Genomic DNA, 57,433 nt, shown 5'->3' on the forward strand with positions numbered 1-57,433 from the left:
GTGGAGTCCGGTGTTATCCGGTATTAGCCCCGGTTTCCCGGGGTTATCCCAGTCTTACAGGCAGGTTGCCCACGTGTTACTCACCCGTCCGCCGCTCGTTCCACAAGCGTCACCCCCGAAGGGGATCGGCTTGCTTCCCGCGCTCGACTTGCATGTATTAGGCACGCCGCCAGCGTTCGTCCTGAGCCAGGATCAAACTCTCCATAAAAGTTAGTTTGAATAGCTCATGTTTGCACTGCTAAAGTGCGTTGTTCATTTCCTCATAAAATGAAGAAATTATATTGACGTACTGGTTGGTTCGTTCAGTTTTCAAAGATCAAAATTGTGCTCCTGTCTTTATCGACAGTAATAGAATTTTAGCATAATATCAAAGAAAATGTCAATAGTGAAAATGATATTTTCTTAGAATGCTTGTTTCGTTAATCGCCTGCTCAAGAAGCGACAAAATCTATAATACACACTTTTAAATTGATTGTCAACAAAATATTTAAGATTTATTGTTTTGCTATGTAAATAAAAGAGCTATCCCGCCATCATGCGAAATAACTCTTTTGTATTATTAAGCAGCAGTTACATAATAAATGTTTTTCTTCCTTTTTTTTCGGAAAAGATTTGCTGCAATTCTAGCTCCTCGAATATCATCACTTACCACCAGCACTTCTTTTTGACAATCGAATTGTTCCTTGAGTGCCCGTGGCAGATAACTAAGCGGAATATTTTCAGCTCCAGGAAAAGGAGATCGATGAGCAGAAATATAATCACGGATATCTATTACGCAAAAACGTTCATCGAGAACAATTTGCTGATCGATTTCTTTCAGTTTCCATCTTGGAATTGCAAATCGTGTAACAGCGAGTATCCCTAAACTGGCTGTTATCGCAAACAATAACTCCACTTTTCATAACCCCTTCTATTTATTTAGGTTGAGTTTCGCCGTCCCAGTTCATCATTCCGCCTTCTAAGTTACGTACTTTGAATCCTTGCTGATCCAAGTATTGGGCAGCATTCATGCTACGGCCGCCAGAACGGCAAACCATGATATACTCTTGATCTTTATCCAAATCTTTTGCTGCTTCTGGAATCTCTCCTAATGGAATGTGTTTCGCTTGAGGAATCATTCCTTGAGCAACCTCATCATCTTCACGTACATCAATGATTTTTACATCTTTATTTTCTTTCAACATATTTTGAACTTCTTCAGGTTTATATTCATGAATAGCCATTTGACATTCCTCCTTAAAAACTGTAACCTTCACTAATTTTAAGCAAATTTATCATATTGTCAAGGGATAGGTGCCGGGGTATGAAAAGTTTGTACAGTTATACTATATCTCATTTGTATCAAACTTAAACAAAGAAAGCCGAGGCAGCCTTTTCAGACTGCTCCGCTTTCTATCAGTTCGCAACTATATTGACAAGTTTTCCAGGGATAGCAATTACTTTTCGTACCGTCTTTCCTTCCAGCCATTCCTGAATTTTTTCATGCTCGATTGCTTCTTTTTCAAGGTCTTCTTTTGAAGCATCTTTGGAAACTGTCATCTTAGCACGGACTTTACCCATTACTTGAATGACAATTTCCACTTCATCTTCCACTAATTTCGATTCATCGAAGGCAGGCCATGACTGATAAGCAATCGAATCTTGGTTCCCTAGTTTTTCCCATAATTCTTCTGCAAGGTGTGGAGCTACTGGAGAGAGGAGTTTTACAAACCCTTCCATATATTCTTTAGGTAAAACTTCTGCTTTATACCCTTCGTTCACGAACACCATCATTTGAGAAATTCCTGTATTGAATCGTAGTTCTTCAAAGTTTTCTGTTACTTTCTTGACCGTTTCGTGATAAACCTTCTCTAATGTTTGATCATCATTACTTTGTTGAACTTTATCCGACAGTTCTTCTCCTTCTGTTACAATCAATCGGTATACGCGGTCCAGGAAGCGCCGTGCCCCATCCAGGCCATTCGTCGACCATGCAACCGAAGCATCCAGCGGTCCCATGAACATTTCATACAGACGGAGTGTATCAGCACCATGAGAATCGACGATATCATCAGGGTTGACGACATTTCCTTTCGACTTACTCATTTTTTCATTATTCTCCCCAAGAATCATCCCCTGGTTGAATAATTTCTGGAATGGTTCCTTAGTTGGAACAACACCAGCATCATATAAAACTTTATGCCAGAAACGAGCATACAAAAGATGCAATACCGCATGCTCTGCGCCACCAATATAAATATCAACCGGAAGCCACTTTTTCAACTTGTCATAGTCGGCAAGCTTCTCGTCATTATCAGGATCAATATAGCGAAGATAATACCAGCAGCTGCCGGCCCACTGCGGCATCGTGTTAGTTTCCCGACGTCCTTTCATTCCCGTTTCCGGATCGGTGACGTGTACCCAGTCATCAATGTTGGCCAATGGAGACTCACCCGTTCCGGATGGCTTGATTTCGGTCGTTTTTGGCAGGACAAGTGGCAGCTCTTCTTCTGCTACTGGCGACATAGAACCGTCCTCCCAATGAATCATCGGAATTGGTTCACCCCAGTATCGCTGACGGCTGAACAGCCAGTCACGAAGACGATACGTTGTTTTCTTCTCGCCTTTTCCGTTCTCTACAAGCCAATCGATAGATTTCTGGATTGCTTCTTCTTTATCCAGGCCATTTAATATACCAGAGTTGATGTGTTTCCCATCCCCCGTGTAAGCTTCCTGCTCGATATCTCCGCCTTCCACTACAGCAATAATCGGCAAGTCATATTTTTTGGCGAATTCGTAATCACGTTCATCATGGGCCGGAACAGCCATGATTGCACCACTGCCATAGGTCATAAGCACATAATCTGCTACCCAGATCGGTAATTTATTGCCATTAATCGGGTTGATGGCATAAGTTCCCGTAAATACTCCTGTTTTATCTTTAGCGAGATCGGTCCGCTCCAGGTCACTTTTCGCTTTTGCTGTTTGAAGGTATTGTTCAACTTCAGACTTTTGCTCCTCTGTTACAATTTTTTCAACCAATGGATGCTCTGGAGCCAACACCGCGTAAGTAGCACCATAAAGGGTATCTGGACGGGTAGTGAAAACATCGAAGCTTTCGTCAAAGCCGTCAATATCGAAAACTACTTCCGCTCCTTCTGATTTACCGATCCAATTACGCTGCATATCTTTAATGCTTTCCGGCCAATCCAGTTCTTCCAAGTCTTCCAGCAGACGATCAGCATACTCGGTAATTTTCAACATCCATTGCTTCATCGGGCGTCTTTCTACCGGATGGTCGCCACGTTCGCTCTTCCCATCGATTACTTCTTCATTTGCTAATACCGTACCAAGGGCCGGACACCAGTTGACAGGCACTTCATCAACATAAGCGAGCCCTTTTTCGTAAAGCTTAAGGAAAATCCATTGCGTCCATTTGTAATAGTTCGGATCTGTCGTATTGACTTCGCGATCCCAGTCATAAGAAAAACCCAAGGATTTTATTTGACGACGGAAGTTATCGATATTCTGTTTTGTAAATTCCGCCGGGTCATTTCCCGTATCAAGCGCATATTGTTCCGCAGGAAGACCGAATGCATCCCAGCCGATCGGGTGAAGTACTTCATAGCCTTGCATTCTTTTCATCCGCGAAACAATATCAGTCGCTGTATAACCTTCCGGATGACCTACGTGGAGACCGGCCCCTGAGGGATATGGAAACATGTCCAGTGCATAGAATTTCTCCTTATCAGAAGAAGCATCTGTCTGGAACGTTTTATTGCTATACCAATAATCTTGCCATTTCTGCTCAATCTTTTTGTGCTTAAAAGCCATCGCTTTTCCTCCATTCTTATTTGGTTCTCAGAGATGGTGATTTTCTTATATCAACATCAACGTTGAAATATTAGAAAAAACCGGCTTGTCGCCAAACACTTATGGCGAAAGCATCCGTAATTTCTTATAGTTTAAACCTTTAACAAAGTTATACTTTTTTAAAGTATAAAAAAGCCCCTCATCCCAACACTGGGACGAGAAGCTTACATTCCCGCGGTACCACCCAAATTGACGTCTTATACGTCCTCTTCAGCATCGGTAACGGCGATGGGCCGATAGAAGCTACTCTGATTCACTTCTATAACATCCGAGGCGAGTTCATCAGTTACAAGGCCAGCTTCCACCCGCCGCTGACTCTCTGAATTTCTTGCAGTCTGATTACTATTCCTCTTCTACGTCTTTATGAATATATCTATCCGTATCTTAATGAAACGTGAGGGCTTTGTCAAGCAATGGTAAGTGCTTTCACGTCGCAATGTCTCTTTTAGTAAACGATAGATGACTGATGGTAAGAAAAATCACCAGATAAATGATCAATACAACAATAGAGAATTGCGGTGTAATCCCCTCAACCAATGTTCTTGGCTGCAAATATTGCGTCAAGTCTGCATGGGTGAAAAGATAATATTTCATAATGGTATATTCCTGGAGTAAGAACACCATTTGCTGACCGGTAAACATAAGAAAAATGGACAAGCCGATAGCCAGGGCATTGGAGCGGGATAACGTTCCAACCATGAAAGCAAATGAGGTCATGATGAACAAATTAACAAATGACAAGCCATAAAGTTTCAAAGACTCCACCCAGATGGATTGCTTTATAACCTCCCCATTCTCAACAGTCAATAAAACTCCTTCTCCCGTATCAAAGAAAATCCATCCACTTATTATTGAGGTGACGTAAGCAATGATCGCGATGGTAAAAGAAAATAAGAGAACAGCTCCATACTTAGCCCATAAAATCTTCCCTCTTTTTACTGGACGGATCGTCAATAACTTAATCGTTCCCCATGTGAACTCTGAAGCGACTATTCCAGACGCAATGATGACTGTAAACAATGTGGCAAATGCTAAGTTACTTTTAGAATCCACGAGAAATTGTCCAAAGCTTCCCCGTTCCAGTGGAGGGATGTTTTCTTCCAGTCGATGTTCAGAAATCACTTGCTGTTCTTCATAATAAGTTAGTTCCTTATCTGTAGCTTCTGGATTAGCAGCTTGTTGTTCGTACATCATTAACTGCTGCTGTACCTCTTCCTTCCAAGGGACATTTTCCTGCTGACTATTCCCCCAGCTGTTCACAAAAGCGAATAATAAGACCGAGCCAACCAAAATCGCAATTAAAATTATAGTGCTGTTTCGCCTAAAAATCTTCATCCATTCATTTTGCAGGAGGCGGATCATTTCAGCCAATCTGCTCACCTCCAGTCATTTCCAAAAATTCATCTTCCAATGTTTTTCGTAACTTAGTTATTTCATAAACAGCTATCCCATTTTCCACAAAGATACGGTTAAGTTCTGCTGCCTGCTCCTTATTAATGGTCAGTTGCAAATAACCCTTTTTCTCTTCCGCCTTTTTTATCTCCTGATGATCTTCTATCAGTTTCAATGCCTTTGCAGGATGAGAAACTTCAAATAGAAACGTATTATTTTGGTTCTGGTCATTATCTTCTACCGAACGGATGGTAATTAATTTGCCCTCCTGGATGACAGCAATGCGATCACACATTAGCTCGATTTCTGAAAGCAAATGACTGGAGACTAATACCGACACACCATCCTCAGCTGCAATTTTCCGTAAATACATTCGGAACTCCCGTATACCGGCAGGGTCTAATCCATTTGTCGGTTCATCTAAAATCAAAAATTTCGGCTTATGCAGGATAGCCTGCGCTAACCCCAATCGCTGCCGCATACCTAAGGAATAGGTCTGGACTTTATCATGGATCCTTTTTTCCAAACCAACCTGTTTTACGACCCCTTTGATACGCTGCTTTGTTATATTTCCTTGCAGACGGGCGAAATGAATTAAATTTTGGTAACCCGACAAAAACTTATACATTTCGGGATTTTCCACAATCGCTCCCACTTGTGAAATACTTTTCGTATAATCTTGACTTAACCGATGACCGTCTATCATCACTTCTCCAGATGTAGGCTTTATCAAGCCGACCATCATCCGGATTGTGGTTGTTTTACCGGCACCATTAGGGCCAAGAAACCCGGTAACCTGACCAGGATACAAATCAAGACTCAAGTTATCGATGATCGTTTTTCTCCCCATTTTTTTCGTTAAGTGTTTCAGCTGGACTACTGGCTGCTGACTCATGTTAACTTCTCTCCTTCATATAACCCCTTCATCCAATCCACGAGATTCATTTGGTATTTGTGGCGAATTTCATCAATTTTTCCTTGAGCTAGAACTGTTCCTTCTTTTATTACCACTACTTCATCTAGCAGGGCCTCGATTTCATTTATTTCATGTGTAGTAATGATAAGCGTTTGCCGGTCCAAATCAAGGAACTGAATCACACCTTGGACTATGGAACTTCTGACCATCGGGTCCAGGCCGGAAAATGGTTCATCTAAAAGGATATATGGTGCATTCCTTGCCAATGTGACCGCCATTTTCACCCGGCCTCTGTTACCTTTTGACAAGTGTTTTATTTTCTCGTCACCGTCTACCTTCATAAAAGAAAGGATATCTATCGCCTTTTGTCTGTCAAAGTCTGAAAACTGACTTTCATAGTAGTCGATCAGCTGTGATGCATTAAAAAAGGGATAGAATTGATCAATATCCGACATATAGGCAACCGTTGCACATACCTTTCGATCAGCAAGTTTTTCACCAACACGTACTTCCCCTTTCGTCGGCTTCAGTAATCCGGCTATCAGTTTGAACATCGTTGATTTACCACTGCCATTTTCTCCGATGACGCCTATAATTTTTCCCTTTGAAAAGTGAGCATCCATGTTATTCACAGCACTTTTCCATAAAAACTTTTTCGATACGTTATTCAGTGTAATCATTTTTTTCCTCTCTTTCCCCTTGGTAATGAACAAGACCATCCACCATTTCATCAAGCGTGAATCCAAGTTCGCTCATATCTTGAACAAATGCTTCGATGTATAACTGCTTCATTTCCGTCCGCAATTTCTGAAGCCGGTCGAGATTTTCTGTAACAAAAGTTCCTTGCCCCCGTTTTGTTTCCACGATCCCCAGCTGCTCCATTTCCCGGTAGACACGTTGCATCGTATTGGCATTTACCCCGGTTTCTACTGCAAACTCCCTGACAGAAGGCAGTTTGTCTCCAGCATTACGATCTCCACGAATGATTTCACTTGAGACTTTATCGATGAGCTGCTGATATATCGGCTTATCCGGCTTGAAATCCATTACCATGGCTTACACCTCTACCTTTCGATCCAATACCACAACACTTACCATATATAGCAGGCCGACTGCCAGCGCCCATGCTGCCACTTCACCTAATACAATAGGAAATCCTCCTGTTACGCCTCCATGAACGGTCATTCCAAAGACATTCAAAAAGTCGCCTGTCAAACCATCTATGTTTATTTGAACGGTACCCCACCCGGCTATTTGTTCATATAAAGAAGAGGCACGTATCCAGGATGTAACGGCCATTAGCAAAATGAATAATAGGATAGAAATGAAAATACTAAGACCTCCGAGATATGTTTTCAACACCTGATGGAGTACCCATAAAAACAATAGAAATACCGCCAATAATATTGCCTGGCCTAATATAAAAATGCTTGCGATGAAGACAACCAAAGCCGTTTCTCCAACTGACAATATGATCCAATCTCCTGCAGTGACTATTGTTATCAAGCCAAACAGTGTCATGGAGACAATCATAAAGGAGAGGGATTGAAGAAACTTTACGCCGACCAGCATAAATGCCGACTGGGGATTATGGAGAAATAACTCCAGCTGATCCGCCTCCCGATTCAAGCTGAACATAACTAAAGCTGCCAATATAAACATATGAAGGATCAGCACCATCGCTGTTAACATGAACAGCTGAACCTCTTCCATCGTGCCAGAAACCCCGACCGCGAATCCTAAACCTGCCAATAATAACACCAAATAGTAAATTTTCATTAATGCCCATTCTTTTTTCCATAGTCCTATAAAAGCTTTTCTTTTCATATATGCCACCCTTTTGTATTAGTGTACTAGTTAGATAGTACACTAATACAAAAGAAGAAGCAATAAATTTTTTATCCATAAAAAAAACGGCCATAGCGGCCGTTCTTAACTTACCGATGCTCCAGGTCATTTTCATCCAATATCATATCATTCAAACATTGACTTACTTGGAGATGGAGCCGATGCAATTGATCTTTTTGCTGATGGTTAGCGCTGTGCATTAATTTATCAATTTCCATCTCTGTTTGTTCCAGTCCCTGCTGTGCTTCTGTATAACTTGCTGTGATTGGATATCCATTTTGATTAGCAAGGGACAACTCATACTTCGCTTGCTCTAACCGTTGCTTCGTCTCCTGGATCATTGTTTCAATCGACTCTCTGGTCGCCATAGCTATCACCTCACCCATTAGCTTGGTTAAATCTGATTTTTTCATACACGAATATTGGTATCCCAAGCGTTCCATGCTAAAATTATTTCACCACTATAGAGAGAAAGAGGAATCTATATGACATTGAACACGGTACTGGCATTTGCGCATCAGGTGATGAAAGCAGCCATCAAGGAAGGTGATACCGCAGTAGATGCTACCTGTGGTAACGGTCATGATACACAATTTCTAAGTAATCTGGTTGGCGAAACAGGCCATGTGTATGGATTTGATATCCAGAACACGGCTATCACTTCTACTGAAGCAAAATTGACAGCTCAGCAATCCAATCGAGTAACCTTAATACAAGATAGTCATGAGGAAGTCCGCAGGTATATAAAACAAGAACATACGCGTTTACTTAAAGGGGCCATTTTCAATCTTGGTTATTTGCCAGGCAGTGATAAAACAGTTGTAACAACCCCCGCCTCCACGTTAACTGCTCTCGAACACTTACTCGAGCTGCTCCAGCCCGGGGGTGTGGTAGTATTAGTCGTTTATCACGGTCATGCTGGCGGCGATGAAGAAAAAGACCAGTTATTGGGGTATGTACAAACCCTGAACCAGCGATCTTTTCATGTCTTACAGTACGCTTTTATTAACCAAAAAAATACTCCGCCTTTTGTAATTGCTATCGAAAAAAGAAAATAAACCCGGCTGTCGGTTAAAGCGACTTGCCGGGTTTCAATTTATGATAGACTTTCGTTTGAAAATGAAAAAACTTCGCTTTTCTCCCGCTTGCATTTAATAATTCCCTGACAAAGACCTTTGCATTTTCAAGCCTGCTAACTTTTCGATCAGCAAGGTACATACCGACGAGCCCCTCCTGAATCATTTGGTGAAAGTGAGCATCAGGAAGTGTTTTGGTGCGTGCCTTTGTCTCTTCCACAAAATAAACGAAACGCTTCCGCATCTCTTGTTCATTTTCATAATAGGAACAGAAGTTGAGATCACCTTCCTCCTTATCCTCCTGCTGGTCAATGTAATAATCCAACAAGATATGAAGTCCTTGTAAAAAAGGGAAGTAGCTTTCCGCAACTTTTTTTGCAAGTCTTTCGTTCATCGTTCCGCCTAAGGTATATGAAACCAGACAGAAAATTCCGAGAGTCGAACCGGTACAGGCAGAGAATTCATACCATTTCAACCCTTTAACTGTTTTCTGTTCGGAAAACCATGTTTGCAGCCTGGGAATGCGTTCTTCTTCGACCACATGTTTGTGGACCTGTAAGTCATTATACAAATCACCTAACTGAGTTACGTAAGGATGGACAATTGAATAATCCGGCTGGCCTTCCAACACTTCCTGACAGGTAATAACCAGAGCTTCCAGGTAACCCCCGTCATTTCGCTCTTCACGGTATTGATAGTAGTCATGCATAGGGTTCCCAGGAGTCAAGGCATCCGTCATTGACTGATGAAGCATTCGGAAATCCTGGGGATCCAGGGAGGTACTACGGTCACATAAATTATCTAAATAGTCACTGATTGTTTGATAAGCAACGATGAATTTTACCGCTTCTTTCCAACGGCTGCCCGCCAGCATGCTATAGATAGAACCACCTTCGCAGTGAAAAGTCTTGCCCTCTATGCTTGCCAGCGCCTGCTTACGTAATTCTTCATTCGGTATTTTTTGCGCCATGCTGATCCAGCCGTTCAGCTCCTTATGTACTTGCGGGAAAACATGACGATAAACATTTCTCATCATTGTCCAACCGTTTGAAGGTATTCGCAAAACCAATGTTTCACTCCTCTTCGTGCGCGGATTGTTCCACTTTTTGCTTCATAAAATCCACAATATGCCGTACCACTGAATCGCGCTCCGGCTCATTCAGAATTTCATGATATAAGTTTGCCCATTCTTTATAACTTTTTTCACTGATGTCCAGCTGGTTGAACCATTTTTTAGTTTGGGTAATGTCGACCATTAAATCTTCACCAGCCTGGACAACTAATGTTGGCACATCCGGGTAGTCGTTAATTTTTTTAAAAGCCTGGTGAATCGATCGGACGAATTCCCAATACCAGCGTACGGACACTTTTTCCAATATAAGCGAATCAGCTTCGTCGGATTCGATAACATGCTTATTCCGTGTCACTTTTTCTGTAAGGATCGGCGCTTCCACCTTATATTTAGGATAGACAGCATCCAATACACGGGAAACCAGCTTCACTGATTTAGTTGGTTCATCTAAAATACCAAGTCCAGGAGAAGATAGAATGACACCGTTGACATCCGGTCTTTTCTCCTGCATGGTACGAATAGTAATCAAACCACCCATGCTATGACCTAAAAGAAAGACAGGAAGCTGGAATTTGGCTGCTTCATCCAGCCAATTCGTTACCGCCTCGATATATTGATCAAAACGGTCAATATGCCCGCGTCTTCTTGTCGATTTTCCCTGTCCAGGCAAGTCTCCGTAGACAACATGAAACCCTTGTTGGCGAAGAAGGGAAGCAATCTCATCATACCTGCCCGCATGTTCAAACGCACCATGAACAATCACTACTACTCCTGCAGGGTCATCTGCAAGTATCTTTTTCATCGGTTATTCCCCTTTTTCAGCGCTCGAATTTGCTATACTTGTAATAACTATATTATAAGGGGGATATCGATGATTTGCGAATATAAAGGAAAGCACCCGAAGATTGCATCCTCCGCTTACATAGCAGAGGATGCGCTAGTGACAGGGGATGTAACGATTGGAGAGAATGTCAGTATCTGGTTCAAAACAGTAATTCGTGGCGATGTAGCGCCTACTTATATTGCTGATAATGTCAACATACAGGACTTGAGTATGCTCCACCAAAGTCCGAATAATCCGCTGATCCTTGAGGAAGGAGTAACGATAGGACACCAGGTCACCCTGCACTCAGCTGTAATTAGGAAAAATGCATTAATCGGGATGGGGTCGCTTGTACTGGATGGGGCCGAAATAGGAGAAGAAGCCTTTTTAGGCGCTGGAAGCCTCGTTCCTCCCGGTAAAAAAATCCCGCCACGAACATTAGCCCTAGGGCGTCCAGCCAAAGTTGTCCGTGAACTGACAGAAGACGATTTTGCCGAAATGAATCGCATTAGAAGAGAATACGTGGAAAAAGGGCAATATTACAAAGAACTGCGTAATGACTAAAATTAAAAGACACAAAAATACCCTTCCGCTGACTTGGAAGGGTATTTTATTTCTCCTATTTCACACTTTATTCATTCTAAATGATTAAACAAAAGTCAATTTGCTTTCTGGTTTATCTTCGTTGATTAAGTCTTCGATTGGATGACGACGTTCGACAAAGACCTGATGCCATAGCATAAACATCAATACGGTCCATATCTTCCGGCTGTAGTCACCTTTCTCCTGACAGTGGGCATCTAACAAATGAAGTACATAGTCTTTATGCAAGTACTGATCCGTTTCACTTTCAAGGATCAGCATTTTCGCCCAATCATATAGCTCATTTTTCAACCAGTGACGAATTGGAACCGGAAAGCCTAGTTTCTTGCGGTCTAATACATGGTCAGGCACAATTCCGCGGGACGCTTCCCTTAAAATACTTTTCGTCGTTCCATTGGCTATTTTCAAATCGACCGGAATACTTTTTGCTACATTAAAAACTTCTTTATCAAGAAATGGCACACGTAACTCCAGTGAATTTGCCATTGTCATTTTATCAGCTTTTAATAAAATGTCACCACGCAGCCATGTATGAATATCTACGTATTGCATCTGATTTACAAGATCATAATTTTTTGCTGTGTCGAATAACAGCTCTGTCACTTTTTGATAAGGAATATTCAGATGGTTGCAAAGCAGTTTATTTTTTTCCTCTACTTCAAACATTTTTGCGTTACCAATATAACGGTCTCTTAATGGAGTAGTGCCCCGTTCAAGAAAACTCTTCCCTTTAACCCCTTCCGGTAAGATATCAGCTACCCTCCCCAGCAGGTGTTTGGCTGGATCAGGAATAGATTGAAAGACTTTCAAGGATTCCGGCTCACGATAGATGTTATATCCTCCAAATAATTCATCCGCACCCTCGCCCGAGAGGACTACAGTGACATGTTTCCGAGCTTCTCTGGCTACGAAGTATAGCGGAACACATGCAGGATCTGCCAATGGATCATCCATGTGATACATGATTTTAGGAAGCTTAGCGACATATTCCTCCGGCGAGATAATATATGATATATTCTCCACCCCAAGTTTATCAGCTGTTTCTTTCGCTACATCAACTTCAGAATATCCCTCTCGCTCAAATCCAACGGAAAAAGTTTTGATTCCTGGATGATATTCTTTCGCCATCGCTACTATTAAACTGGAATCAATACCGCCGGATAAAAACGAACCAACTCCCACATCACTGCGCATATGCTTGGCTACGGAATCATACATGACACCCTGAATACGTCCGATCCAATGCTTTTTATCCATAAGGATGGGCTCAAAAGTGGCATGCCAATAACGTTCGAAATTTATTTCTTGTCCCGGTTTTTGAGTAAAATAATGTCCTGCGGGTACTTTCTGGATATCTTCTGTCATCGTCCATGGCTCTGGTACATACTGAAAGCTTAAGTAATGGTTTAAGGCTTCAGCGTCAACCTGCTCTGAATCTTTCACCAAAGTCAAACTCTTCTTTTCAGAAGCAAAATATGTACCTTGATCTTCTACTGCAAAAAATAACGGCTTGATACCAAACGGATCTCTCGCCCCGTAGAGCTGTTGTTCCTGCTTATCCCAAATCAGGATAGCAAACATCCCCCGTAATTCATCGAAAGCCTTTTCACGTTTGTCATGAAATAAAGCCGCAATAACCTCTGTATCCGACTCTGTATGAAAAGTAAATCCTTTTGTCACTAATTTCTCTCTTAGTTCAATGTAATTATATATCTCTCCATTAAAAACCATCCAATACCGTTGGTCCTCATAGCTTAACGGCTGTTGTCCGCTGTCTATATCAATGATACTGAGGCGGCGGAAACCAAACGATATATACTCATCATGATAGAACCCTTCTTCGTCCGGTCCCCGGTGGGTAATATAATCATTTTGCCTTCGAAATGTATGAAGCTTGTCTTCAGTCATCTGTTCCGGGTCATTTCTAATCACACCGATGAATCCACACATAATAAGCCCCCCTCTTTCTCTTTACAAAATCTTCATACTTACTTATGAAGTATAACATACAAAAAAAGTAAATCCCCCCTCCTTTTTTCATATATTTCCACCATATTGCAAAAAAACGGACCAACCTTTTTTAAGATTGGATCCGCTTCTTGGCATTTATTCGTTTAACAACTTTTTCAATTCTTTTGCTTTATCTGTTTTTTCCCATGGGAACTTGATGTCAGTACGGCCAAAATGACCATAAGCTGCTGTGTCACGATAAATTGGACGTCTAAGGTCGAGCATTTTAATGATTCCTGCTGGACGAAGATCGAACAATGCACGTACCTCTTCAACCAGTCGTTCTTCGCTCACTTTTCCTGTGCCGAAAGTATTGATAGCGATAGAAACCGGCTGGGCAACACCAATAGCATATGCCAATTGGACTTCACACGATTCAGCAAGTCCGGCAGCTACGATATTTTTAGCAACATAACGCGCTGCATAGGCAGCCGACCGGTCAACCTTAGTGGCATCTTTTCCACTGAAGGCTCCTCCACCGTGACGGGCATATCCACCATAGGTGTCTACGATGATCTTCCTCCCCGTCAAACCAGCATCCCCTTGTGGGCCGCCAATGACAAACCGCCCGGTCGGGTTAAGGAAATACTTGGTTTGCTCATCCATCAATTCTCGCGGCACCACAGGTTCAATCACATGCTGCTTCAAATCTTCCTGGATTTGCTCCAGCGTAATATCTTCCGCGTGTTGGGTAGAAATTACGATCGTATCGATTCGCAACGGACGATCATTTTCGTCATATTCGATCGTTACCTGTGTCTTTCCGTCAGGGCGCAAGTAGTCGAGTGTACCATCTTTTCTTACATCACTTAACCGCTTGGAAATCTTGTGGGCAAGAGAGATTGGGAGTGGCATGAATTCTTCCGTCTCGTTATTAGCATAGCCGAACATCAATCCCTGATCGCCAGCCCCGATTGCTTCAATTTCACTGTCACTCATACGACCTTCACGGCTCTCCAGAGCGACATCAACTCCACCGGCAATATCCGGGGACTGTTCATCGATTGCAGTTAGTACTGCACATGTTTCAGCATCAAAACCAAATTTAGCTCGTGTATATCCAATCTCTTTAATCGTCTTTCGAACGATACTTGGAATATCCACATATGTACTGGTAGTGATTTCTCCAGAAACCAGTACAAGACCCGTAGTTACAGTTGTTTCACAGGCGACACGGGCGTTAGGATCATTTTTTAAAATTTCATCTAAAATAGCATCGGAAATCTGGTCACAAATTTTATCCGGGTGACCTTCTGTTACAGATTCCGAAGTGAATAACCGGCGATTCGCAGCCATGCTGATAAATTCCTCCTTTAGTTGTACACAAATATTAGACGGAACTCTTATCCCAGTACGAATGGGAAACCAACCATCTCATCTATTTCTATTTTAATTCTCCCCGTTAGGGATAGCATGATATTTGATCTCATTAGAGAAACCTGGTTTGCCGCCAAGTCGTTTTGGCGATAGCCTTCATATTTCTTATACTTTAATCATGTAAAAAAGCTAACTTTATTAAAGTATAAAAAAGAAAAACCTTTCCTTTTAATGAGGAAAGGGGGCTGCTTCCTTTCGCTCTTATCGTTCAAGGATCAATCCTTGCTACAGGTTAGCACCTTTTCACTTCCGTGATGGTTGCTGAGGTTTCATCGGGCCTGTCCCCTCCGCCGACTCTGGATAAGAGAGTATCCGTTCGCACTATATCGTAACCAAATCGGTGGCGCTTGTCAATCAACTCAATCCTGTTAGAATAAGGATGGGAAGTTAGTTATACCCTACTATAAATAGGAATACTCCTATCGTATAATAAGGATAAAATAAATCTAAGCTTTTCATATGTTTGAGATCCTATCTTATTCTCAAATTAGCTTATATATATAATAGAATAAATATTTGAAAAAAATATGACAGTAACAAAAATAGTATGGACTAATACAATGAATGTGTTATACTAATAATCAATTAAAATACTCCCCACTTAAAATGTGGGTTGAATCTTTACGTAAAGGCGGGTTTACGCGATGACGACGATAAATCAAATGTCCCAACTCTCTGACTTGCTGTCTCAAGAGAATGTTTTAAAAAACCTTTCTGTAGCCCAATTAGTGGAAAAAACTTTAAGCCGAAATGAAGGCGTTCTCACATCGACAGGAGCGGTACGTGCTACTACTGGCACATACACCGGACGCTCGCCTAAAGATAAATTTATAGTCCAGGATGAGATTTCCAAGGATACTGTAGCCTGGGGACCAGTCAACAAACCGATTGATGAAGATGTGTTTACTCGTTTATATCATAAAGTACTTGATTACTTACGCGCAAAAAATGAAGTATTCATATTTGATGGATATGCAGGGGCCGATGAAAATTATCGTCTTCCCATCCAGGTGATCAATGAATTAGCCTGGCATAACCTGTTTGCACGACAAATGTTTATACGTCCAAAAGAAGAGGAATTAGCTGGTCATGAAGCAGAATTCACCGTCATTTCTGCCCCGAACTTCAAAGCGGATCCCGCAATTGACGGTACAAATTCAGAGGCATTCATCTTCATTTCTTTCAAGCATCGCGTAGTTTTAATCGGTGGTACAGAGTATGCCGGGGAGATTAAAAAATCCATTTTCTCTGTCATGAACTATATGCTTCCCCGAAATAATGTCCTATCGATGCACTGCTCCGCCAACGTTGGGCAGGAAGGCGATGTCGCCCTTTTCTTCGGACTCTCTGGTACAGGAAAGACGACATTATCAGCCGACCCGTACCGTCGTTTGATTGGTGATGATGAGCATGCATGGTCAGCCAAGGGCGTTTTCAATATTGAAGGTGGCTGTTATGCAAAAACCATTAATTTATCAAAAGAAAAAGAACCCCAGATCTATGACGCCATCCGATTCGGTTCCGTGCTGGAAAATGTCATCTTAGATGATGATTCAAGGAACCCTGATTATGATGATACGTCATTAACAGAGAACACACGAGCAGCTTATCCAATCGATAATATTGATAACATCGTGTTACCAAGTGTCGCCGGCCATCCCAACACCATTATCTTTTTGACAGCTGATGCTTTCGGCGTTCTACCGCCAATCAGTAAGCTATCAAAAGAACAGGCTATGTACCATTTTCTTAGTGGATATACAAGTAAGCTTGCCGGTACAGAAAGGGGAGTCACTTCTCCTGAGGCAACTTTCTCTGCTTGTTTTGGATCACCATTCCTTCCACTTGCTCCTGCAACATATGCAGAAATGCTAGGAGAAAAAATAGATCAATATAATACCAATGTATTTCTTGTAAATACCGGGTGGACCGGCGGAGCATATGGGGAAGGAAATCGCATGAAGCTTTCTTACACTCGTGCCATGATTCATGCGGCCCTGGAAGGTGAATTGAATTCCATTGAAACTCACCGGGATGAAATCTTTGGTCTCGAAGCTCCAATGCAAGTACCGGGAGTCCCTGATGAAGTGCTTATCCCAAGACAAACCTGGAATGACCAGAAGGCTTACGATCGAAAAGCTAAAGAGCTTGCGATGAAATTCCATGAGAATTTTGAGAAGTTTACACATGCAAGTGAAGCTATTGCACAAGCCGGCCCGACATATAGAGGCTAGCCTGAACTTTGTTTCCTCATCTCCTCATATATATAAAGAAACGGATACGTCCAGAGCGTATCCGTTTCTTTTATGTTTGTTTCAGCCATGCACACAGCTTCTCGACTGTTTCCCGATTGATTTTTGGTGGAAAATAGTGATCTGTATCAGAATATATCCAGCTTTCATATCGTTTATTATACACCTTCATGGCTTCTTGTAGACGATAGGCATGCTGAACGTCGACATTTTCATCTTTCTCACCATGAATCACCAACAAATCCGCTTCCATCTGATTGAGTTTATGGAGTGGGGTCCTGGCAAGGTAGCGCTCCGGATATTTTTTAGGTGTACCACCAGTCACCCGTTTCATCATGCGCCGAAGGTCTTCTCGTTCCCAGTAAGTAAGGGTAACATCGCTTACTCCTCCCCACACCACCACTTTTTTCACTTGAGGAATCTCAATTGCCGTCCATAATGCCATCACTCCTCCACGTGAAAAACCGAAGACACAAATATCCTCCTTCACTTTGGGATGATTCTCCAGCACACGAACACCTGAGTATGCATCATGTCGGTCATTTAAGGCGAAATCTTCGCTTCCTTCACCGCCCATATTCCCCCGGTAAGTTGGTGCGAATACAATAAATCCCTGGGCTGCAAATTGAATAATTCTCCCTATCCGCACCTTTCCAACGTTCTTAATTCCCCCTCGCAAGTAGAGAAATCCAGGGTAGGAACGATCCTCCTTAGGCTCCACCAAAAAACCCTTCACTTTCAACCCCTGGCTCATATAGGTTACAAGGTAAATATCAAAGCCAGGGTGAGGAGAAGGAAATTTCAGCTTGTCCACCACGGATCCATTCATTGTCATTTTCCCTCCTATGCCAATAAAGCTGTTCTGGTATATAGGCATTCACACATTTTTTCACTTTCACATAAACTACATTAGTTATTCTAACCAACATCATACAGGAGGAGCTTTCCGAATGAAAAAAATCCGTTTAGTGGGAATCTTCATGATGGCAATTCTGCTGACTATCGCTGCAGTAGCATGTGGCCAGCAGCAAACCACCAGCTTGAAGGTAGCAGAAGTCACTCGTTCGATCTTCTATGCCCCACAATATGTCGCATTGGAAAAAGGATTCTTTGAAGAAGAAGGATTAGATGTCGAACTGAATACGACCTGGGGTGGTGATAAAACGATGACCGCTCTTTTATCAGATGGTACCGATATCGCTCTTGTAGGGTCGGAAACATCCATCTATGTGCACGCACGAGGGGCAAATGATCCAGCTGTGAACTTTGCCCAGCTTACCCAAACAGATGGGACATTCTTAGTTGCCAGGGAAGAAGTGAAGGATTTTCAATGGGAAGACCTGAATGACAGTACCTTTTTAGGACAAAGAAAAGGCGGTATGCCGCAAATGGTCGGTGAATTTGTATTGAAGAAGCACGGGATCGACCCGCAAAAGAATTTAAACCTGATACAAAATGTAGATTATGCTAATATTCCTAACGCTTTTGCTTCCGGTACTGGAGATTATGTCCAGTTATTTGAGCCGACAGCGAGTATCTTTGAGCAAGAAGGTATTGGCCATATCGTTGCTTCATTCGGTGAAGAGTCAGGGCACGTCCCATATACAGTTTTTATGGCAAAAGAAAGCTTCATCAAGGAAAACGAAGAAGCAATCAAAAAATTTACCAAAGCCATATACAAAGCACAACAATGGGTGGAAGCTCAGCCTGCGATGGAAACAGCAAAAGTCATCCAGCCCTACTTTGAGGATTCCGAACTTGATTTGATTGCCACCGTGGTAGATCGCTATAAGAGCCAGGGATCATTTGCTACGGATCCAATTTTAGATGAAGAAGAATGGAACAACTTGAAAGTGATTATGGAAGAAGCCGGTGAACTCCCAGAAGATGTTGATCATTCTACTTTAGTAAACACAAGTATTGCAGAAGAAATAATCAGCGAATAGGAGGATCCCTCATGCCATTGTTGTCCGTCAATCAAGTCTCTCACCACTATTATTCCAAAAAAGATTATACCAAAGCTCTGGAGAATATCTCGTTTACATTGGAACAGGGGGAATTCATATCAATACTGGGACCAAGTGGCTGCGGGAAAACGACATTACTATCCATCGTTGCCGGTTTAATTAAGCCGACAATGGGAGAAATCATACTTGGTGAAGACTCTGCTTCAGAACCTGGCAATAAGGCACATATGGGTTATATGCTGCAGCAGGATTATCTTTTCCCTTGGAAGACGATAAAAGAAAACATTATGCTTGGTCCAAAAATCAACAAAACACTAGATAACTCGATTAAAGAACAGGCAGATCAGATGCTGGAAGAGGTAGGCCTGCAAGGAATCGGGGATTCTTATCCGGATGAACTTTCTGGCGGGATGCGACAACGTGCCGCCCTGGCACGGACATTAATAACCGAACCGAAACTCTTATTATTAGATGAACCCTTTTCGGCACTGGATTTTCAAACAAAGCTCCGGTTAGAAGATTTCGTTTCTCAATTGCTAAAACAATATAACAAAGCGGCATTGCTCGTTACCCACGACATCAGCGAAGCGATTGTTATGAGCGACCGTATTATCTTATTAAAACCACGGCCAGGAGAGATTAAACAAATTTTCCGGATGCCTCCTGAGTTGAGAAAAATCTCTCCTTTCCAGGCACGTCAGCACCCTTCATTCCAGGCTATCTTCGATGAAGTGTGGAAGGAGATGAGTGCGCTTGAAAAATACTGAAGCTGCTAATCGCGAACTCCACCAGGCCTATGTGAGGAAACTAAAGATAGAACAACGCTGGATCTGGTTTTGGCAGATTTCGATCTTTCTTATATTTTTCAGTATTTGGGAGCTGGCCAGTAGATTAAAATGGATCGATCCGCTTCTGTTCAGTTCCCCAAGCAAAATCTACAAGTTATTCATTGCCAAAGCAAGCGACGGTTCCTTGTGGATGCATATTAACGTCACCTTATTTGAAACGGTTGCGGGTTTCATTATCGGCACCTTTGCAGGAATACTGTTAGCGGCCATGCTATGGTGGTCAACTCGCTTTTCAAAGATCATCGATCCTTACCTTGTCATCCTGAATGCTATGCCGAAAGTGGCACTTGGCCCCATTATCATCGTTGCCCTTGGCCCAGGATATATTTCGATCATCGCCATGGGAGCGATTATTTCTATCATCATTACAACTCTGGTTGTCTATAATGCTTTTCAGGAAATCGACAGTAACTATATCAAGGTATTACAGAGTCTGGGAGCATCAAAACGTGTATGTTTTAAGGAAGCGATATTCCCCGCCTCCTTCCCGACAATGATTTCCTCCCTTAAAGTAAATGTCGGTCTTTCATGGGTCGGTGTGATTGTCGGAGAATTTCTCGTTTCAAAACAGGGGTTAGGTTATTTAATCATCTATGGGTTTCAGGTATTTGACTTTACATTAGTATTATTTTCTTTATTGATCATCGCTATCTTTGCAGCTATCATGTACCAGCTGGTAGAGAAACTGGAAAAGAAACTGATCAAGCATTAATGTTAAGACTCTGTTATAACGTTTTGATGATTTATCATTAGATGCTTATTCAACAACCGAAAAGTCGAAGACTTGATTTCGAGATATCAGTGGTTCTTTACTATAATTGAGTCAGGGGCGGCTGGGAAATTGCGAGACTCCAATGGGAGAATAGTACATGGTGAGATCCCGCAGGGCTTTAGCCCGAGGAAGCTCACCGTACGCCCATGGAAAGCGAGTAATTTCCCGGACCTCCAACCCATTACTATCGTAATGGAATCAACATATCTTGAAACTGAGCTTCCATTAAAGGGAGCTTTAACTGAATGGAATGCCAAAAAGTCGTTCAACCGGGAGCAGCGGGTTGAACGACTTTTTTTACATTAATACATCTTTTTCTATTTGCTTCATATGGTAGAAATAGCCTTTTTTATCCATTAATTCTTTATACGTACCTGCTTCGATCATCTTCCCTTGTTCCATGATAATAATTTGATCCATTTTTTCAAGCCCTGTCAAGCGGTGGCTGATTAAGACGAGCGTATCGTTTTGTGCCTGGTGTAACAGATGGGCATAAATATTTTTCTCTGTGAGCGCATCAATCGATGAAGCAGGTTCGTCTAACAGCCATAAACGCTCTCCTTTTAACATTGCTCTTGCAATGGCCAGGCGCTGCTTTTCACCACCGGAAAAGTTCTCCGCTTTTTCTAATACCTGATCATCTAAAGAAAACTGCTGTAATTCCACTTTATTCAGTACTGAATTCATCGTTTCGTCAGTCAAACTGTTATCTGCAATCAGTAAATTTTCCCGGATCGTACCATAAAAGAATTGGTTTTCCTGCAGGACCACATTCGTTTTGCTCCACAAATCTTCTTTAGAGATATGAATAATTTCGCTGTCTCCTACATAGATCTCTCCCTTATCTGGGTCAGAAATTCCCAGAAGCAGCTGCAGCAGGGTGGACTTTCCTGAACCACTGGGACCAACGATCGCCGTTTTTGAGCCGGCAGGCAAATGAAATGATACATCCTTTATTGCCGGGTGTCTTTCTTCCGGAAATGTATAGGATACCTTTTCAAACTCGATTGCCAGTGCCTGTTTGTTCGGAATCTTTTTGGATGAAGATGAACCAGTTTCTGCTTCAGACTCTTCCACAACAGAATAAAGGCGCTCTGCTGCTCTGCGATTATCTTCTAAATGATCTGGCAGCACAGCCATCGGTGTGGCATTTTCGAACATGGTTAACGAAATCATGACAAGCATAGCCAGAAAGACACCATCAAGCTGACCTTCCGTTACCAAAAAAGCGCCCACTGTCAGCACTAGCCAGGAAACCGTGAAAGATGCCATGGAATTAATAGCATGATTAAACATCGCTGTTTTCCCTTCAAGTTCCTGTTCGAAAATATAAGCCTCCGATGCATTCGTTAGTTGTGCCTCTTTCCCCTTAAGCTTTTGATAGATTTTCAAATCCAAAAATCCATAAAGTAACTCGGTCGCCTCCGTGGAAAGCTCAGCCCTTGCTTCTCTGATTCGACTCTCCATTTTTTTCTGCCTGATTGTAAACCAGGCTGGGATAATCAGCCCTGTTAAAATCAAACCGATAAATAAAAGAAAAGCAATCCACCACGAATAGAAAACCACAAAAAATATTGTGCTTAAAAATACCAAAATTAATAGGATCGGGGGATAAAGCACGCGTAAAAAAAAGTTTTGCAGGCTTTCCACATCTCCGACAATCCGTGCAAGTAAATCCCCACTTCGATACTTTTGAAATATACGGGGAGCCAAGGGTTCAAGTTTCTGAAAAAAAGAGGCACGGATATTACTAAGCATGGTAAAGGTGGCACGATGGGAAAAATAACGCTCGCCATAGCGACTCAGGGCTCGAAAAAAACCCATCAGTTTCACACCTGCTATCAAAAATGCGAGTGTATATAATGGCGGAGCCAATGCCGCTTTCGAGACTAAGTACCCGCTTGCCCCAAACAGCACAATCGCTGTCATGCCGGCGAGATATCCGAAAAGAACAGACAGGAAAATATCTTTTTTTTCCGTCACTATTTCCTTTAGAACATATTTCAAGTGAATCATTACGCTCCACCCCCTTGTTGTGCTGTCACCATCTCACGATAGGCAGGTGTATTAATCAGTAATTCCTGGTGAGATCCTTGAGCAATCAATCTACCTTTATCCAGGAAAAGAATTTTATCCGCGTTTTTAATTGTATGAAGCCGGTGTGCGACTGTAATAACCGTAGAATTCTTAGCAAGTTCTTCGATGGAGTGCTGTAATATACGCTCTGTCTCCAAATCCAGCCCTGTTGTAGGTTCATCAAACAAAATGATCGAAGGGTTTTTCAAAAAAGCGCGAGCAAGTGCAACCCTTTGCATCTCCCCGCCAGAAAGTCCCCGGCCCGCTTCACCGATTGCAGTATCCAATCCTTGTTCAAGAGAGTGGAGAAGCCCTGAAATTCCTGCTTGTTCCGCAGCCCTCTCCACGTCTGTTCTTGTAACCTCTTTTTCGACACCAATAGCGATATTATCTGCAATTGTACCTGCAAATAAATAGGGGTGTTGTGATATATAACTTAATTGCTGAAACCATGCCGCTTCCACGTAATCATATAGGTGCTTATCCTCTACTTTTATTCTTCCTTTTTCAGGAGGGATCAATCCGGCTATCAAATAAAGTAGTGTTGTCTTTCCTGAACCGCTTCTACCTACGACCGCTATTTGTTGATTAGCGGGAAGCTCAACAGTGATATCCTCCAGAGAAAAACCATTCTCCTGATACCGAAAACTAATATCCTTCAAGCTAATAGAAGGTGGTTCACTCATTGAAAAATCTTGTTCTCCCCACTCTACTGTGTTTTCTTTTTCTTCTAATTCCTTTGTTATCTTGTCGGCCGCTCCCATACTTCCTCGTCCAGTATGGAAAGCACTACCTAAATCTTTAAGTGCCGTATAAAATTCAGGGGCAAGCACAAGCACAAAGAAAGCTGTAAAGAAACTGATGTTTTCAAATACAATCAAACGCAGCCCTACCTCAAGAGCGATAATCCCAATACTCAACATGGAAATGAATTCTAAGGTCAATGAAGAAACGAAAGCCAGCTTCAGCACTTCCATGGTGGCATCCCTGAATCTGATACTGCTTGTTCTTATTTTTTCCTGTTGCCGTCCAGCCTCTCCAAATAATTTAAGTGTTGTCAAACCTTGTAATATATCCAGAAATTTTCCTGAGAATGCCGCCATTTCTTTCATTTTTTCTTCAGATTTATCCTTCGTTTTCATGCCAATGATAGCCATAAAAACCGGTATAAAGGGAGCAGTAATCAACATAATGACTCCAGTTGGTGTATGGAAATAAAACGCTGTTCCGATGATCATCAATGGAACAATGGAACTCTGGATCACTTGCGGCACATATTGACTGAAATAGCTATCTATTTCATCCACTGCATCCAGCATCACACTGACTTTCTGCCCTGATTGTCCTTTAAATGAAGCCTGTATCGGGTTTCTGGTAAATTTCCGTAATAAAGACCTGCGAAAATCAGCTTTTACTTTAGCAGCCATTTTAACCCCAGTCCGGCCACTCCAGTACGTTAACGCAGCCCTTACAATCATTACTACTAACAAGCCGGCTAAACTCGGCAGCACATCAGAGAATGATAGCCCCTGCAAAAAAATGCTATCGACCACAGAAACAAACAGATAGGCCTGTCCTATAACCATAGTCCCTGTCAGTACAGCGATAATGGCCAGCATTACTCGTTCTATTTTTTGTTGCTTTGCAATAGCTTTTAAGTCAGTCATAAGTATTTCAGTCTCCCGTAAGGATATCGTGAATATTTTCACATATTTATTATATATCAAATCGCCTGTTCAAATAAATTCAAAAGACTTAATATAAAAAAACGTTGCCTGCTTACGTTATTTACAGCCAGGAAGGGGATCGCCTTCTTTAGTTTACATAAGTAAAGCTTAGAGCCACTTGGGTACTCTAAGCTTTTTTGTCCTCTTAAGGTTATTATGTGTCTTTTTCTTGTAGTAATTGCATTTTTTCGATGTATTGTAAACTACTGGGTAAAACTCCATCTTTCATCATAAAACTGAAACGCTTATTCTTTTTAATGTTTGCTGGCAAAGAATCAAAAAGTACAGGGCCTTCTGTTTCAAAATAATGCTCCTGTTTTTCGATGGATTCGATTCTTGCGAAATAGATATTTTTTATAATCGTCCCCCCTTTGCCATCCACATGATATTGCCCAAGGTATAGCAATTCTTTAATATCTGCACCTGTCTCTTCTTTTACTTCCCGAAAGGCTGCTTCGTCTGCTGTTTCACCTGCTTCGACTTTCCCCCCTGGAAATTCAATACCCCGATCCTTATGCTGGGTGAGCAGCCATTTATCTTTGTATCTGCATATCACCCACACATGCTTAGGGCTTTTGGAAAAAGGATGATTATCAAATGATAATTTCACTTCGTTGTTATAGTAATCATAAAATGTCTTCATCGCCGCTTCAACTGCCTTTGACTGCTTCGTTAACTACTTATGTTCTATCTCCTGAATCCGCCACTTTCCGTCATATATAAAGGTAATGGCAATTGTATAGTCACCGTAAAGTTCATTCTTATTCTTTTGGATGACCTTCTTATGGTTCTTATCTATATCGATGGTATCATAAGGTTGGCCATTTACAAACCAAGGCGGCGTTTCTGTAGGAAGAATATAAAGACCTGATTGCTTTTCTTTATAATAAAAATCAACATATTCTTTTGCGGCCTTCCTTGTCGCTATCGGCTCGAACCCTTCCAGCAATGCTGCTTTGCTGTCATAATTTAAAACTTTATAATTTTCGTCTGTCTTCTGAACCAACTGTTCCATAAACTGGTCCGTTCGTTCTTCAATCGTCGCTTTATCAAGGCTCTCTTTATTTTCACTCTCCGCGCTGGAGGCCTTTTTTTCTTCCGGGTCCGTTACGGATTCCTGGTGCATATTAACTTGTTTAGGTTCTTCTGCATTCAGGGATACTCCGGTCTGAACAAAAAGCGCTAACGGAACAGCTATCACAATCGTTTTGGCCCATTTCGCTGTTGAAGTTTTTCTCATTGTTGTCCACCCCTTGATGTCCTTGTTTTATATAATCAGTATTCCTGTTCCAAATCTTCCATAAACCCTTTTTGCCAGAAGAGATTAGAAAATAAAAATCGAAAAAACCGTAAACATTATAAATGTCTACGGCCTTCGGTAGAATCCTGATTCTCAAGAATTCCCATACTTCCGATATGCTCTTTTGTCTTTTCGTCTCCTAACTCATATACCCTGCGGAATACCATCCTTATGCCATCATCAAATTCGGCATTGGATTCATCATTATGGTAGTGACGAAAGGGAATATGAGCCCTCCAGAAAGTACGCTCATCTGCGTTGTGTATTTCATCAAAAAAGGCGCGAAGTTCCACTACTTCTTCTTCAGTCGCGTAAATTGTGAAAATATCGTTATTCCCATCATGGTTGACTGAAATTTCCTGGGAACCAATATTTACGTAATATTTGTTTCTTTCCATGATAGCCCTCCTCATCTTACCAATAGTTTTTACAAACTAGAGGAGAATTATCATGATTTTTCTGCTTATAAGCTAATGAAATGAAAAACGCTGCATCAGCAACGATGGGGACAAACTTTGCAATATCCACTGTCATCATGCAATTTATAGCTTAAACAGCAGCATTTCCTTTCCCGAGCTCCGTTTGGCAACTTTGGCTGATAGCTGAAATAATGGAACGGGTTCTTCTCTTCTCCAAAACTGGAGCCATCCAATTCATGTACGATGAAATGAAAATCATCACGGATTTGTGCCATCCGTTCTTCATCAAAATGATCCTCGGCATAGCGTTCATAAAACCAGTAGAGATATATAGCGAAGTTTTCCCATAATACGTTCATGGATAACCTGGTCAATTGGTTGATCTGAAGAAATATAGGCCGGACATGTTCCGAGAATAATTCGGTCAATTGATCCCGTAAGCAAGCATGACGGTTAACCGCAATAGGTTCCTCGGCGTCCTTAGAAACAAATGTAAGCTTCGGAAACCATTTTTTATCCTCATCGAGACGTACGAGCCTTATATTTTCCGGTCGATAATCCGGGCATTTGTCGAATGCCGATATCATCGCCAAAACGCCTGTCACTATATAATAACTGTAACGTTTTGAAAAGATAGACGCTGTAGTCAAATAAAAATCGGATTCCATAAAAACATGGATTTCGTCTAATTTTTTCTGCAGCGTCTGTTTATCCAATAGCTCGGAAGCATGGATTATCTCATAAGGTTCGCTATCCCTCTGTATTCGTGAAACATATCGGAAGTGATCTTCCATAAAGGTTTCTTCTCTTTCAGTCAGTCGAGTCATTGTATTCACCTCAATGCACTGTCCATTCCATATAGTATAAGTTCTTTTTTTGCTAATATTCCAATTATAAGTCTATGGGGCTCTGTGAACTGTGTCAATGAATTTGATAATCATTTTCATTCAAGAAGTTTTCAAAAAGATATGAAAATTTTGTGTCGTGTGATATGCCCCCATCTATATCAAGAAATTATAAATTCAGCTCTTATGTAGTTCCTTGGAAAAATAGTTTCATTAAAAAACGAGTATGAAACCACAAAGTTGCATACTCGTTTTCCCTTTAGAAATCATATTCTTTCAATATTTTTTTGGTGATCAGCTGATATCCCTCTTCTGTCGGATGCAGCTCATCGCTGAAGTACTTATCCGACTTCTTATCGAACAGTCCATTCGTTTCAATGAATTTTGTTCTACTGTAATCACTAACAATGTGCTGACTATGGTTGTTCCAATCTCGCACCACTTGTTCTAATTCTTCAGAAGAAGGGAAGGGGTTGTAGAGACCTAAAAATAATATCGGAGCGTCTGCATTCCTGTCCCGTATTATCGTCAATATTTCCTTTACGTTATTTTCATAGTCTTTTTTTCCCTGTTCGATACGTTTATCATAAACCTTCGCAAGATCCCCGCCATTACTATTAATTAAATCATTGGTTCCGATAAAGATGATAAAGTAATCCGCATCTTCTATATTCTTCGACACATTCTCTTTATCCAACTGCTGCAGTAAGCCATCGGACTGCTGGCCGGGAATCCCATAATTATGGACCGTCACCGGACCTTCGTGATTTTTACTTAATAAGGTTTGCAGGTCGCCTACATAACCATTTCCTGTTTTATCCCCGACACCATAGGTGAGCGAATCTCCTAAGGCGACTAATTCCTCCTGCTCTTCTGCTTTCTCCTTCTGATTTTGTCCAAGAAAATAAGTAAGCGCTGCTAAGATGACTAAAATGATTGTGATTGTTATCAGTAGTTTTTTCATAGGCCCCTCCTAGAAACTGTGAAATACCCTTCCCTTTATGAGGATAAACCTCTCCCCAAAAATTGGAATGTCTTTCATTAAGTTCCTAAGATAATCAAAACTCAGCTTTTTTCAGTTTGGAATATATAAGTGTCTTGGGTGATAAATTGCAAGTACTCTTCATCCACTTCAAAACCGATCCCTGGGTCCAATGGGACTTTTATTCTTCCTTGTTGGACTTCAACCTCCGGTATGATCAAATCCCTTTCCCAAAAACGAGCAGAAGCAGATATATCCCCGGGGATGGTGAATCCGTCAAGAGATGCCAGCGCAATATTGTGAGCTTTGGATATACCAGACTCCACCATCCCCCCGCACCAGACAGGGATATTATTTTTTCTACTCCATTCATGGATTGCAAGTGCTTCCGTCATTCCTCCCACACGGCTGATTTTGATGTTGAATATTTGGCAGCTCCCCATGCGCCCTGCCTGTTTGGCATCCGCCAGCGAGGTTACACTTTCATCCAGGCAGATAGGGGTCTCCAGCTGATGTTGCAACTGTTGATGAAGATAGAAATCTCCGGGACGAAAAGGCTGTTCGATCATCATCAAACCATGAGAATCCAATGTTTGTAAATAAGGGATATCCTTTTCTTCATAGATCCCATTGGCATCAATCATCACAGGAAGAGAGGGAGCATAAGTTTTGATTTCTTCAATCATCTTACCTTCGTTATACTTTTCAACTTTCAACTTATAGCGCCTGTATCCTTCTTCCTGATAGTTAGCGATCACATCATCAAGCTTATCCGACAAGCTCAGGACAACACCCGATTCCACATACGGCCGCACTCCACCGATCAGCTTGCTAAGACTTTTGTTTACTTGTTTTGCATACAAATCCCATACCGCTGCTTCTAACCCGGCTTTGGCCATTTGATTGCCTTGCCAGATTGACAATTGGCTGGCCACGTAGGATGGATGGACAAGCTGTTGCCAATTAACAGCAGGAAGGAATATTCGTCTTAATACCGACCAGGCGGATTCGATTGTTTCTGACGTATAAAAGGGTGTAGAAAAGGCCGTCACTTCTCCAAAACCCTTTCTTCCTTCTTTATCCATTATTTCTATAATGATCAGCTCCCGATCATTGACCTGGCCTGCATGTGTTTGAAAAGGGTATCTCAGTGGCATTTCAATTTTACGCATACAAATCTCTGCTATATTCATCCTTCGTCACCGTCAACTTTCCGTAAACGCAGGAGTTCCCGCCTCATCAGCTTGTTAGAGGCATTGCGAGGAAGCTGGTCTACAAAATGGATCTCCTTCGGAATTTTATAGCTTGCCAGTTCACTATTACAAAATAGAAACACATCCTCTTCACGGATGGCACCCTTAGTATCGGCAACTATAAATGCGACAGGGACTTGTCCCCATTTTTTATCCTTTATGCCTGTCACACCAGCCTCCCTAACACCTTCCATCCCCGCCAGTACACTTTCTACCTCAGCAGGATAGATATTTTCCCCGCCGGAAATAATCAAGTCTTTTCTTCTATCGACCACAAAAAGAAACCCTTCTTCGTCCAGATAGCCAAGGTCCCCAGTTGCAAGCCATCCATCATCTGACATAACCTCGGCAGTTGCTTCTTCCCGTTTAAAGTACCCAGTAGTCACCATTGGCCCTTTCACAATGATTTCGCCCACTTCCCCTTCGGCAGCATCAATTTTAAGGCTTGCTGTACTTAAAGGTTTTCCAGCGGATCCGATTTTCCTCAGAGCATCTTTTGGGTTTAATGTAACTATTTGTGATGCTGTCTCCGTCATTCCATAGGTTTGGAAAACCGGGATCTTTTTTTCTTTTGCTTTTTCTAAAAGTGGCTTTGGTGCTGGTCCACCTCCAAGCAGTACGCCACGGAAATGTGCAGGAAGCTGTTGTTCTCCTAATTCGCTCATCATTCGCTGCAGCATGACAGACACGGCCGATAACATGGTAACACCTGTCTGACGGATGGCTTTAATGACCGCTTTTTCTTCAAAACCCCGCATTAACAAAATCGGCATCCCATAGACCACATTTTTAATCAATGCAGAGAATCCACTGACATGGAACATCGGTAAACAGACCAGCCATTTCTCGGACGGGGAAATGCCGAGATTAAGAGCGGAACTTACTGCACTTGCCCAATGGTTTCCATAAGTCAACTGGACCCCTTTAGGATTACCGGTCGTCCCTGATGTGTACATGATTGTGAAGAAATCGTCTAAATTTATTTCTGTCTGCATATATGTTGGTCGAACCTCTTCTGGTTGAATTTCCTGATATTCCACAACCTTCTCCTGGCTAAGTCCAGCTATATGCGCTGCATCGCCAGCTACCGAATCAAGATCCGGTTCTGTAACCATAAGCGTGACTTCCGCATCTTGCAGTTGAAAAGCAAGTTCTTTAGCTGTAAGACGTGTATTCAGCAACACGATGACTGCACCGATATAACTAAGTGAGTGGATAACGACGGGCATTTCTATCCAATTTATAGAAAGAACCGCTACATGATCCCCCTTCTTAATACCCTCTTTTTCAAAATAAGCTGCGTATCGCAGACTTTCTTTGTGAAGATCCTGATAAGAAAGAGAGGTACCGTCGTCCATTTCGATAGCTGTTTCTCCTGGATTCAATTCTGCCTGCTTCAGCAGCCAGTGAGGGATTGTCGTTACCATGCCATAAAACCTCCTTAAGATCTTAAAAATAGGCCAATTACTTATTTGTTATGTAAAAAGAGAAGAAAGCATCAGCTTCCATGCGTGTGCACGAACTGATGCTTTCCCCATTGTTTGTCCTGACTTGTTCCTGTTCCGATCAAGGGAAACGCGGGAACTGTTTGAAATCAGGCTTTCTTTTCTCTTTAAAGGCGTCACGGCCTTCTTTTGCCTCATCGGTAGTGTAATAAAGTAATGTTGCATCTCCACCCATTTGCTGAAGGCCAGCAAGGCCATCTGTATCTGCATTAAAGGACGCTTTTAGGAAACGTAAGGCAGTCGGTGACTTTTCAAGCATTTCCTGACACCATTGTACGGTTTCTTTTTCCAATTCTTCCACTGGCACAACCGTATTGACCAAGCCCATGTCCAATGCTTCCTGTGCATCATATTGACGGCACAGGTACCAGATTTCGCGCGCTTTCTTATGGCCGACAATACGAGCAAGCAGCCCTGCGCCATACCCGGCATCAAAGCTTCCTACTTTAGGGCCAGTCTGACCAAAAATGGCGTTGTCAGCCGCAATGGTCAAATCACAAACTACATGCAGCACATGCCCGCCACCAATTGCATAGCCAGAGACCATTGCAACGACAGGCTTTGGAATGACACGGATTAAGCGCTGCAAGTCCAGTACATTCAGGCGAGGGATTTCATCTTCTCCTACATAACCGCCATGCCCACGTACGGATTGGTCGCCACCGGAACAAAACGCTTTATCTCCAGCTCCTGCCAATACGATGACACCTATTTTGGAATCATCTCTTGCATAAGTAAAAGCATCCAGCAGTTCGTTAACCGTTTGTGGACGGAAAGCATTGCGAACTTCCGGACGGTTGATGGTGATTTTTGCAATACCATCATATGTTTCATAAAGAATATCTTCGTAATTTCTTTCGTTTACCCATTCAATTGTCATGGAAACTCCTCCTTTAAAACGCTTTCCGTTTCTTATTCTAGCACGAATTCGCTGACAATTTCAGCAAAAAACTCCGGTTGTTCGACATGAACCGCATGCCCAGCCTCCCGAATCACGTACAGCGAGCTATCTGATAGCTTTCTTTTCATACGTTCATTGATAGATACAAACTTCTTGTCCCACTCGCCAACAATCAGTTGGACTGGCAATTCCAGATGCACTAACTGTTCCCACCATGAGGGCTGGGCACCAGTTCCCATGCCGCGGAGTGACAGTGCTAAACCAGCTGCAGACTGGCTCAATCTTTCTTCCCGAATTTTTCTTTTCACTTTTTCCGGGAGTCTTCGTTGGGAATCAAATAGGGGAAGGTTTTCCCAAAAGTCGACAAATGATAGGATCCCTTCAACTTCTAACTTTTTGGCCAGTCTTTCATCCTTACTAATCCTTGCTTGCTGATCCTCACTCGATTCCAACCCGGGAGAGGCACTTTCTAAAATAAGTTGTGCCACATAATCCGGATATAAAGCAGCAAAGGAAAGGGCCGTTCTCCCACCCATGGAATATCCTGCCAGGGTAAGAGAAGAAAGGTTTAATTTATCTATTAAGTATTTCAAGTCATGACAAACCCGTTCCATCGATAACCTGTAATCCGTGTTATAAATGGTTTTCCCATGCCCGGGCAGGTCAATCGTTATCACTTGTAACCCTTTATTTATTAGCACCCCAGCTACGTCATCCCATGTCCGAGTGCTTCCGGTAAAACCGTGCAGCAACATCATAGGAGGGCCTTGGCCATTGATTTCCACCCAGTATTTTGTGCCATCAATTGTATGATACATAACGATCAACCCTTTAACTGTTTACCAATAGCTTCTTTGACGCTTTCCCATTTTGCCCTATGGTAAGGAACATTTTCTTCCCGTCTCGTCCGGACCTCTATCACCGATAAACCTGATGAAGCATAACTTTCAGCCAATGCATTTGTATAGTCCTCCCACGATTCTGCCAGGCAATAAGAGCCGCCATAAGCTTCCACAAATGGTTGAAATTCAATGCCCATGGGAGTGCCGAACAACTCCTCATAATGTTCAGGATGGCTGGCTTGCGGCAAGTAGGAAAATATCCCGCCCCCATCATTATTTATCAGAACAATTGTGATGTTAAGGTTCTTTTGTTTAGCAATCAACAACCCGTTCATGTCATGGAAAAAGGATAAATCTCCAATCAGCAATGTTACCGGTTTACCATTGGCACCTGTACCCAAGGCAGCAGACACGACACCATCAATGCCGTTCGCGCCCCGGTTAGCCATGATATCGACTGCTTTTGGCGTAGTCATGAAGAAAGTATCGACATCACGGATTGGCATGCTATTGCCGACATATAAAATAGACTGGTCAGGTATCACTTCGGCAAGCTTGACTACTGCATGACCTTCATTCATACCTTCTTCAGGTGATTCCGCAAGCAGCAGGTCTTTCGCAATCCGATTCATACTTTTCCAGGTATCAAGCCAGCTATATTCCACAATAGGCTCATCCAGCCGTTCAGCTAACTGCTCAGAGAAAATAACAGGGTCGGCATAGATGGCTGCAGTCTCGACACCTGCTGGTTCACGGTATCCTGCCTCCGGTTCCACTATGAAGTGAAGCGGGGCATTCAGGGAAGTCAGCCATTGTAAGTAAGGCTTGGAAACCGGCATCGCTCCGAAACGGATAATAAACTCCGGCTGCAGTGCCTGTTTAATTTCATCATGCTTTAAAATCGCATCGTACGTCTCAATGATATTATTCTTTTCATACTTATTTGCTCTAAGCTGGGACAGTGGATCTGCCAATACAGGAGCACCGATGCGCTTAGCCAAATAGGCGAGCGCTTCACCAAGCTCAGGGTCCATCTGCGGTCCGCAAACTATGACGCCTTTGGAAAACCCTTTGAGTTTTTCAATCAGACTATCCAGATGTTCACGATCCAATCCCCGCTTGCCAATGACCGGGCTCTGTTCTTTTGTGGCCCTGTCAGTTTCCCATAAACCTGGTAAAGTAAAGTCAGGGATCAAAGGTTCCCGTAACGGCAGGTTGATTTGGACAGGACCAGCATTCCCAAGAATTGCTTCCTGAACAGCACGACCAGCGGTAGTATTCGCATAACGGAGCATTTTTTCGCTCCCTTCTGGCAATGCAAGGTCATGGAACCACTTTACGTACTCCCCGTACAAGTTCAGTTGTTCTATTGCCTGGGGAGCCCCAACATCCCGAAGTTCATGAGGCCGGTCTGCAGTGAGTACAATTAAAGGAATCCTGCTGTAGAAAGCTTCAATCACAGCAGGATAATAATTGGCAGCAGCGGTGCCGGAAGTACATACCAGCGCTACAGGCCTTCTTCGTTCTTTTGCCATGCCAAGAGCAAAGAAGGCAGCCGAGCGCTCATCCAGGTTAACCCAATGATTAATTTCATCGTATTCAGCACAGGTCATGGCGATTGGAGTAGAACGAGAGCCAGGCGAGATGACAACATCCCGTACCCCCGCCTCCACTAATCCTTGCACAAACTTGGCCATGTACCTGGTCAGTGTCTCGGTGTGTTCCATCATGCTCCTCCTAGTACGGCTAACATCGGTGTAAACTTAATTGCTGTTTCTTCATATTCCATTTCGGGATCCGAATCTTTTACTACGCCACAGCCCGAAAATAAGGATGCCCTATTTTGTTCAATCAATGCAGATCTTATGGCGACGGCGAATTCCCCATTTTGATTCGAGTCGAACCATCCTACCGGACCGGCATACCAGCCTCGATCAAGGGGTTCAAACTCCCGGATATATTCAATCGCTTCCTCTTGTGGCAATCCTCCCAACGCCGGTGTCGGGTGCAGACGGGAAACGACATCCAGTAATGTATGCTCCTGCTTTAATCTTGCCCTTACTGGTGTATAAAGGTGTTGAAGATTCTTTAATGGATAAAGTACAGGCGAGGCTGGAATATCGACGTTTTCACTGCAGGCTTCGATCGCCTCACGTATCATCCGGACAACGAACTGGTGCTCCTCCAGGTTCTTTTCGTCCATCAGGAGTTCCTGCCCCAGCTTTTCATCCTGTTCGGCTGTCTCCCCTCGAGGGATTGTCCCCGCAAGACAGGTAGACAATAAGTTTTGATTTTCCACTTTAACCAGGCGTTCCGGGGTAGCCCCGACAAATTGGGCACCATTACTTTCAAATGCGAAAATATAACTGTTCGTCTGGGTGTCATCCAGATGCTGAAGTACTTGAGCTATGTCAACATTTTCATCAAACTTCAACCGCATCTCCCGTGCCAGCACTACTTTATCCACCACTCCGGCTTCAATATCTTCCGTTGCTTTCTTAACCAACTGTTTCCATGCTTCCGGTTCGATTTCGGTTTGTTCCAAAATTTCCGGAGTACTAAAAGAACGGTTAGTACATTGCAACAATAACGCCTTAGCTTCTTCCCATTGAAATTTCAATTGTTCTTTATGGTCATCCGGGTAAATGATGGCATTAATGGTAAGATAATGGTCACTCCCCACTTTCGTCAGTAAATAGCCCGGAATTTCCAGCTGACTGTTTTCAAAAGAAGCCCATAATTCGGTACTTACTTTGAAAGGATCAAAGCTGAAACCTCCCATGGCTACTGGACCGGTTCCCTTTTGCTCATAGCGATCGAACCTGTAGGCGTGCTCCATCAGCTTCTTCCATTGAAATTGTATATCCTGAAAACGGTCGTTTTTTGGTGAAGCTAAACGTACAGCCGCACCAACTCCTGCCATTACAAAGTCTTCATCGGCACTTTTCCAAAAAAGTCGGGTATCACCCATCACCGATGCTCCCACATAAAACAAAATCGGGTCAATTGGTTCTATATAATCAACGAAACTTACCAGCTGCTCTTTATTGGTCTGTTTCGCTTTATTCAATGCCTGATCTATGACTTCATCCAGTGTCGCTGCTTCTGTATGAATCATACGTGTCCCCCCTGAGTACCAGGAATGATAGTCTTAGAGAATACTAAGACTAAGCCCTATATAAGTCACCCTGCTCACGAACGGGTGTATTACTTCCATCCTGTTTTTCACTTCCTTTTCTATTTTATTCTCTTTTTGGACAGGACTCAAGGAATCCCTACTTATATCCAATAGTTTCTTACATAGATTGACACTTTCTCCTTGATTCCATAAACTTAAGATTGATTGTAATAATTTGATAGAAATAAAGGGAGAGAACAACTATGAATCCTGTGCAAGGTCAAGATATAAAGGCTTCCTTGAATGAAAAGGGAGGTTTTCAAGTTTGGTGGCGGCTGCTTCGTCCCCATACGTTGACAGCAGCATTCGTGCCAGTATTCATCGGAACGATGCTGGGCGTACTGGATGGGGGGTTTCATGCAGGGCTGTTTCTTGCTATGCTGACAGCTTCCATATTGATACAAATCGCAACAAATATGTTCAACGAGTATTATGATTATGTAAGAGGGCTGGATAATGAAAACTCTGTCGGTATCGGTGGTACAATCGTCAGGGATGGTATTTCCCCTAAAACGGTATTAACGTTGGCGCTTTCTTTATTCGGCGTTGCTATCCTGCTTGGTATTTATATTTCAGTAACAACCAGCTGGTGGGTTGCTGCTATCGGTGCTATTTCCATGTTATTCGGTTATTTGTATACCGGTGGCCCTTATCCAATCGCTTATACTCCATTTGGCGAATTGGCAGCAGGATTCTTCATGGGCACCATCATTATCGGCATCAGTTATTTTATCCAAACCCTTACAATCCATGGAGGAGTCCTTTGGATTTCCATACCAGTCGCCATTTTTGTTGGCGCCATCTTACTTGCCAATAATATCCGGGATTTAGATGGAGATAAAGAAAACGGACGGAAGACAATTGCCATCCTGTTAGGAAAACAAGGCGCTATCCGCTTCCTTGGAGCATTATTCCTCACATCCTATCTATTAACATTGATTTATATCATCCTTGGCCTACTGCCATTATGGAGCTTCCTTGCGTTTTTGAGCATAAAGAAAGCAGTTCCGGCAGTGAAAGGATTCGTTGGTAAATCACAGCCAATTGAAATGATGCCGGCTATGAAGGCAACTGCTCAAACCAATACAATCTATGGTTTCTTATTAGGTGTCTCTTTGTTACTACAAATCTATGTACCTATTTAACATCAAGCGGCAAAGGTTTTTGCCGCTTCTTTTTACATCCTGTGATGTTTTATTGAAGGTTTTACGGGAAATACTTACAAAGGAATGAGTGTAATGGAATTACAATTCGACAATACGATGATGGAAGCGTTAGGGATGGAAGTAAAAGAACTGGAGAAAGACAAGGTGGTCATGACGATGCCGGTACATGCTGCGACTCACCAGCCACTTGGATTTCTTCATGGGGGAGCTAGTGTCGCCCTTGCAGAATCAGCAGCAAGTATAGGTGCATTTCATAATATCAATCCGGAAACACACCGCGTATTTGGAGTTGAAATCAACGCTAACCATATCAAAAGTAAACGTGACGGCGCCGTCACAGCCACCGCTGTACCTTTCCACATTGGCAGGAACACGATGGTTTGGGAAATTAAAATCACCGATGAAGCCGAAAAGCTTATTTCCATCTCTCGCTGTACGATTGGTGTAGTTCCTCTATAACGATACTAGTGTTTCGAAAGGAGACGAAGCCATGCTTAATGATAAACAAATCCAGGAATTCAAAGAACGATTATTGGAAATGAAAAAGGAAACAGAACAGGATCTCGAAAAATATAGCGACTCTCTGGGAAATCAAGACTCCTCTGCGGAAAGCCATCAGGAATTGTCTGATATGCCTGATCACCCAGGCAACCATGGGACAGAACAGTTTGAGCGTTCCAAGGATCAGACATTTTACGAAAAAGCACGGGAACGTATGATGGAGATTGAAGATGCCCTGCAACGAATCGAAGACGGAAAATACGGACTTAGTGAAAAATCAGGCGATCCAATCCCTGTCGAACGGTTGGAAATCGAACCTACCGCTCGCTATACAGTAGAAGAGAGTCAGGAGATAGAAGGACGGTAATACACCGTTCTTCCTTTTTAGCCTGTGTCTCTGTTAAAACTCCATGCTTATGTTAAAGATAAGCTCCCTTTTCTTGAAGGCTCAGTTTCGAGATAGTTTGTTTCCGTTACGGTAGTAACGGTGTGGAGGTCCGGGAAATTACTCGCTTTCCGTGGGCATGTGGTGAGCTTCCTCAGGCTTCGCCTTGCGGGATCTCACCGCTCATGTTCATCCCACTGGAGTCTCGCAATTTCCCGGACCTCTTTGCGTTTATGAGAGAAACGGAAACATCAGTATATCGTTCTTCGAACCAAGAGTGAGCTATACATGAAATATGAACTTAAAGCCGCATCTTTATTCAATTATCCATTAAAAGTAGAAGACATCTGCAATATAAGAGGGGTTCTTTTCTCCCATCCTTCGGATTGGGTGGTTGGGAAACTGCGAGACTCCCGGGGTAGAAGGATCTAGGCGAGATCCCACAGGGCGATAGCCCGAGGAAGCTTTTATGGTAAAGAACCGCAGATACCTCGAAATCAAGCCTTCGACTTTTCGCCCGTTTTGTTGAATAAATTTTATAACAAGATTGCAAAAGGAGAGAGTACTATCGGTAGATTAATTAAATTTATAGCTGTTTTCATCCTCATATATGCCGCTTTTTCACTAGCTGGATTTTTGTTTCCTGTTGATCGTCCATGGTATGACGGGCTGGATAAACCATCCTGGACACCAAGCGGAAGTACGATTGGAATAATATGGGCAATATTATATGGTTTCATTGCTTTCTCCATCACTTATGCTGGTTTCAAAAACGGTTTCAAGCAATTAGGAGTATGGTTCTGGAGCATCTTTATATTCAACTATATAACGAACCAGTTATTCAGCTTCTTACAATTTGATTTAAAAGACTTGTTATTAGCCTCTGTAGATACTTCTTTAGTGGCATTAAGCAGTTTACTGTTAGTTATTCTGCTCTTCAGGTGGGAAAAGCTAAGCTCATTATTACTTATTCCTTATTTCCTTTGGAGTTTATTTGCCACGTTCCTGGCCTTTACTTTCTTTCAGATGAATCCCAATCAGACCTTCTTTCCATGGATGTAAAAAGCCTTGCCTGATTCACACGCAAGGCTTCTAAGCTTGGAATTTATGTCAGGTTGAGATTTTTATTGTGGCAAATCATGGCTATAGCAATGTATTTATCTTGAATTAAGCGCCCTTCTTGTTTCGAGCAGGAGCTGCTGATAAGATATTTGCTTTTTTAAACCTCCTTACCTGGCGTCGTATATAACAGAAGGCAAGTATTTCTTCCTCGTTCACCCGAAGGACTTTAACAACCCGATGAGTAAAATCGTTGCCCTTGCTGAGATAGATCAACTCTATTGTTTTGCCACTTTCCTTCGCTCGACTTAGGATGTTATCTATGTGCCTCATTTTGTCACCTCCGAAAACGAACATCTGTTCTCATTATACCCTTATCGTATTCGGTAGTACACATGAAAATTCATCCATCAATCCAAAATAATATTATTGTCTTCCTATTTTGCGGCTAATAAAAAAGAGAGCCGGAACCCTCTTCTCCTGCCACAGGAAAAATATGAAGCTTATTGCAGCATTCGCCCCGTTCAGCTCACTATTTTCCTGATGGAGATCTAAGAAATTTCCTAACTCTCAATAAAATCTTATCTAGTCAAATACATTGTTCTAATCCTCTAAAGGATTAAGGCTTTCTTTTCCTGTCATATTGGAAATCATTTCCACCAGTAAATCAATTTCTTCGTCGATATCTTTGATGCTGGCCGTTTCTACTGGGGAGTGCATATATCGAAGCGGAAGAGAAACCAGGCTTACCGGAACCCCTTTTCCTGTCAGCCTCATTCTGTCGGCATCTGTTCCCGTAGCTCTTGGAGTCAGTTCATATTGCACCTTCATTTCAAGAGATTTTGCCGTTTTTTCAAGTAGTTGATTGATCTTCCGGTTAATCGGTGCTCCTTTAGCTAGTACAGGCCCAGCTTCTAAGCGGACATCCCCATATTTGTTTGTATTAACGCCTGGGTAATCGGTTGCGAAGGTGACATCACAGGCAATCGCCATCGTTGGTTCAATTCCAGCTGCTGCAAAATAGGCGCCGCCCATATTTGTCTCTTCATTGACAGTGGAAGCGGCATAGACACCCACTTTCAATTTTTTCTTTGAGAGTCTGCGCACTACTTCTCCCACAATGAAAGCACCTGTACGATTATCAAGCCCTCTTCCAGCTACATAGCGGTCCATCATCACTTCCGGTTCCCGCTTATAGACCGCCAAATCACCTATTTGCACCAGTTCTTCCATGTCCTCTTTTGATTTAGCTCCACAATCAATAAACAGATCTTCCAGACCAAAGTCATCCTTAATCCCACCATGATGCTGGGCGTTAACCCCAATGACTCCTGTCACTGTTTTTTGATAGCCAAGTACTTGTACCTTCATACCGATTGCAGCTTTGGGGTTAATTCCTCCCATTTTGTCAAAATGCAGGTAGCCTTTCTCATCAATCCGATTGATGACCAATGCGATTTCATCACAATGTCCAGCTAAAAGTATTTTGAAATCAGCTTTGGGATTGAGAACAGCAATTGCATTGCCTGCATTATCGGTGAGCATTTTATCAACATAAGGGCTAAATTCTTTCATCCATTTCTTTTGGATCTCCATTTCCATACTGGAGGGGGATGCTGTGTTTAATAATTCCAATAAAAAGTCCCTGCGTTGTTGTTCCATATTTGTTCCTCCTTCTACCACTGCTTTCTCCATCATACCAAAAAATCAAATCGCAGATGAGAATGTTTTTTTAAGAAGATGTTTTATGTTACACAAGCTTCTTTTACACTTTGATAACTTATTAAAAATGTGTGCATGAATCATTACAAATCGGGGAATGGATTCTTGATATGTTCATTATTACGAGGAGGAGCTAACATGAATCTGGAAGAATGGTTTGAAAAAGGAATAACTGCACAAGAATATGTAGAATCAATGGGTAAATACCAAAAAGATTTTATTCATATATATGAGAACTTCCATATCCCTACGGATGATCAGCCCTTTTTTGAGTATTTGCAAAAACAGAATTTACGAGTGATCGTTTTAACAGAAGATTGGTGCGGAGATGCCATGCTTAACATACCTATTTTGTTAAAGTTCGCCGAGGCAGGTCACATGAATGTTCATTTGTTATCACGTGATGAAAACCCGGAATTAATGGATGACTATCTGACAGGAGATGCCAGGTCTATTCCTATTTTCATTTTTATTGATCCGGAAGGAAATGAAGTAACCCATTGGGGGCCGAGAGCAGAGGCTATTCAACAATTTATCGAAAAATCCAGAAACGGTCTGCCTAAAAAAGATCCAAAAGATTACCAACTGAAAGAAAAGCAAATGTTTCAATTCATAACGAAAGCTTACCGTGATAACCAGGACTTTTGGAGTGAAGTATATGACAGTTTAAAACAGTCACTCGGACAGTTGGAATCAAGCCTGCCATAACACGGCAGGCTTTTTTAAAATTGTATTATCGAAGGAAAGGTTGTCTATACTTAATGTTAGAAAAGCTTGTTTTGTCATTTTTTGCTAACCCTGATAATTATCTACTTTAAATGCTAGAAAGGAGGCGTACCTGTATGTATGGTTTTGTTCAATTTTATTTCCGTTTACCAATATTCGTGCGCCTTTTTCTCACGGTTATCATCTTCATGGTGTTTTTTGGGAGTGTCATCCATTTGCTTGAGCCCAGTCATTTTCCCACACTTTTTGATGGCGTATGGTGGGCATTCGTTACAGGATCGACTGTAGGTTACGGAGATTATGTACCGTTAAGCACTACAGGAAGGATTGTTGCTATTTTACTGATTCTAGCAGGTGGGGGCCTTCTGACTTTTTATATGGCAACTATATCTGCAGGAACGATTAAATATGAACGTGATTTATCAAGTGGAAAAGTCGCCTTTAAAGGAGAAAATCATATTATCGTGGTGGGCTGGAATGAACGCACAAGACAACTGATTGATATCATGCAAAAACAAAAAGACCCGGAAAAAGTAGTGGTCATTGATAAAACAATGAACATGCTCCCCTACCGAAAATATCCGGTTCATTTTATACGTGGTGATTTTTACGAAGATAAAATCTTATTGATGGCAAATATAACCAAAGCTCGTAAAGCTCTGATAACCGCTGACCCTTCGCAATCGGAAGATAAGGCAGATCAGGCAGTTATATTAGGTATTGTTGCGATGAAAGGCTGCAACCCTGACCTTAATATAACAGCTGAAATTCTTACCGACAAACAGGTCATCAATGCAGAGCGGGCAGGAGCGAAAGACGTCATCCGATCCAACGATTTTATGAGTTCTTTATTTTACCATGAACTTTATCGGAACGACCCTGTCCAACCATTTAAATTGTTATTGAAAATCCTGACGGAGGAACAGTTTTATGAACTCACCCCACCCACCCATTTAATTGACGCAAACTTTTCAACAGGGGCAGCTTACTACGCTGAAAAAACTTCCATTCTCATTGGATTGCTAAGACAAAATTCCTTGCTGATTAATGTCGATCCACAAGAATCAATACGTGAGGACGACCGACTGGTTTTATTGTCACCGAAGTAAATGAGCTTCCAGCTCTCTTACTAGTTCTCTGCCGATTTCAACATATTTATCCGGAACCGAAGCATCGGGGTCAACGGGTTCAGAAAATTGGTCAATGGAAGCTTTACCGACACCAACATGTACGTGATCGTCCATCCCTCGCTGATATTTATGGGAAAGTAGAAAAGGCTCACCTAATTCAACTATTACATGGTAGTCGTCTAAGGACCCTTGTTTTGCTTGAAATGGGACACGCAGAAACTGGTAACCTCCCTCGTCAGCAATCTTATAATCAAAATAACCATGGTCATAATCCCAGTTGCCACCTATTTGATAACCTAGAGGTTTCAAGGTCTGTTCTAATTCGCTCAAAGTGAAAGCTTCACCTGTCAGTTTTGAAGTTACAGGAATCACAATCATCACTCCTTTCTTGTTACCTTCCCCAAAATCATTGAAGTTTATGAACATAAAAAAACCCCGCTTCCCGCGGGGCTTTGCTATTTTTACTTACAACCGTTTTTCCAGCTCTTCTTTTTCTTTTTCGAATCCTGGTTTACCAAGCAAGGCGAACATATTCTTCTTATACGCCTCGACTCCCGGCTGATCGAAAGGATTGACACCTAATAAATATCCACTGATGGCACAGGCTTTTTCAAAGAAATAAATTAAATAGCCAAATGTATAGGCGTTCAACTCAGGAACATGAACAGTCAGATTCGGAACCTGACCATCTGTGTGTGCAAGCAAAGTACCTTCATAGGCCTTTTCATTAACTTCATCTACTGTCTTACCTGCAAGATAATTCAAGCCATCCAGGTTCTGTTCGTCTTCTTCAAGCGTAATATCTGATTTTGGTTTCTCTACTTTCAATACCGTTTCAAACAGGTCTCGCCGGCCATCCTGAACATATTGGCCAAGGGAATGAAGATCTGTCGAGAAGTTTGCGGATGCAGGGAAGATTCCTTTCTGGTCTTTCCCTTCACTTTCTCCAAACAACTGTTTCCACCATTCCGCAAAATATTGTAAGGCTGGTTCGTAATTAATAAGCATTTCAATCGACTTGCCTTTATTGTAGAAAATATTCCGTACAGCAGCATATTGGTATGCTGGGTTTTCGCTCAGTTCAGAACCACTCAATTCATCCATTCCTGCTTTCGCGCCTTCCATCATGCTGTCGATATCAATACCACTGACCGCTATCGGCAGCAGCCCTACCGCTGTTAATACAGAGAAACGGCCACCGACGTCATCCGGTACTACAAAGCTCTCATAGCCTTCTTCATCAGCTAATGTTTTCAGAGCGCCCTTTTGCTTATCCGTGGTTGCATAGATACGCTTACGAGCTTCTTCTCTTCCATATTTCTCTTCCAGAAACTTACGGAACAATCGGAATGCGATGGCAGGTTCCGTTGTCGTGCCACTTTTGGAAATGACATTGATGGATACATCTTTATCTTTCAATACATCAAACAGTTCATTCATATATGGCGCGCTAATACTATTACCAACAAAAAATACCTGTGGTGTTTTTCGCAGTTCACCGCTCATTTCATTGTAAAAGCTATGGTTCAGCATTTCTAATGCTGCACGAGCTCCTAAATACGACCCGCCTATACCGATAACAACCAGAACGTCACTATCTGACTGTATTTTCTCTGCTGACTTCTTTATACGGCTGAATTCTTCTTTATCATAAGTTTTAGGAAGGTCAAGCCATCCTAAAAAATCATTGCCAGCCCCTGTCTTTTCATGTAAGGCATAATGCGCGAGCTTGACTGCATCTTCCATATAATCCAATTCGTGCGTTTCGAAAAAAGGTAAAGCTTTTTCATAATCAAAGCGAATATGTGTCACTTTTATCCCTCCAGTTTTTCTGAATAAAACCAATCCAATTTCACTTTAGCGGAACACACCGTGCAATTCAAGCACGCTCCAGGATGAAAACGGATACAAGTGAAAATTATTTTTAAAAGCCGTCTAGCTGCCTGCCAGACGGCTTTATTGTCATTATTTGGACATTTCTAGAATAGATGCTACATCATCGTTCTCCAACTTATTAAAGTTACCGAAAGAACCACGTTTCATTGCTCTATCCACAATCAGATCAAATTTCGAATCATCGATATCATAATCCCGCAAAGTTTCAGGAGCACCAAGTGATGACCAGAACTTACGCAATTCTTCAATCCCTTGCAATCCAGCTTCACGGTCTGATTTACCTTCTGCATTGACGCCAAACACCTGGACAGCCAATCGCTTGAAGCGGGCAGGGTCCTGATCAAGGTTGTGCTTCATCCAATTCGGGAAGAGGATTGCCAAACCTCCCGCATGAGGAATATCATAAACTGCCGAGACAGCATGTTCGATGTTATGCGTGGCCCAATCACCACGATAACCCATCTGGAGCATGCCATTTAACGCAATCGTACCCGCATATAAAATGGTTTCCCGGTGCTCAAACGACTCCAGGTCATCCAGCAGCTTCGGCGCTGTTTCGATGACAGCCCTTAAGACCCCTTCACACATTTCATCTTGTACAGGTGATTTCGTGGGATTATGGAAATATTGCTCTAGAATGTGGGACATCATATCTACAATGCCATAAATCGTCTGATCACGAGGTACAGAAATAGTATGAGCTGGGTCAAGTATAGAGAATGAAGGATACGTATATGGAGGATAGCCCCAACCATATTTTTCGTTTGTCTCCCAGTTAGTGATTACTGCTCCTCCGTTCATTTCAGAACCAGTCGCCGCCAGAGTGAGCACTGTACCGAATGGTAAAGCTCCTTCCGGAACAGCTTGTTTTGTAACAAGATCCCATGCGTCTCCTTTATATTTTGCACCAGCCGCAATCGTCTTCGTACAATCGATTACGCTTCCTCCGCCGACCGCTAAAAGAAAATCAATATCCTCTTGCTTGCATATATCCACACCTTTTCGGACGGTAGCAAGCCTTGGGTTTGGTTCTACTCCAGACAATTCAAATACTTCCGCACCAAATGTTTTCAATTTATCCAGCACTTTATCATATATGCCATTTTTCTTGATGCTACCTCCACCATATACCATAAGAACTTTCTTCGTTCCTTGTGGAAGCTCATCAGGAAGCTTTTCCAGCTGGTCTTTGCCAAAAATCAACTTCGTTGGATTATGAAATTGAAATGCATCCATTTTTATCAAAACTCCTTTCTTTCCCAATTAATTATGACGAACTTATCCAAATTTCTCAAAACATAAGCAATATGCATATTATATGGATTTCGAGAAAACCTAACAGAGAACCTATTCTTAACTAATTGGAGGGAAAAACATGGATACAATTAAACGGATAGCATTAATACTAACAGTTATAGGAGCAATTAACTGGGGATTGATTGGATTGTTCCAATTTGACCTGGTTGCTGCCATCTTCGGCGGTGGTGAACAAAGTGGTGCATTTGCCCGTATCATCTACACGCTTGTCGGTATCAGTGGTGTTATTGCACTATCTTATTTGTTCCGTCCAGAGCTCGAAACTGCTGACCGGACAGAACCGAATACTACTCGATAAAAACAACAAGGCAGTCACGATGAGTTCGTGACTGCCTTGTTCATATCTGCCTGGTCAAAAATAGTATTAGTTGTTTTTGTTATAGGTCTTAGAGCGATCTTCCGATTGCTCAATCCAATCTTGCAACTTGTCTTTCAACGTGTTGAACCCTGCTGAATTATCTTGAGTTTGTGCTTGTGCAGGCTGGGAATTACGTAGACGACGAGGCTGCTTCTTAGGTGCTTCCTGAGTAGCACGGATAGAAAGAGAGTACTTGTTCTTCTTTTCGTCGATATTCAGAATTTTAACCTTTACTTCATCGCCTTCGGATAGGTGTTCATTAATATCCTTTACATAACCGTGAGTCACTTCAGAAATATGAACCAAGCCTTGGACTTGATCGTCAAGGGCAACGAATGCACCGTATGGCTGAATTCCAGTAACTTTACCTTCTAATACTTGACCTGTTTCGAACTTCTCTGACATGCTATACAACTCCTGATTTATATATTATTATACTTTTACGCAATTATTGATTCTATCACATTAATCAGCTGGTGGCAAAGAATACTCGCAAATTGCAACAAAAGTTCTAAAAAAACAGGAGTTATAATAGAGGTAGGCGCTTAATGTTACTGATCGAATGTTTTAATTTATCGAAATGAAACATCCTATTCCATAAAAAAATCAATGAATCTATGAAAAAATTATTTAAAACAGGTTTAAACAATGTTTAATTTGGTAATAATGAGTAACGTAAGACTTTCTCGTATTCCCCCTGTATAAGCAAAGCGGTAACCGCTTTGCTTTTTTTTATTTGTTAGACAAGTTTTTCGTGCAATGTAAGAATTTCAGGAAAGAGGTTTTCCTCTTCCCGGATAAAATGAGCAGTAACTGCCTCCAGCGCAAAACGGAGGCTGATTAACACATTAGCTTTTTGTATTTCTACTGTCCTTTCATGATAACGCTCAGCCATGAATAAGAACTGTTTGATGTATTGTTTTATTTGTTTATGTTCTAAATCAAAGGTGAAATAAAGATAACCATGTTCTTCCGTTTCATTTAACAATAAAGGAAAGAGTTCCTTCTCTTCTGAAAGCAGATGGGCTTCCAATTGTTCATAGAAATGCTTGACTGGCAAAACAAGTTCCTTCATATCCTCATAAGAAATCCGCACAGACCGCTCAAGGTTAGTCAAACAGTCATCAATGATCTTCATTTCTGACTGCAGGGACTGGTGATCCTCCAGGAACTGATCTAATAGTAATGGTAGCCCGCCGTCATTATGCAACATTTCTATCACCTCCTGTTATTCTCTTACAATATAGCTCATATTCCGGTTTAGAAACATGATGTTTGTCACAATCAGTTATTTATTTTAATAAAAACAGCTTATTTCTCATTTCTTACAGTTTTGGTTAAGATGAAAAGGTGAAGGTAATTAAAAGGAGTGATAAGAAATGAGCCGATTTTATGAAGTGAAAGACCGCATGGGTACACGCTCTGTGAAATGGGATATGGCGGAAAAGTTATTCAAATCCAAAGAAGTGCTCCCTATGTGGGTGGCAGACATGGATTTTCAAGCCCCGCAAGGCGTCATCGATGCTTTAAGGGAACGAGCAGCGCATGGCATTTTTGGATATACGTTAACAGACGAGTTAATTGGAGGGACGATATTCGACTGGGTAAAGTCACGGTATAATTGGACAATCGATACTAACTGGATCACCTATAGTCCAGGAGTCGTCCCCAGCCTACATATGATGGTGCAGGCACTTACAGAAAAAGGAGATAACCTTTTGATTCAGACTCCTGTCTATCCCCCATTCTATAAAGTAGTCGAACAGCATGAGCGCAATATTATCAAGAATGAACTGATCTACAGAGAGAATCGTTACGAAATTGACTTCGATGACTTCGAAAATCAAATAAAAAATAATGATGTAAAAGCATTCATTCTATGTAACCCTCATAACCCGGTAGGGAGGGTATGGACAGGAGAAGAGCTTAAGAAAATGGCAGACATTTGTTTAAAACACAATGTCCTCATATTTTCTGATGAAATTCATGCAGACCTTGTCCTTCCTGGATATAACCATACACCGATCGCTTCTTTGTCAGAAGATATCAACCAAAAAACGATCACCTGTCTGTCGCCTACCAAAACTTTCAATTTAGCAGGATTACAGGCATCGTATGTAATCACTGCCGATAAGAAATTGAAGAAAAAAGTGGATGATAAGTTCCTTGCTCAGGGAATGAACATGCTGAACACAATGGGTATTACAGCTTTAGAAGCTGCTTATCAACATGGTACAGAATGGTTAGAAGAACTCCTTGGAATCATAGAGGAAAACAAAAATTATGCGCTGAAACATTTGAATGCGACAGGAAAAATAGAAGTCGTAGAACCAGAAGGAACTTACCTCTTATGGCTTGATTGTAAAAAAACCGGGCTTGCGCATGAAGATTTGAAGACTTTTATGCAGGAGACCGCAAAAGTAGGACTTAATGACGGCGCCTCTTTTGGTAAAGAAGGCGAAGGATTTATGCGCATGAACATTGCCTGCCCTAAAGCGACACTCGAAGAGGGCGTAGACCGCATCGTACAAGCGGTGAAAGAACTTTAATATGAAAAAAGACGGGCCTATAAAGCGCCCGTCTTTTCTCATTCCTCTTTTTTATTCTTTTGGTCCATCGGATCGGTTGGCATCTCCCCGTCATCGTTTAATTGTATCTTTCCACAGGCTACACGTTCTCCCGCATCTCCCGCAGGCTGCGAAAAGCCATCGTCGATTGCTTCATGGATGACTAATGAAGTGCCTTCCCCTTTCATCAATGAATTTTTCCCATCCAGTAAGGTCGCTTCCGGAAGCATCACTTCCGCTTCCACTACCATCCCAGATTCATCTGCTTCTAAGTTAGGCATATCGCCTACATGAGGACCTTCCGTATTCATCAGCCCATGCATTTTTCCCGTAGGGTTATAGTGGTTGCCGGCACTTGTAAAATCAGGTTCTTCACACACCGGAAATTCGTGTACGTGAAAACCATGGGGACCAGGTTCTAAACCTTCCACATTTACCAGTACCTGGACTCCTTCCGACCGCTCTGTCAGTTTAGCTGTACCAATCATATCCCCATCCTGGTTATACATTCCGATCGTAGCATTTGATCTGCTGCTGCTTTGACACCCTATCAAACCTAAAGCAAGAAGACCTATAATAAATAACTTTCTATACTCCATGAGAAACGCCCTTTCCCTTGTTTCCCATAGCTTAACCAAATATTTATTCCTTTACACAAGCATTTGAAAAGAAGCGGCCATTAAGTCTTACTTAAATATAGCTTGTTGCTGATTTACCCATAAAGCCTTATTCAATAAAAGGTCCGAAAAGTCGAAGACTTGATTTCGAGATACTTTGAGGTCCGTTGCCGAACCAGAAGTAAGGGCGGCTGGGAAACGGGTCGCTTTCCTGTGGGGGGAGCCGCCGACCAAGGTACCTTTAAGTGTGATGAGGCATAAAGCTCGCTTTTTACTCATTTTATAGTCTTCCGTGCTGACCTGTTTCCGTTACACATAAAAACGCAAGGAGGGCCGGGAAATTGCGAGACTCCGATGGGAGAATAGTACATGGTGAGATCCCGCAGGGCTTTAGCCCGAGGAAGCTCACCGTACGCCCATGGAAAGCGAGTGATTTCCCGGCCCTCCTCTCCTAACCGTTACTAACGTAACGGAAACAAACTATCTTGAAACTGAGTCTTCAATTAAAGGGAGCTTAAATGTAAAAAGCCAGGGGCTCCCCTGGCTCATTTGTTAAGATAGTGGCTTGTGCTCTTCTTCGTTTTTGAATCGTTCTTCTGTACGTTCTTCTTGTTTCTTTGATACTCTAATGATCAAATACATAGTAAGTACTGCAAGAGCAATAAATACAGACAAAGATAATACAGCAGGAATGTATTCCGTTTTATCCTCTGGAAAATATAAAAAATCCATCATAAATGGCATCACTTCCTTATCAAATTACACGCCTAGTATATCAGATTTTCCAATCTCTATAAATAAAAAAAGAAGGATATATTTGTTACAATGAAACAAAGGAGGTTTGATTATGTCAGAGCTTAATATCGGAGACTCCGTAATCGCGCATTATAAATCAGGCAGTTATATCGGAAAAATCATCGAGGATCGAGACCGTTTTTATTTAGTTGAAGTATTAGCTGTAGAAAAACACCCGATGCAAGGAGATCTACATAACCCGGGGAAAACGGAAGATGTATTCTTCCACGAACGAAAAGCGCTGAGCCACCATGAAAAAGCGAATATTGCAAAATCCGCCGTAAAGGCCTATGATGGTGAGATACCTGATTACGAACAGTCGCTAAGAAATGCGGTGAACAGGTTGAGAGAGCGCCTGGAAAGAAAAGATTCTGCTTTCAATCAAAAAGCGCTGGATCAGGTAACTTCATTAGAAAAATCTTATTTTGGATAAAAAGAGGAGCTACACTGGGAAACCATGCAGCTCCTTTCAACTTCCAGGCACTTTTAAATCCCGTTTCTTTTTTTCCGGTTTACCATAAATAGCATTTGTTAACTTCGGGGCTAAGTCAAATAATAGCATGCCAAGAAATGCGGTGATAATAATATAAATTCCACTGAATATTTTGATGTTTCCACTGGCAATACTTGCGATAACAACGGAAAATTCTCCTCTCGCGCATAATGAAAACCCCGCGCGTAGTGATGATCGCTTTGAAAGCCCAAACAATTTCCCTCCGATTATACCTACTAATAACTTTGCGATAACTGACCATAGGACCAATACAAGCAGTAATAACGGAAAAGGAACCCCGTCTCCAAATTCAATGGAAGTACCGAAGTAAACAAAAAAGGTTGGAAGCATCAGATCCCTGACAGGTACCACCGTTTGTTGGACACGATCGATATTACCGATTTCGGCTAGCATCATTCCTGCTAAAAATGCTCCCAGAACTTCTGAGAGTCCTAAGTATAAAGCCATCCCTCCATACGTTAAAGCAATCCCTATCAAAAGAGCTATCTTGAAATCCTCATCATCAATCTTATCCAGGAATTGACCAAAGCGTTTGAAGAGTGTCTTACCAAGTACAATTGCACCTGCTGTCAATCCTATAATCTTTCCGACTAAAATAATCGAATCCACCATGGTAAAGCTATCTCCAGAACTGATACCTATCAGCACTGCGATCGCAATTGGCGCCACTAGATCTTCGAAAATCAACAAAGCCAAAATGAATTCTGTTTCTGTATTTGCCATTCGGCATTTATCATCTAACAGTTTTGCAGTTATAGAGGAACTTGTAGCATATGTAACAGCCCCGATCAGAAAGGCATGGAACAAATCCATTCCAAAGGCCATGGCCAGTATCATAGCGACTCCCATACTGAGAAAAACATCCAGGAAACCCGCGGGCCAAATTTTCTTGGCAATACCACCGAGCCTGTTTACACTGAATTCCAGTCCCAATAAAAAGAACAGTAGAACAATACCTATTTCACTTGCAAAGTGAAGCAATTCATTACCGCTGACAACATCGGCCAATACAATACCCAGCAGGATATAGAGAATGACATTGGGAAATTTTATTTTAAGGCTTAAGTAACCTAACCTTAGCTACGGGCTTTTCTGTTTCTTTTTAGGCTTTGATTCGCCTGAGTGGCGAAAATCAAAGCGTCCAATTGTTCTAATTTCATATTTTGTTCTTCTGTAGGTAAATGATTTACACCTTCACTCATATCATGTAACAGGGCTTGCTTCTCCGCTTCTAAACCATCCAGCCATCCTTGGATATTTGCCACAGAATTATTTTGCATCACAACCCCCTCCTTATACTTTTATTTTACTCTTTTTCATGCACAAAAATATCGACAAAAGAATGAATAATATGAAAGTTATGTGAATGAATGTATATTCATAATTATGGCAAATCATTGTCATATCAGTAAATGAAGGCGCTATATTTGTTTTTGATTTTTCACTGTGATAACTTGTAACTGTAGTAAACAATGTAAATAATGGAGGTTATACAATGAGTGTACATATTGGCGCTAAGCAAGGGGATATAGCGGAGACGATTCTACTTCCCGGTGATCCTTTACGCGCAAAGTATATAGCAGAAAACTTTTTAGAAGACGCCGTATGCTATAACGAAGTCAGAGGAATGTATGGGTATACGGGTACTTATAAAGGAGAACGCATCTCCGTACAGGGGACAGGAATGGGAGTACCTTCCATTTCTATCTATATCAACGAATTGATGGAAAGTTATGGCGTTAAAAAACTGATTCGCGTTGGAACTTGTGGAGCATTGCAAAAAGACGTCAAGGTACGGGATGTCATTCTGGCATCTACTTCTTCTACGGATTCTCAAATGAATCGAATGGTATTCGGTGGCATCGATTATGCTCCGACCGCTGACTTCTCACTTTTGAAAAACGCTTATGATACTGGTGAAGAAAAAGGCCTGAAACTTCGTGTCGGTAATGTTTTCACAAGTGACAGTTTCTACCGTGACAATGCGATGGATCTTTTTAACCAATTGGCTGACTATAATGTGCTTGGGGTTGAAATGGAGACTACAGCCCTTTACACACTGGCGGCAAAGTATGATCGCCAGGCATTGTCCGTGTTGACTGTTAGCGACCACATCCTAACCGGAGAAGAAACTTCCGCAGAAGAAAGACAAACCACCTTCAACGATATGATCGAAGTAGCCCTTGAAGCTGCAATTAAGTCTTAATAAAAAAGATTGGTTCCATGATCGGAACCAATCTTTTTTTATGCCTTTAAAATATAATTTGCCAGGGTTCTTGCCATAACACCGGTCGGCCCTTTTGGCCCTAAGTCGTGATCGGACTCCACTACGGACGTCCCAGCTATATCAATATGCACCCACGGAGTACCTTCCGCAAACTCTGCCACGAAAGCACCGCCCATGATTGGGTGAGCTTTTCTAGTTGGTGAGTTATTAAGATCAGCTACACTGCTTTTCCTGACTTGTGCTTGATAGTCTTCATTATAAGGCAGCAGCCACATAGGCTCACCCGCTTCATCTGAAGCTTTATTCAACTGGGCAAAAAAGCCTGGATCATTTGTCATTGCCCCTGTCATCCATTCACCTAGAGCCGTTACCATACCTCCAGTCAATGTGGCAACATCAATCAGTTTTTGGGCGCGGTGGTGTTTGGCATAAGTGAGACCATCCGCTAAAGCCAAACGACCTTCTGCATCGGTATTCAATACTTCAATTGTTTTTCCACTTAAAGAAGTAATGACGTCATCCGGTTTGAACGCACCGCCTGAAATCATGTTATCCGTTGAGGGGATGACCGCCACTACATTTTGAGCAGGCTTCAACCGCCCAATTATATCCATCGCCCCTAAGACAGCTGCTGCTCCTCCCATATCACCCTTCATACCTGGCATGCCTGTCTTCGATTTAATCGAATATCCTCCCGTATCATAAGTAATGCCCTTGCCTATCAGACCGATAACATCTGTCCACTCTGTACGCCCTTGATACTTTAGCACGATCATCTTAGGCGGTTCTTTAGAGCCTTGATTCACCGCAAGCAAAGCACCCATTCCCAGATTTTGCAAATCTTCTTTTTCAAGAATTTCTTCTTCAAATCCATGTTCTTCAGCTAATGTACGGGAGAATTCAGCCATATCATTAGCTGTCAATAAGTTAGCCGGGAGATTGACCAAATAACGTGAAGTGTTAGCTCCCTTACCAAACGCTTCTCCAACAGTAAGCGATTGCAGCAGATCTTCTTCCTTTTCTTCCTCGGTGATCAACACTAAGTCATCGATTACCTTTCTTGGCTGGTAATTGCTCGTTTTGTAATGAGGGAATTGATAGGTTGCCATAACCATCGCTTCCGTCATTGCTTTTGCCGTCAGCTCCTCCTTTGTTTCACCAAATGAAAAGCTATCATAAGCAATCGCAGCTTGAGTAAGACCATCCTTTTGCAGAAGTTGAAATAATTTCCCAAAGGCTTGTTTTAATTTCGTTTGTGTCAACTCTTTCTTCTTCCCAAGCCCTAGAAAATAAACGCGCTTTACCGTAATTTTTCCGTATGTAAGAATTTTAGAGACAGACTTATAGTTGTTGGAAATATCTCCGCTTTTCACATAACTATCTAAGCCATCGTCAAACTGTTCATTAAGTAATTGGTAAATCGGCTGTTGGTTTTTGTTTTCATGAAAAAGACCTACGATTAGGGCCTCGTCTTGTTCTAAAAGAGTCTTACGAATGGTATACAATGTTTCCACCTCCATAGTTATTAAAAGATTTCTCCGTCTTCCCCAATGTTCAAATAAAGCTGCGGAAATTCGGGGAGTTCATCCCAGCCTTTGCAGTCATCCTCTATGGAAAGTTGTGATATAATAGTCAAGCAATCATCTATAAAGTCAACTACCTCAGGGACTGCTATCCCCCAATACACACCATCATAATTTGAGAGATAGGTATGTGATGATAAAAGCAACGCGTGGGTACCTTTTACATTACCATAACTGTAATGATATAATGCCACACTTAAATGAAGCAAACCTTTGATAAACAGATTTTGCCGATCTGTTAACCATATTTCCTCAAGCAGATCATGGCACGTGTAAAAATCACCTTCATTGAAGGAAATGAAAAATTCATAATAAGACATTGGGTATAAGTTACACATCAGCAACCCCCGAAGGATAAGAATAAGATGTTACACCTATCATACCAAAGGGAAGTATAGAAATTATAGTTATACTAGCTGGAAAGGATGACAGGAAATCATGGAGTTATTGTATAACTTTCCATTGTGGTCTGCTATCATAGCGATTTTATTCGCTCAAGCAGTAAAAGTACCGATTCGAATGATTGCAACAAGAGATTTCAACCCGGGACTTGCGTTCAGTACTGGCGGCATGCCCAGCAGCCACTCAGCTGCAGTAACAGCCCTGGCCACAGCAGTAGGCCTGCAAGAGGGTTTTGATTCTTCTATGTTCGGCATTGCCGCTGTGTTCAGTATCATTGTCATGTTCGATTCGACTGGTGTAAGGCGACAAAGCGGAGAACAAGCGATTGTTTTAAATTTATTGATCAATGATTTTCAGCGCTTTGTCGATGAAGCCAAACTTTGGAACAAAAAACAAGAATTTGAAAAACGCGAGGAAATAAGAGAATTGCTTGGTCATCAACCGATTGAGGTGTTTTTCGGTGGTGTGACTGGAATTCTATTGAGCATTATTCTTTACTATGCGATTTTTTAAATCATCTGTTAACAAAAATACCCGCCTGCATAAGATACAGGCGGGTATTTACATTAGTTCTTTATGATATCTTTCCGAAACACTTGTAAGGCTTCATCATTGTTCCACTCATGAAATTGCTCTTCTGTGAGCGTACCATTTCCTTCTTCGATAACGTAAACATCAACTGTTTGTTTACCCCATTCGTTATAAACATCATCTACTGTGTGGTAGTAAAGGTCGATCTTATTCCCTTTAATAGCAGACCCTATATCAGCCACTACCCCGTAACCATATCCCGGGATAAATAAAATGGTTCCAATCGGGAATACATCTAAATCTGCAGCAATCGTGGAGTATAAATCTCTTTTTACTTCAATACCAGAATAAGTGATTCCATAGCCAGGATGCTCTGGCGTTTTTCCAGTTGACTCAGCACCTGCTGTATAACCGGTCGCTATAACAGTAGTAGTGGGATACTTTGTGACATCTATAGTATCTTCTAATGTGGCTGCTGCCCCAGTTGAGGCATTACTGATATATTGCTGATCTGGCTGCTGCTCATTCAGGGATTTTTGATTTAATACTGTTTTTCTGATTTCCAGACTATTACTTTTCAATGATACCGCTTCATGATCCTCTGTTAACCATAATTTCAAGTCATTTGCAGAAACGTTGGATATGTTCGTCGCTGTTGTGTACAGTGCCCCCACAAACAATAGATTAAAAACAACGCGAAATATCCATTTTTTCCATTTCATTGTTAACACCTCTCTCGGTGTCAGCTTGTCCAAGGGGACCATGAATTATTCATTTCTGCATAAAATGAAGGGTGATATACAAGAAAAAACCCACCTCAGCGCCCTTTTTTTGGCAAGAAGGTGGGTAAGTATTAAAACATCTGATAACCACTTTTTCTTAACATACGAATGACGATTCCCGCAGCAATCGTACCGGCAAAGCCCCCGGTTAAAATTAAAATATCAAAAAGCTTCAAATCAGCAATCATACTGAACACCCTTGGGAAAGCCCAGGAGGGTTCAGTGAAATATTTACCAAATGAAAAATCATCTACGATTAAGAATATGATCACTGGGTAGACAAAAGCCATAAACCAGGTCGATCTCAACAGCATATTCAAAAGAAAAGCAATGGAAAAAAACAGCACAAAATACAATAATATCCCTATCACTAGTTGAACAATATCCAACATGCTCCCCCTTTATGTATGTAAACTTGTATACAAGAATTCCAAACTACATTTTATTATGAGTGTAAGAAAAGCGCAAGCGCCCTGAAACACACAACATGTATTAGCGATACGGCTGGAGAAAGGCGTCCTCCCTTACGCAAAACGGATTGCTTATTTCAAGAGTGTCTGGCCAATAAGAAAAAAGCAAAGGCGGTATAACGCCTTTGCCTTGTATGATTAATGAAAAATATTGAATTTACCTTTTTTAAGCAGTAGTCCGATGCCGCCAAGCTTCAATAGATAGCGGTTATCGATCACTTTTTTCATAACAGAAGCAGACCATCCGAATAACTTTTTGCCATTGAAAACCACACCAATAGCATCATCATGACCTAGAGAAGCAACCGTTCCCTGAATGTTAGGCTCAAATGGTTCCAGTTCTTTTTCTCCTCTGGCTAATACTTTTACGTTATGAGCTACTGTATCAGCCTGTTGAATAGCCATTTGTGCGGTTGGCGGGTATGGACGATCTGTTTCTTCATTAATAATCAGCGCACAATCCCCTACAACGAATACATCATCATAATCAGGGGTACGCATGTCTTCGCGTACTTTCACACGACCGCGCATAGCTTCAAAACCGGACTCTTCTACGATAGAGTTACCACGTACACCAGCAGCCCAAACGACCGTATTGGAAGGAATTTCGACTCGTTCTTCATCTTTTTCATACACGAGCCCTTTTGGAGTAACTTCTTTAATCATAGCACCGATTTTAAATTCTACACCGCGTGATTCCAAGGAATTCATCGCATACTCTACTAGAGCAGGGTCAAAACCTGGAAGTGCTGTAGGTGCCGCTTCAACGTTAATGATTCTTACCTTTTCACGGGGAATGTCGTATTCCTTGCAAAGTTCTGGAACTCGGTTCGCTAATTCTCCAACAAA

59 protein-coding genes, 1 rRNA gene, 1 riboswitch and 1 other annotated feature (1 of these 62 cut by a window edge) are annotated in these 57,433 nt (G+C 41.9%); of the genes, 17 read left to right on the plus strand and 43 right to left on the minus strand.

Features of this window, described 5'->3' with window-relative positions; genetic code table 11:
- From ACGTNI_RS09435 to ACGTNI_RS09480, 10 genes are all read right to left on the minus strand, one after another.
- Positions 1–208, minus strand: a 16S ribosomal RNA gene (locus ACGTNI_RS09435); the annotation flags it as partial.
- Between the two features lie 351 nt (positions 209–559).
- Complete coding sequence (locus tag ACGTNI_RS09440) at positions 560–895, minus strand: rhodanese-like domain-containing protein (RefSeq protein WP_085505662.1); 336 nt, start codon at positions 893–895, stop codon at positions 560–562.
- Between the two features lie 19 nt (positions 896–914).
- A complete protein-coding gene (locus tag ACGTNI_RS09445; RefSeq protein WP_085505663.1) occupies positions 915–1,223 on the minus strand; it encodes a rhodanese-like domain-containing protein in 309 nt (102 codons plus the stop codon).
- Between the two features lie 172 nt (positions 1,224–1,395).
- Entirely contained in the window at positions 1,396–3,813 is a 2,418-nt protein-coding gene (gene leuS, locus ACGTNI_RS09450; RefSeq protein WP_394461857.1) for a leucine--tRNA ligase, read from the minus strand.
- Positions 3,814–4,000: 187 nt separating this feature from the next.
- Positions 4,001–4,217: a binding site (T-box leader), on the minus strand.
- 61 nt (positions 4,218–4,278) lie between these two features.
- Positions 4,279–5,214, minus strand: coding sequence for an ABC transporter permease (locus ACGTNI_RS09455; RefSeq protein WP_394462066.1), 936 nt, complete (start codon positions 5,212–5,214; stop codon positions 4,279–4,281).
- 1 nt (position 5,215) lies between these two features.
- On the minus strand, positions 5,216–6,139 hold the full coding sequence (locus tag ACGTNI_RS09460) for an ABC transporter ATP-binding protein (protein ID WP_394461859.1): 924 nt from the start codon (positions 6,137–6,139) through the stop codon (positions 5,216–5,218).
- Positions 6,136–6,840, minus strand: a complete 705-nt coding sequence (locus tag ACGTNI_RS09465) for an ABC transporter ATP-binding protein (protein WP_394461861.1) — start codon at positions 6,838–6,840, stop codon at positions 6,136–6,138. The genes ACGTNI_RS09460 and ACGTNI_RS09465 overlap by 4 nt, the downstream gene beginning before the upstream one ends.
- Positions 6,824–7,213: a GntR family transcriptional regulator gene (locus ACGTNI_RS09470; protein WP_394461863.1), complete on the minus strand. Its 390-nt coding sequence runs from the start codon at positions 7,211–7,213 to the stop codon at positions 6,824–6,826. The genes ACGTNI_RS09465 and ACGTNI_RS09470 overlap by 17 nt, the downstream gene beginning before the upstream one ends.
- Positions 7,214–7,216: 3 nt before the next feature.
- The gene (locus ACGTNI_RS09475) at positions 7,217–7,987 is read right to left on the minus strand and encodes a hypothetical protein (protein ID WP_394461865.1); all 771 of its coding nucleotides are present in this window, start codon (positions 7,985–7,987) and stop codon (positions 7,217–7,219) included.
- A 110-nt stretch (positions 7,988–8,097) separates the two neighbouring features.
- Positions 8,098–8,376, minus strand: a complete 279-nt coding sequence (locus ACGTNI_RS09480; RefSeq protein WP_085505670.1) for a DUF2524 family protein — start codon at positions 8,374–8,376, stop codon at positions 8,098–8,100.
- 117 nt (positions 8,377–8,493) lie between these two features.
- On the opposite strand from ACGTNI_RS09480, the gene mnmM reads away from it, so the two are divergent.
- Positions 8,494–9,066 carry a tRNA 5-(aminomethyl)-2-thiouridylate-methyltransferase MnmM gene (gene mnmM / locus ACGTNI_RS09485; protein ID WP_394461867.1) on the plus strand — a complete coding sequence of 191 codons (573 nt, stop codon included), beginning with the start codon at positions 8,494–8,496 and terminating at the stop codon, positions 9,064–9,066.
- Positions 9,067–9,079: 13 nt separating this feature from the next.
- Here the strand turns inward: mnmM and ACGTNI_RS09490 are convergent, their stop codons facing one another.
- Together ACGTNI_RS09490 and ACGTNI_RS09495 are read right to left on the minus strand one after the other, a co-directional pair.
- Positions 9,080–10,153, minus strand: coding sequence for a tetraprenyl-beta-curcumene synthase family protein (locus tag ACGTNI_RS09490; RefSeq protein WP_394461869.1), 1,074 nt, complete (start codon positions 10,151–10,153; stop codon positions 9,080–9,082).
- Positions 10,154–10,157: 4 nt separating this feature from the next.
- Entirely contained in the window at positions 10,158–10,958 is an 801-nt protein-coding gene (locus ACGTNI_RS09495; RefSeq protein ID WP_085505672.1) for an alpha/beta hydrolase, read from the minus strand.
- A gap of 69 nt (positions 10,959–11,027) precedes the next feature.
- On the opposite strand from ACGTNI_RS09495, the gene ACGTNI_RS09500 reads away from it, so the two are divergent.
- On the plus strand, positions 11,028–11,543 hold the full coding sequence (locus ACGTNI_RS09500) for a gamma carbonic anhydrase (RefSeq protein WP_394461871.1): 516 nt from the start codon (positions 11,028–11,030) through the stop codon (positions 11,541–11,543).
- 84 nt (positions 11,544–11,627) lie between these two features.
- Here ACGTNI_RS09500 and asnB read toward each other — a convergent pair whose 3' ends face one another.
- Positions 11,628–13,532 carry an asparagine synthase (glutamine-hydrolyzing) gene (gene asnB / locus ACGTNI_RS09505; RefSeq protein ID WP_085505674.1) on the minus strand — a complete coding sequence of 635 codons (1,905 nt, stop codon included), beginning with the start codon at positions 13,530–13,532 and terminating at the stop codon, positions 11,628–11,630.
- A gap of 156 nt (positions 13,533–13,688) precedes the next feature.
- A complete protein-coding gene (metK, locus tag ACGTNI_RS09510; protein ID WP_085505675.1) occupies positions 13,689–14,888 on the minus strand; it encodes a methionine adenosyltransferase in 1,200 nt (399 codons plus the stop codon).
- A 279-nt stretch (positions 14,889–15,167) separates the two neighbouring features.
- Positions 15,168–15,276: riboswitch (SAM riboswitch) on the minus strand.
- A 337-nt stretch (positions 15,277–15,613) separates the two neighbouring features.
- Here metK and pckA point away from each other — a divergent pair.
- Complete coding sequence (gene pckA, locus ACGTNI_RS09515) at positions 15,614–17,203, plus strand: phosphoenolpyruvate carboxykinase (ATP) (protein WP_085505676.1); 1,590 nt, start codon at positions 15,614–15,616, stop codon at positions 17,201–17,203.
- A 70-nt stretch (positions 17,204–17,273) separates the two neighbouring features.
- Here the strand turns inward: pckA and ACGTNI_RS09520 are convergent, their stop codons facing one another.
- Entirely contained in the window at positions 17,274–18,050 is a 777-nt protein-coding gene (locus ACGTNI_RS09520; RefSeq protein ID WP_085505677.1) for an alpha/beta hydrolase family protein, read from the minus strand.
- Positions 18,051–18,171: 121 nt separating this feature from the next.
- On the opposite strand from ACGTNI_RS09520, the gene ACGTNI_RS09525 reads away from it, so the two are divergent.
- The 3 genes from ACGTNI_RS09525 to ACGTNI_RS09535 are packed head-to-tail and all read left to right on the plus strand — an operon-like array spanning position 18,172 to position 20,748.
- Positions 18,172–19,167, plus strand: a complete 996-nt coding sequence (locus tag ACGTNI_RS09525) for an ABC transporter substrate-binding protein (protein ID WP_394461874.1) — start codon at positions 18,172–18,174, stop codon at positions 19,165–19,167.
- 11 nt (positions 19,168–19,178) lie between these two features.
- A complete protein-coding gene (locus ACGTNI_RS09530; RefSeq protein WP_085505679.1) occupies positions 19,179–19,955 on the plus strand; it encodes an ABC transporter ATP-binding protein in 777 nt (258 codons plus the stop codon).
- Positions 19,942–20,748, plus strand: coding sequence for an ABC transporter permease (locus tag ACGTNI_RS09535; RefSeq protein ID WP_139823733.1), 807 nt, complete (start codon positions 19,942–19,944; stop codon positions 20,746–20,748). Before ACGTNI_RS09530 ends, ACGTNI_RS09535 begins: the two co-directional genes overlap by 14 nt.
- A 357-nt stretch (positions 20,749–21,105) precedes the next feature.
- Here ACGTNI_RS09535 and cydC read toward each other — a convergent pair whose 3' ends face one another.
- The 13 genes from cydC to ACGTNI_RS09600 all read right to left on the minus strand — a co-directional run bounded on the left by cydC (position 21,106) and on the right by ACGTNI_RS09600 (position 35,776).
- Positions 21,106–22,824: a thiol reductant ABC exporter subunit CydC gene (gene cydC, locus ACGTNI_RS09540; RefSeq protein WP_394461877.1), complete on the minus strand. Its 1,719-nt coding sequence runs from the start codon at positions 22,822–22,824 to the stop codon at positions 21,106–21,108.
- Complete coding sequence (gene cydD, locus ACGTNI_RS09545) at positions 22,824–24,551, minus strand: thiol reductant ABC exporter subunit CydD (RefSeq protein WP_394461879.1); 1,728 nt, start codon at positions 24,549–24,551, stop codon at positions 22,824–22,826. Before cydD ends, cydC begins: the two co-directional genes overlap by 1 nt.
- Positions 24,552–24,765: 214 nt before the next feature.
- Entirely contained in the window at positions 24,766–25,254 is a 489-nt protein-coding gene (ytkD, locus tag ACGTNI_RS09550) for an RNA deprotection pyrophosphohydrolase (RefSeq protein ID WP_394461881.1), read from the minus strand.
- A gap of 33 nt (positions 25,255–25,287) precedes the next feature.
- Complete coding sequence (locus ACGTNI_RS09555; protein ID WP_394461883.1) at positions 25,288–25,851, minus strand: hypothetical protein; 564 nt, start codon at positions 25,849–25,851, stop codon at positions 25,288–25,290.
- A gap of 116 nt (positions 25,852–25,967) precedes the next feature.
- Positions 25,968–26,309, minus strand: coding sequence for a hydrolase (locus tag ACGTNI_RS09560; RefSeq protein ID WP_394461886.1), 342 nt, complete (start codon positions 26,307–26,309; stop codon positions 25,968–25,970).
- A 95-nt stretch (positions 26,310–26,404) separates the two neighbouring features.
- On the minus strand, positions 26,405–27,157 hold the full coding sequence (locus ACGTNI_RS09565) for an IucA/IucC family C-terminal-domain containing protein (RefSeq protein WP_394461888.1): 753 nt from the start codon (positions 27,155–27,157) through the stop codon (positions 26,405–26,407).
- Between the two features lie 277 nt (positions 27,158–27,434).
- Positions 27,435–28,139 carry a DUF459 domain-containing protein gene (locus tag ACGTNI_RS09570; protein ID WP_394461890.1) on the minus strand — a complete coding sequence of 235 codons (705 nt, stop codon included), beginning with the start codon at positions 28,137–28,139 and terminating at the stop codon, positions 27,435–27,437.
- A gap of 101 nt (positions 28,140–28,240) precedes the next feature.
- Complete coding sequence (gene menC, locus ACGTNI_RS09575; RefSeq protein ID WP_394461892.1) at positions 28,241–29,329, minus strand: o-succinylbenzoate synthase; 1,089 nt, start codon at positions 29,327–29,329, stop codon at positions 28,241–28,243.
- Positions 29,330–29,346: 17 nt separating this feature from the next.
- Positions 29,347–30,837, minus strand: coding sequence for an o-succinylbenzoate--CoA ligase (locus ACGTNI_RS09580; protein WP_394461894.1), 1,491 nt, complete (start codon positions 30,835–30,837; stop codon positions 29,347–29,349).
- A gap of 139 nt (positions 30,838–30,976) precedes the next feature.
- Positions 30,977–31,795: a 1,4-dihydroxy-2-naphthoyl-CoA synthase gene (gene menB, locus ACGTNI_RS09585; RefSeq protein ID WP_062440751.1), complete on the minus strand. Its 819-nt coding sequence runs from the start codon at positions 31,793–31,795 to the stop codon at positions 30,977–30,979.
- Positions 31,796–31,827: 32 nt separating this feature from the next.
- Entirely contained in the window at positions 31,828–32,634 is an 807-nt protein-coding gene (gene menH / locus ACGTNI_RS09590) for a 2-succinyl-6-hydroxy-2,4-cyclohexadiene-1-carboxylate synthase (protein ID WP_394461896.1), read from the minus strand.
- Positions 32,635–32,639: 5 nt separating this feature from the next.
- Positions 32,640–34,385: a 2-succinyl-5-enolpyruvyl-6-hydroxy-3-cyclohexene-1-carboxylic-acid synthase gene (gene menD / locus ACGTNI_RS09595; protein ID WP_394461898.1), complete on the minus strand. Its 1,746-nt coding sequence runs from the start codon at positions 34,383–34,385 to the stop codon at positions 32,640–32,642.
- Positions 34,385–35,776, minus strand: a complete 1,392-nt coding sequence (locus tag ACGTNI_RS09600) for an isochorismate synthase (RefSeq protein ID WP_085505693.1) — start codon at positions 35,774–35,776, stop codon at positions 34,385–34,387. The genes menD and ACGTNI_RS09600 overlap by 1 nt, the downstream gene beginning before the upstream one ends.
- A 263-nt stretch (positions 35,777–36,039) precedes the next feature.
- Between ACGTNI_RS09600 and ACGTNI_RS09605 the strand changes: the two genes are divergently transcribed.
- The 4 genes from ACGTNI_RS09605 to ACGTNI_RS09620 all read left to right on the plus strand — a co-directional run bounded on the left by ACGTNI_RS09605 (position 36,040) and on the right by ACGTNI_RS09620 (position 38,950).
- Positions 36,040–36,981, plus strand: a complete 942-nt coding sequence (locus ACGTNI_RS09605; RefSeq protein ID WP_394461900.1) for a 1,4-dihydroxy-2-naphthoate polyprenyltransferase — start codon at positions 36,040–36,042, stop codon at positions 36,979–36,981.
- Between the two features lie 93 nt (positions 36,982–37,074).
- A complete protein-coding gene (locus ACGTNI_RS09610) occupies positions 37,075–37,461 on the plus strand; it encodes a hotdog fold thioesterase (RefSeq protein ID WP_394461902.1) in 387 nt (128 codons plus the stop codon).
- Between the two features lie 31 nt (positions 37,462–37,492).
- The gene (locus ACGTNI_RS09615; RefSeq protein WP_085505696.1) at positions 37,493–37,870 is read left to right on the plus strand and encodes a TraR/DksA C4-type zinc finger protein; all 378 of its coding nucleotides are present in this window, start codon (positions 37,493–37,495) and stop codon (positions 37,868–37,870) included.
- Between the two features lie 585 nt (positions 37,871–38,455).
- Positions 38,456–38,950, plus strand: a complete 495-nt coding sequence (locus ACGTNI_RS09620; protein ID WP_394462068.1) for a TspO/MBR family protein — start codon at positions 38,456–38,458, stop codon at positions 38,948–38,950.
- 600 nt (positions 38,951–39,550) lie between these two features.
- Here the strand turns inward: ACGTNI_RS09620 and ACGTNI_RS09625 are convergent.
- On the minus strand, positions 39,551–40,609 hold the full coding sequence (locus ACGTNI_RS09625) for a M20/M25/M40 family metallo-hydrolase (protein WP_394461904.1): 1,059 nt from the start codon (positions 40,607–40,609) through the stop codon (positions 39,551–39,553).
- A 198-nt stretch (positions 40,610–40,807) separates the two neighbouring features.
- On the opposite strand from ACGTNI_RS09625, the gene ACGTNI_RS09630 reads away from it, so the two are divergent.
- Together ACGTNI_RS09630 and ACGTNI_RS09635 are read left to right on the plus strand one after the other, a co-directional pair.
- Positions 40,808–41,377, plus strand: a complete 570-nt coding sequence (locus ACGTNI_RS09630; protein ID WP_394461906.1) for a thioredoxin family protein — start codon at positions 40,808–40,810, stop codon at positions 41,375–41,377.
- A 134-nt stretch (positions 41,378–41,511) separates the two neighbouring features.
- Positions 41,512–42,504 carry an ion channel gene (locus ACGTNI_RS09635; protein WP_394461908.1) on the plus strand — a complete coding sequence of 331 codons (993 nt, stop codon included), beginning with the start codon at positions 41,512–41,514 and terminating at the stop codon, positions 42,502–42,504.
- Here the strand turns inward: ACGTNI_RS09635 and ACGTNI_RS09640 are convergent.
- From ACGTNI_RS09640 to ACGTNI_RS09650, 3 genes are all read right to left on the minus strand, one after another.
- Positions 42,493–42,897, minus strand: a complete 405-nt coding sequence (locus ACGTNI_RS09640; RefSeq protein WP_085505702.1) for a YugN-like family protein — start codon at positions 42,895–42,897, stop codon at positions 42,493–42,495. The two genes, ACGTNI_RS09635 and ACGTNI_RS09640, sit on opposite strands and share 12 nt — an antisense overlap.
- A gap of 93 nt (positions 42,898–42,990) precedes the next feature.
- Positions 42,991–44,337, minus strand: a complete 1,347-nt coding sequence (locus ACGTNI_RS09645) for a glucose-6-phosphate isomerase (RefSeq protein WP_394461910.1) — start codon at positions 44,335–44,337, stop codon at positions 42,991–42,993.
- Positions 44,338–44,490: 153 nt separating this feature from the next.
- Positions 44,491–45,657: an iron-containing alcohol dehydrogenase gene (locus ACGTNI_RS09650; RefSeq protein WP_394461912.1), complete on the minus strand. Its 1,167-nt coding sequence runs from the start codon at positions 45,655–45,657 to the stop codon at positions 44,491–44,493.
- 139 nt (positions 45,658–45,796) lie between these two features.
- Between ACGTNI_RS09650 and ACGTNI_RS09655 the strand changes: the two genes are divergently transcribed.
- Positions 45,797–46,036: a DUF378 domain-containing protein gene (locus ACGTNI_RS09655; RefSeq protein WP_394461914.1), complete on the plus strand. Its 240-nt coding sequence runs from the start codon at positions 45,797–45,799 to the stop codon at positions 46,034–46,036.
- Between the two features lie 66 nt (positions 46,037–46,102).
- Here the strand turns inward: ACGTNI_RS09655 and yugI are convergent, their stop codons facing one another.
- On the minus strand, positions 46,103–46,501 hold the full coding sequence (gene yugI, locus ACGTNI_RS09660) for a S1 domain-containing post-transcriptional regulator GSP13 (RefSeq protein ID WP_394461916.1): 399 nt from the start codon (positions 46,499–46,501) through the stop codon (positions 46,103–46,105).
- Between the two features lie 334 nt (positions 46,502–46,835).
- Entirely contained in the window at positions 46,836–47,309 is a 474-nt protein-coding gene (locus ACGTNI_RS09665; protein WP_394461918.1) for a hemerythrin domain-containing protein, read from the minus strand.
- A 166-nt stretch (positions 47,310–47,475) separates the two neighbouring features.
- On the opposite strand from ACGTNI_RS09665, the gene ACGTNI_RS09670 reads away from it, so the two are divergent.
- Positions 47,476–48,645: a MalY/PatB family protein gene (locus ACGTNI_RS09670; RefSeq protein WP_394461920.1), complete on the plus strand. Its 1,170-nt coding sequence runs from the start codon at positions 47,476–47,478 to the stop codon at positions 48,643–48,645.
- Positions 48,646–48,683: 38 nt separating this feature from the next.
- Here the strand turns inward: ACGTNI_RS09670 and ACGTNI_RS09675 are convergent, their stop codons facing one another.
- Both ACGTNI_RS09675 and ACGTNI_RS09680 read right to left on the minus strand, forming a co-directional pair.
- Entirely contained in the window at positions 48,684–49,262 is a 579-nt protein-coding gene (locus tag ACGTNI_RS09675) for a superoxide dismutase family protein (protein WP_394461922.1), read from the minus strand.
- A gap of 570 nt (positions 49,263–49,832) precedes the next feature.
- Positions 49,833–50,015 (minus strand): hypothetical protein, encoded by a 183-nt coding sequence (locus ACGTNI_RS09680; protein WP_394461924.1) that lies wholly within the window; start codon positions 50,013–50,015, stop codon positions 49,833–49,835.
- A gap of 112 nt (positions 50,016–50,127) precedes the next feature.
- Between ACGTNI_RS09680 and kapB the strand changes: the two genes are divergently transcribed.
- The gene (kapB, locus tag ACGTNI_RS09685; RefSeq protein ID WP_085505712.1) at positions 50,128–50,508 is read left to right on the plus strand and encodes a kinase-associated lipoprotein KapB; all 381 of its coding nucleotides are present in this window, start codon (positions 50,128–50,130) and stop codon (positions 50,506–50,508) included.
- Between the two features lie 36 nt (positions 50,509–50,544).
- On the opposite strand, the gene ACGTNI_RS09690 is transcribed toward kapB, so the two are convergent.
- On the minus strand, positions 50,545–51,642 hold the full coding sequence (locus ACGTNI_RS09690; RefSeq protein WP_394462070.1) for a cation:proton antiporter: 1,098 nt from the start codon (positions 51,640–51,642) through the stop codon (positions 50,545–50,547).
- A 23-nt stretch (positions 51,643–51,665) separates the two neighbouring features.
- Positions 51,666–51,869, minus strand: coding sequence for a hypothetical protein (locus tag ACGTNI_RS09695; RefSeq protein ID WP_085505713.1), 204 nt, complete (start codon positions 51,867–51,869; stop codon positions 51,666–51,668).
- A 215-nt stretch (positions 51,870–52,084) separates the two neighbouring features.
- Between ACGTNI_RS09695 and deoD the strand changes: the two genes are divergently transcribed.
- The gene (gene deoD / locus ACGTNI_RS09700; protein ID WP_394461926.1) at positions 52,085–52,795 is read left to right on the plus strand and encodes a purine-nucleoside phosphorylase; all 711 of its coding nucleotides are present in this window, start codon (positions 52,085–52,087) and stop codon (positions 52,793–52,795) included.
- 38 nt (positions 52,796–52,833) lie between these two features.
- Here deoD and ACGTNI_RS09705 read toward each other — a convergent pair whose 3' ends face one another.
- Both ACGTNI_RS09705 and ACGTNI_RS09710 read right to left on the minus strand, forming a co-directional pair.
- Complete coding sequence (locus ACGTNI_RS09705) at positions 52,834–54,321, minus strand: leucyl aminopeptidase (RefSeq protein ID WP_394461928.1); 1,488 nt, start codon at positions 54,319–54,321, stop codon at positions 52,834–52,836.
- A gap of 20 nt (positions 54,322–54,341) precedes the next feature.
- On the minus strand, positions 54,342–54,737 hold the full coding sequence (locus tag ACGTNI_RS09710) for a DUF309 domain-containing protein (protein ID WP_394461930.1): 396 nt from the start codon (positions 54,735–54,737) through the stop codon (positions 54,342–54,344).
- 100 nt (positions 54,738–54,837) lie between these two features.
- Here ACGTNI_RS09710 and ACGTNI_RS09715 point away from each other — a divergent pair, with 100 nt between their 5' ends.
- Positions 54,838–55,314, plus strand: a complete 477-nt coding sequence (locus ACGTNI_RS09715) for a divergent PAP2 family protein (RefSeq protein WP_394461932.1) — start codon at positions 54,838–54,840, stop codon at positions 55,312–55,314.
- Between the two features lie 53 nt (positions 55,315–55,367).
- Here ACGTNI_RS09715 and spsC read toward each other — a convergent pair whose 3' ends face one another.
- From spsC to ACGTNI_RS09730, 3 genes are all read right to left on the minus strand, one after another.
- Positions 55,368–56,054: a stationary phase survival protein SpsC gene (spsC, locus tag ACGTNI_RS09720; protein WP_394461934.1), complete on the minus strand. Its 687-nt coding sequence runs from the start codon at positions 56,052–56,054 to the stop codon at positions 55,368–55,370.
- 131 nt (positions 56,055–56,185) lie between these two features.
- Positions 56,186–56,503, minus strand: coding sequence for a YuiB family protein (locus ACGTNI_RS09725; protein WP_394461936.1), 318 nt, complete (start codon positions 56,501–56,503; stop codon positions 56,186–56,188).
- 219 nt (positions 56,504–56,722) lie between these two features.
- A protein-coding gene (locus tag ACGTNI_RS09730; protein ID WP_394461938.1) for an NAD(P)/FAD-dependent oxidoreductase crosses the window boundary here: on the minus strand, positions 56,723–57,433 show its 3' portion. 510 nt of this gene lie beyond the right edge of the window; the window shows 711 of its 1,221 coding nt (coding positions 511–1,221); the start codon falls outside the window, past its right edge; the stop codon is at positions 56,723–56,725.

Origin of the sequence: Thalassobacillus sp. B23F22_16 (assembly GCF_043496955.1) — a bacterium.
Classification (GTDB): domain Bacteria; phylum Bacillota; class Bacilli; order Bacillales; family Halobacillaceae; genus Thalassobacillus; species Thalassobacillus devorans_A.

What these genes read in the sequence shown, in the direction of transcription:
- ACGTNI_RS09445 (WP_085505663.1), bottom strand. Translation starts at nt 1,223, where the DNA reads ATGGCTATTCATGAATATAAACCTGAAGAAGTTCAAAATATGTTGAAA.
- leuS (WP_394461857.1), bottom strand. Translation starts at nt 3,813, where the DNA reads ATGGCTTTTAAGCACAAAAAGATTGAGCAGAAATGGCAAGATTATTGG.
- ACGTNI_RS09455 (WP_394462066.1), bottom strand. Translation starts at nt 5,214, where the DNA reads ATGATCCGCCTCCTGCAAAATGAATGGATGAAGATTTTTAGGCGAAAC.
- ACGTNI_RS09460 (WP_394461859.1), bottom strand. Translation starts at nt 6,139, where the DNA reads ATGAGTCAGCAGCCAGTAGTCCAGCTGAAACACTTAACGAAAAAAATG.
- ACGTNI_RS09465 (WP_394461861.1), bottom strand. Translation starts at nt 6,840, where the DNA reads ATGATTACACTGAATAACGTATCGAAAAAGTTTTTATGGAAAAGTGCT.
- ACGTNI_RS09470 (WP_394461863.1), bottom strand. Translation starts at nt 7,213, where the DNA reads ATGGTAATGGATTTCAAGCCGGATAAGCCGATATATCAGCAGCTCATC.
- ACGTNI_RS09475 (WP_394461865.1), bottom strand. Translation starts at nt 7,987, where the DNA reads ATGAAAAGAAAAGCTTTTATAGGACTATGGAAAAAAGAATGGGCATTA.
- ACGTNI_RS09480 (WP_085505670.1), bottom strand. Translation starts at nt 8,376, where the DNA reads ATGGCGACCAGAGAGTCGATTGAAACAATGATCCAGGAGACGAAGCAA.
- mnmM (WP_394461867.1), top strand. Translation starts at nt 8,494, where the DNA reads ATGACATTGAACACGGTACTGGCATTTGCGCATCAGGTGATGAAAGCA.
- ACGTNI_RS09495 (WP_085505672.1), bottom strand. Translation starts at nt 10,958, where the DNA reads ATGAAAAAGATACTTGCAGATGACCCTGCAGGAGTAGTAGTGATTGTT.
- ACGTNI_RS09500 (WP_394461871.1), top strand. Translation starts at nt 11,028, where the DNA reads ATGATTTGCGAATATAAAGGAAAGCACCCGAAGATTGCATCCTCCGCT.
- asnB (WP_085505674.1), bottom strand. Translation starts at nt 13,532, where the DNA reads ATGTGTGGATTCATCGGTGTGATTAGAAATGACCCGGAACAGATGACT.
- metK (WP_085505675.1), bottom strand. Translation starts at nt 14,888, where the DNA reads ATGGCTGCGAATCGCCGGTTATTCACTTCGGAATCTGTAACAGAAGGT.
- pckA (WP_085505676.1), top strand. Translation starts at nt 15,614, where the DNA reads ATGACGACGATAAATCAAATGTCCCAACTCTCTGACTTGCTGTCTCAA.
- ACGTNI_RS09520 (WP_085505677.1), bottom strand. Translation starts at nt 18,050, where the DNA reads ATGAATGGATCCGTGGTGGACAAGCTGAAATTTCCTTCTCCTCACCCT.
- ACGTNI_RS09525 (WP_394461874.1), top strand. Translation starts at nt 18,172, where the DNA reads ATGAAAAAAATCCGTTTAGTGGGAATCTTCATGATGGCAATTCTGCTG.
- ACGTNI_RS09530 (WP_085505679.1), top strand. Translation starts at nt 19,179, where the DNA reads ATGCCATTGTTGTCCGTCAATCAAGTCTCTCACCACTATTATTCCAAA.
- cydC (WP_394461877.1), bottom strand. Translation starts at nt 22,824, where the DNA reads ATGATTCACTTGAAATATGTTCTAAAGGAAATAGTGACGGAAAAAAAA.
- cydD (WP_394461879.1), bottom strand. Translation starts at nt 24,551, where the DNA reads ATGACTGACTTAAAAGCTATTGCAAAGCAACAAAAAATAGAACGAGTA.
- ytkD (WP_394461881.1), bottom strand. Translation starts at nt 25,254, where the DNA reads ATGAAGACATTTTATGATTACTATAACAACGAAGTGAAATTATCATTT.
- ACGTNI_RS09555 (WP_394461883.1), bottom strand. Translation starts at nt 25,851, where the DNA reads ATGAGAAAAACTTCAACAGCGAAATGGGCCAAAACGATTGTGATAGCT.
- ACGTNI_RS09560 (WP_394461886.1), bottom strand. Translation starts at nt 26,309, where the DNA reads ATGGAAAGAAACAAATATTACGTAAATATTGGTTCCCAGGAAATTTCA.
- ACGTNI_RS09565 (WP_394461888.1), bottom strand. Translation starts at nt 27,157, where the DNA reads ATGACTCGACTGACTGAAAGAGAAGAAACCTTTATGGAAGATCACTTC.
- ACGTNI_RS09570 (WP_394461890.1), bottom strand. Translation starts at nt 28,139, where the DNA reads ATGAAAAAACTACTGATAACAATCACAATCATTTTAGTCATCTTAGCA.
- menC (WP_394461892.1), bottom strand. Translation starts at nt 29,329, where the DNA reads ATGCGTAAAATTGAAATGCCACTGAGATACCCTTTTCAAACACATGCA.
- ACGTNI_RS09580 (WP_394461894.1), bottom strand. Translation starts at nt 30,837, where the DNA reads ATGGTAACGACAATCCCTCACTGGCTGCTGAAGCAGGCAGAATTGAAT.
- menB (WP_062440751.1), bottom strand. Translation starts at nt 31,795, where the DNA reads ATGACAATTGAATGGGTAAACGAAAGAAATTACGAAGATATTCTTTAT.
- menH (WP_394461896.1), bottom strand. Translation starts at nt 32,634, where the DNA reads ATGTATCATACAATTGATGGCACAAAATACTGGGTGGAAATCAATGGC.
- menD (WP_394461898.1), bottom strand. Translation starts at nt 34,385, where the DNA reads ATGGAACACACCGAGACACTGACCAGGTACATGGCCAAGTTTGTGCAA.
- ACGTNI_RS09600 (WP_085505693.1), bottom strand. Translation starts at nt 35,776, where the DNA reads ATGATTCATACAGAAGCAGCGACACTGGATGAAGTCATAGATCAGGCA.
- ACGTNI_RS09605 (WP_394461900.1), top strand. Translation starts at nt 36,040, where the DNA reads ATGAATCCTGTGCAAGGTCAAGATATAAAGGCTTCCTTGAATGAAAAG.
- ACGTNI_RS09610 (WP_394461902.1), top strand. Translation starts at nt 37,075, where the DNA reads ATGGAATTACAATTCGACAATACGATGATGGAAGCGTTAGGGATGGAA.
- ACGTNI_RS09615 (WP_085505696.1), top strand. Translation starts at nt 37,493, where the DNA reads ATGCTTAATGATAAACAAATCCAGGAATTCAAAGAACGATTATTGGAA.
- ACGTNI_RS09625 (WP_394461904.1), bottom strand. Translation starts at nt 40,609, where the DNA reads ATGGAACAACAACGCAGGGACTTTTTATTGGAATTATTAAACACAGCA.
- ACGTNI_RS09630 (WP_394461906.1), top strand. Translation starts at nt 40,808, where the DNA reads ATGAATCTGGAAGAATGGTTTGAAAAAGGAATAACTGCACAAGAATAT.
- ACGTNI_RS09635 (WP_394461908.1), top strand. Translation starts at nt 41,512, where the DNA reads ATGTATGGTTTTGTTCAATTTTATTTCCGTTTACCAATATTCGTGCGC.
- ACGTNI_RS09650 (WP_394461912.1), bottom strand. Translation starts at nt 45,657, where the DNA reads ATGGATGCATTTCAATTTCATAATCCAACGAAGTTGATTTTTGGCAAA.
- ACGTNI_RS09655 (WP_394461914.1), top strand. Translation starts at nt 45,797, where the DNA reads ATGGATACAATTAAACGGATAGCATTAATACTAACAGTTATAGGAGCA.
- yugI (WP_394461916.1), bottom strand. Translation starts at nt 46,501, where the DNA reads ATGTCAGAGAAGTTCGAAACAGGTCAAGTATTAGAAGGTAAAGTTACT.
- ACGTNI_RS09665 (WP_394461918.1), bottom strand. Translation starts at nt 47,309, where the DNA reads ATGTTGCATAATGACGGCGGGCTACCATTACTATTAGATCAGTTCCTG.
- ACGTNI_RS09670 (WP_394461920.1), top strand. Translation starts at nt 47,476, where the DNA reads ATGAGCCGATTTTATGAAGTGAAAGACCGCATGGGTACACGCTCTGTG.
- ACGTNI_RS09675 (WP_394461922.1), bottom strand. Translation starts at nt 49,262, where the DNA reads ATGGAGTATAGAAAGTTATTTATTATAGGTCTTCTTGCTTTAGGTTTG.
- ACGTNI_RS09680 (WP_394461924.1), bottom strand. Translation starts at nt 50,015, where the DNA reads ATGATGGATTTTTTATATTTTCCAGAGGATAAAACGGAATACATTCCT.
- kapB (WP_085505712.1), top strand. Translation starts at nt 50,128, where the DNA reads ATGTCAGAGCTTAATATCGGAGACTCCGTAATCGCGCATTATAAATCA.
- ACGTNI_RS09695 (WP_085505713.1), bottom strand. Translation starts at nt 51,869, where the DNA reads ATGCAAAATAATTCTGTGGCAAATATCCAAGGATGGCTGGATGGTTTA.
- deoD (WP_394461926.1), top strand. Translation starts at nt 52,085, where the DNA reads ATGAGTGTACATATTGGCGCTAAGCAAGGGGATATAGCGGAGACGATT.
- ACGTNI_RS09710 (WP_394461930.1), bottom strand. Translation starts at nt 54,737, where the DNA reads ATGTGTAACTTATACCCAATGTCTTATTATGAATTTTTCATTTCCTTC.
- ACGTNI_RS09715 (WP_394461932.1), top strand. Translation starts at nt 54,838, where the DNA reads ATGGAGTTATTGTATAACTTTCCATTGTGGTCTGCTATCATAGCGATT.
- spsC (WP_394461934.1), bottom strand. Translation starts at nt 56,054, where the DNA reads ATGAAATGGAAAAAATGGATATTTCGCGTTGTTTTTAATCTATTGTTT.